This is a genomic window from Paenibacillus chartarius, from assembly GCF_042432825.1.
Classification (GTDB): domain Bacteria; phylum Bacillota; class Bacilli; order Paenibacillales; family NBRC-103111; genus Gordoniibacillus; species Gordoniibacillus chartarius.
The window spans coordinates 1-55,442 of record NZ_JBHLWN010000074.1; the positions used below are offsets into that span (position 1 = coordinate 1).

Annotated in this window: 59 protein-coding genes (1 of these 59 running past the window's edge); 42 read left to right on the forward strand and 17 right to left on the reverse strand. The window is 55.8% G+C overall.

What is annotated here, in order from left to right:
* Positions 1-549: 549 nt before the first annotated feature.
* Positions 550-765: a hypothetical protein gene (locus ACFFK0_RS18525; protein WP_377471797.1), complete on the reverse strand. Its 216-nt coding sequence runs from the start codon at positions 763-765 to the stop codon at positions 550-552.
* A 634-nt stretch (positions 766-1,399) separates the two neighbouring features.
* Between ACFFK0_RS18525 and ACFFK0_RS18530 the strand changes: the two genes are divergently transcribed.
* Positions 1,400-2,440: a TIR domain-containing protein gene (locus tag ACFFK0_RS18530; protein WP_377471798.1), complete on the forward strand. Its 1,041-nt coding sequence runs from the start codon at positions 1,400-1,402 to the stop codon at positions 2,438-2,440.
* The gene (locus ACFFK0_RS18535; RefSeq protein WP_377471799.1) at positions 2,430-2,630 is read left to right on the forward strand and encodes a hypothetical protein; all 201 of its coding nucleotides are present in this window, start codon (positions 2,430-2,432) and stop codon (positions 2,628-2,630) included. The genes ACFFK0_RS18530 and ACFFK0_RS18535 overlap by 11 nt, the downstream gene beginning before the upstream one ends.
* A 211-nt stretch (positions 2,631-2,841) precedes the next feature.
* On the opposite strand, the gene ACFFK0_RS18540 is transcribed toward ACFFK0_RS18535, so the two are convergent.
* Positions 2,842-3,252, reverse strand: a complete 411-nt coding sequence (locus ACFFK0_RS18540; RefSeq protein WP_377471938.1) for a DUF2621 domain-containing protein — start codon at positions 3,250-3,252, stop codon at positions 2,842-2,844.
* Between the two features lie 167 nt (positions 3,253-3,419).
* Between ACFFK0_RS18540 and ACFFK0_RS18545 the strand changes: the two genes are divergently transcribed.
* Together ACFFK0_RS18545 and purU are read left to right on the forward strand one after the other, a co-directional pair.
* Entirely contained in the window at positions 3,420-4,559 is a 1,140-nt protein-coding gene (locus ACFFK0_RS18545; RefSeq protein WP_377471801.1) for a deoxyribonuclease IV, read from the forward strand.
* Between the two features lie 137 nt (positions 4,560-4,696).
* On the forward strand, positions 4,697-5,599 hold the full coding sequence (gene purU / locus ACFFK0_RS18550; RefSeq protein WP_377471802.1) for a formyltetrahydrofolate deformylase: 903 nt from the start codon (positions 4,697-4,699) through the stop codon (positions 5,597-5,599).
* Here purU and ACFFK0_RS18555 read toward each other — a convergent pair.
* From ACFFK0_RS18555 to ACFFK0_RS18570, 4 genes are all read right to left on the reverse strand, one after another.
* Entirely contained in the window at positions 5,592-6,563 is a 972-nt protein-coding gene (locus ACFFK0_RS18555; RefSeq protein ID WP_377471804.1) for a helix-turn-helix domain-containing protein, read from the reverse strand. The genes purU and ACFFK0_RS18555 overlap by 8 nt on opposite strands.
* Before the next feature lie 90 nt (positions 6,564-6,653).
* Complete coding sequence (locus ACFFK0_RS18560) at positions 6,654-7,109, reverse strand: hypothetical protein (RefSeq protein ID WP_377471806.1); 456 nt, start codon at positions 7,107-7,109, stop codon at positions 6,654-6,656.
* Positions 7,110-7,131: 22 nt separating this feature from the next.
* A complete protein-coding gene (locus ACFFK0_RS18565) occupies positions 7,132-7,989 on the reverse strand; it encodes a cation diffusion facilitator family transporter (protein ID WP_377471807.1) in 858 nt (285 codons plus the stop codon).
* Positions 7,990-8,181: 192 nt separating this feature from the next.
* Positions 8,182-8,508, reverse strand: coding sequence for a YnfA family protein (locus ACFFK0_RS18570; protein ID WP_377471808.1), 327 nt, complete (start codon positions 8,506-8,508; stop codon positions 8,182-8,184).
* A 211-nt stretch (positions 8,509-8,719) separates the two neighbouring features.
* Between ACFFK0_RS18570 and ACFFK0_RS18575 the strand changes: the two genes are divergently transcribed.
* From ACFFK0_RS18575 to ppnP, 3 genes are all read left to right on the forward strand, one after another.
* A complete protein-coding gene (locus ACFFK0_RS18575) occupies positions 8,720-9,226 on the forward strand; it encodes a DinB family protein (protein ID WP_377471809.1) in 507 nt (168 codons plus the stop codon).
* 208 nt (positions 9,227-9,434) lie between these two features.
* A complete protein-coding gene (gene tkt, locus ACFFK0_RS18580) occupies positions 9,435-11,453 on the forward strand; it encodes a transketolase (RefSeq protein ID WP_377471810.1) in 2,019 nt (672 codons plus the stop codon).
* 35 nt (positions 11,454-11,488) lie between these two features.
* Entirely contained in the window at positions 11,489-11,806 is a 318-nt protein-coding gene (gene ppnP / locus ACFFK0_RS18585; protein WP_377471811.1) for a pyrimidine/purine nucleoside phosphorylase, read from the forward strand.
* 95 nt (positions 11,807-11,901) lie between these two features.
* Here ppnP and ACFFK0_RS18590 read toward each other — a convergent pair whose 3' ends face one another.
* Positions 11,902-13,173 carry an NAD(P)-binding domain-containing protein gene (locus ACFFK0_RS18590; RefSeq protein ID WP_377471812.1) on the reverse strand — a complete coding sequence of 424 codons (1,272 nt, stop codon included), beginning with the start codon at positions 13,171-13,173 and terminating at the stop codon, positions 11,902-11,904.
* 115 nt (positions 13,174-13,288) lie between these two features.
* Here ACFFK0_RS18590 and ACFFK0_RS18595 point away from each other — a divergent pair, with 115 nt between their 5' ends.
* The 3 genes from ACFFK0_RS18595 to ACFFK0_RS18605 all read left to right on the forward strand — a co-directional run bounded on the left by ACFFK0_RS18595 (position 13,289) and on the right by ACFFK0_RS18605 (position 16,285).
* Positions 13,289-14,641, forward strand: a complete 1,353-nt coding sequence (locus ACFFK0_RS18595) for a glucose-6-phosphate isomerase (RefSeq protein ID WP_377471813.1) — start codon at positions 13,289-13,291, stop codon at positions 14,639-14,641.
* Positions 14,642-14,875: 234 nt separating this feature from the next.
* Positions 14,876-15,520 (forward strand): YigZ family protein, encoded by a 645-nt coding sequence (locus ACFFK0_RS18600; protein ID WP_377471814.1) that lies wholly within the window; start codon positions 14,876-14,878, stop codon positions 15,518-15,520.
* 72 nt (positions 15,521-15,592) lie between these two features.
* Positions 15,593-16,285 (forward strand): TetR/AcrR family transcriptional regulator, encoded by a 693-nt coding sequence (locus ACFFK0_RS18605; protein ID WP_377471815.1) that lies wholly within the window; start codon positions 15,593-15,595, stop codon positions 16,283-16,285.
* Here ACFFK0_RS18605 and ACFFK0_RS18610 read toward each other — a convergent pair.
* The gene (locus tag ACFFK0_RS18610; RefSeq protein WP_377471816.1) at positions 16,266-16,670 is read right to left on the reverse strand and encodes a secondary thiamine-phosphate synthase enzyme YjbQ; all 405 of its coding nucleotides are present in this window, start codon (positions 16,668-16,670) and stop codon (positions 16,266-16,268) included. The two genes, ACFFK0_RS18605 and ACFFK0_RS18610, sit on opposite strands and share 20 nt — an antisense overlap.
* 94 nt (positions 16,671-16,764) lie before the next feature.
* On the opposite strand from ACFFK0_RS18610, the gene ACFFK0_RS18615 reads away from it, so the two are divergent.
* Both ACFFK0_RS18615 and ACFFK0_RS18620 read left to right on the forward strand, forming a co-directional pair.
* Complete coding sequence (locus tag ACFFK0_RS18615) at positions 16,765-16,989, forward strand: DUF1128 domain-containing protein (protein WP_377471817.1); 225 nt, start codon at positions 16,765-16,767, stop codon at positions 16,987-16,989.
* Positions 16,990-17,296: 307 nt separating this feature from the next.
* Positions 17,297-17,485 carry a Spo0E family sporulation regulatory protein-aspartic acid phosphatase gene (locus ACFFK0_RS18620; protein ID WP_377471818.1) on the forward strand — a complete coding sequence of 63 codons (189 nt, stop codon included), beginning with the start codon at positions 17,297-17,299 and terminating at the stop codon, positions 17,483-17,485.
* A 610-nt stretch (positions 17,486-18,095) separates the two neighbouring features.
* On the opposite strand, the gene ACFFK0_RS18625 is transcribed toward ACFFK0_RS18620, so the two are convergent.
* Positions 18,096-19,277 carry a helix-turn-helix domain-containing protein gene (locus tag ACFFK0_RS18625; protein ID WP_377471819.1) on the reverse strand — a complete coding sequence of 394 codons (1,182 nt, stop codon included), beginning with the start codon at positions 19,275-19,277 and terminating at the stop codon, positions 18,096-18,098.
* A 335-nt stretch (positions 19,278-19,612) separates the two neighbouring features.
* Between ACFFK0_RS18625 and ACFFK0_RS18630 the strand changes: the two genes are divergently transcribed.
* The 7 genes from ACFFK0_RS18630 (at position 19,613) to ACFFK0_RS18660 (ending at position 25,954) form a co-directional block, all read left to right on the forward strand.
* Complete coding sequence (locus ACFFK0_RS18630; RefSeq protein ID WP_377471820.1) at positions 19,613-21,325, forward strand: fumarate reductase/succinate dehydrogenase flavoprotein subunit; 1,713 nt, start codon at positions 19,613-19,615, stop codon at positions 21,323-21,325.
* The gene (locus tag ACFFK0_RS18635) at positions 21,306-21,542 is read left to right on the forward strand and encodes a 4Fe-4S dicluster domain-containing protein (RefSeq protein WP_377471821.1); all 237 of its coding nucleotides are present in this window, start codon (positions 21,306-21,308) and stop codon (positions 21,540-21,542) included. The genes ACFFK0_RS18630 and ACFFK0_RS18635 overlap by 20 nt, the downstream gene beginning before the upstream one ends.
* Positions 21,543-21,558: 16 nt before the next feature.
* Positions 21,559-22,692 carry an ABC transporter substrate-binding protein gene (locus tag ACFFK0_RS18640; RefSeq protein WP_377471822.1) on the forward strand — a complete coding sequence of 378 codons (1,134 nt, stop codon included), beginning with the start codon at positions 21,559-21,561 and terminating at the stop codon, positions 22,690-22,692.
* 1 nt (position 22,693) lies between these two features.
* On the forward strand, positions 22,694-23,479 hold the full coding sequence (locus tag ACFFK0_RS18645) for an ABC transporter permease (RefSeq protein ID WP_377471823.1): 786 nt from the start codon (positions 22,694-22,696) through the stop codon (positions 23,477-23,479).
* A 30-nt stretch (positions 23,480-23,509) separates the two neighbouring features.
* Positions 23,510-24,349 carry an ABC transporter ATP-binding protein gene (locus tag ACFFK0_RS18650; protein ID WP_377471824.1) on the forward strand — a complete coding sequence of 280 codons (840 nt, stop codon included), beginning with the start codon at positions 23,510-23,512 and terminating at the stop codon, positions 24,347-24,349.
* Between the two features lie 212 nt (positions 24,350-24,561).
* Positions 24,562-25,665, forward strand: coding sequence for a WD40/YVTN/BNR-like repeat-containing protein (locus ACFFK0_RS18655; protein WP_377471826.1), 1,104 nt, complete (start codon positions 24,562-24,564; stop codon positions 25,663-25,665).
* 10 nt (positions 25,666-25,675) lie between these two features.
* Positions 25,676-25,954, forward strand: coding sequence for a MoaD/ThiS family protein (locus tag ACFFK0_RS18660; protein WP_377471827.1), 279 nt, complete (start codon positions 25,676-25,678; stop codon positions 25,952-25,954).
* A gap of 70 nt (positions 25,955-26,024) precedes the next feature.
* On the opposite strand, the gene ACFFK0_RS18665 is transcribed toward ACFFK0_RS18660, so the two are convergent.
* Positions 26,025-26,744, reverse strand: a complete 720-nt coding sequence (locus ACFFK0_RS18665) for a ThuA domain-containing protein (RefSeq protein WP_377471828.1) — start codon at positions 26,742-26,744, stop codon at positions 26,025-26,027.
* Positions 26,745-26,895: 151 nt separating this feature from the next.
* On the opposite strand from ACFFK0_RS18665, the gene ACFFK0_RS18670 reads away from it, so the two are divergent.
* Complete coding sequence (locus tag ACFFK0_RS18670; protein WP_377471829.1) at positions 26,896-27,864, forward strand: helix-turn-helix domain-containing protein; 969 nt, start codon at positions 26,896-26,898, stop codon at positions 27,862-27,864.
* A gap of 87 nt (positions 27,865-27,951) precedes the next feature.
* The gene (locus ACFFK0_RS18675) at positions 27,952-28,668 is read left to right on the forward strand and encodes a stalk domain-containing protein (protein WP_377471830.1); all 717 of its coding nucleotides are present in this window, start codon (positions 27,952-27,954) and stop codon (positions 28,666-28,668) included.
* 65 nt (positions 28,669-28,733) lie between these two features.
* Here the strand turns inward: ACFFK0_RS18675 and greA are convergent, their stop codons facing one another.
* Complete coding sequence (greA, locus tag ACFFK0_RS18680; protein ID WP_377471831.1) at positions 28,734-29,204, reverse strand: transcription elongation factor GreA; 471 nt, start codon at positions 29,202-29,204, stop codon at positions 28,734-28,736.
* Positions 29,205-29,423: 219 nt separating this feature from the next.
* On the opposite strand from greA, the gene corA reads away from it, so the two are divergent.
* Positions 29,424-30,377: a magnesium/cobalt transporter CorA gene (corA, locus tag ACFFK0_RS18685; protein ID WP_377471832.1), complete on the forward strand. Its 954-nt coding sequence runs from the start codon at positions 29,424-29,426 to the stop codon at positions 30,375-30,377.
* 204 nt (positions 30,378-30,581) lie between these two features.
* On the opposite strand, the gene ACFFK0_RS18690 is transcribed toward corA, so the two are convergent.
* Positions 30,582-31,592 carry a DUF3231 family protein gene (locus ACFFK0_RS18690; RefSeq protein WP_377471833.1) on the reverse strand — a complete coding sequence of 337 codons (1,011 nt, stop codon included), beginning with the start codon at positions 31,590-31,592 and terminating at the stop codon, positions 30,582-30,584.
* 209 nt (positions 31,593-31,801) lie between these two features.
* Between ACFFK0_RS18690 and ACFFK0_RS18695 the strand changes: the two genes are divergently transcribed.
* From ACFFK0_RS18695 to ACFFK0_RS18720, 6 genes are all read left to right on the forward strand, one after another.
* The gene (locus ACFFK0_RS18695) at positions 31,802-33,370 is read left to right on the forward strand and encodes a response regulator (protein ID WP_377471834.1); all 1,569 of its coding nucleotides are present in this window, start codon (positions 31,802-31,804) and stop codon (positions 33,368-33,370) included.
* An 18-nt stretch (positions 33,371-33,388) separates the two neighbouring features.
* Positions 33,389-35,119, forward strand: coding sequence for a sensor histidine kinase (locus ACFFK0_RS18700; RefSeq protein WP_377471835.1), 1,731 nt, complete (start codon positions 33,389-33,391; stop codon positions 35,117-35,119).
* A gap of 157 nt (positions 35,120-35,276) precedes the next feature.
* Entirely contained in the window at positions 35,277-36,962 is a 1,686-nt protein-coding gene (locus tag ACFFK0_RS18705; protein WP_377471836.1) for an ABC transporter substrate-binding protein, read from the forward strand.
* A gap of 81 nt (positions 36,963-37,043) precedes the next feature.
* Positions 37,044-38,015, forward strand: coding sequence for an ABC transporter permease (locus ACFFK0_RS18710; RefSeq protein WP_377471837.1), 972 nt, complete (start codon positions 37,044-37,046; stop codon positions 38,013-38,015).
* Positions 38,016-38,027: 12 nt separating this feature from the next.
* The gene (locus tag ACFFK0_RS18715; RefSeq protein ID WP_377471838.1) at positions 38,028-38,957 is read left to right on the forward strand and encodes a carbohydrate ABC transporter permease; all 930 of its coding nucleotides are present in this window, start codon (positions 38,028-38,030) and stop codon (positions 38,955-38,957) included.
* A 61-nt stretch (positions 38,958-39,018) separates the two neighbouring features.
* On the forward strand, positions 39,019-40,041 hold the full coding sequence (locus tag ACFFK0_RS18720) for an endo-1,4-beta-xylanase (RefSeq protein WP_377471839.1): 1,023 nt from the start codon (positions 39,019-39,021) through the stop codon (positions 40,039-40,041).
* Positions 40,042-40,240: 199 nt separating this feature from the next.
* Here the strand turns inward: ACFFK0_RS18720 and ACFFK0_RS18725 are convergent, their stop codons facing one another.
* Entirely contained in the window at positions 40,241-40,735 is a 495-nt protein-coding gene (locus ACFFK0_RS18725; RefSeq protein ID WP_377471840.1) for a hypothetical protein, read from the reverse strand.
* A 353-nt stretch (positions 40,736-41,088) separates the two neighbouring features.
* Between ACFFK0_RS18725 and ACFFK0_RS18730 the strand changes: the two genes are divergently transcribed.
* From ACFFK0_RS18730 to ACFFK0_RS18770, 9 genes are all read left to right on the forward strand, one after another.
* Complete coding sequence (locus tag ACFFK0_RS18730) at positions 41,089-41,373, forward strand: DUF3817 domain-containing protein (RefSeq protein WP_377471841.1); 285 nt, start codon at positions 41,089-41,091, stop codon at positions 41,371-41,373.
* A gap of 23 nt (positions 41,374-41,396) precedes the next feature.
* A complete protein-coding gene (locus ACFFK0_RS18735; protein ID WP_377471842.1) occupies positions 41,397-42,287 on the forward strand; it encodes an EamA family transporter in 891 nt (296 codons plus the stop codon).
* Positions 42,288-42,416: 129 nt separating this feature from the next.
* Positions 42,417-43,118, forward strand: coding sequence for a hypothetical protein (locus tag ACFFK0_RS18740; protein ID WP_377471843.1), 702 nt, complete (start codon positions 42,417-42,419; stop codon positions 43,116-43,118).
* 130 nt (positions 43,119-43,248) lie between these two features.
* Complete coding sequence (locus ACFFK0_RS18745) at positions 43,249-43,950, forward strand: response regulator transcription factor (RefSeq protein WP_377471844.1); 702 nt, start codon at positions 43,249-43,251, stop codon at positions 43,948-43,950.
* Positions 43,947-45,392 (forward strand): HAMP domain-containing sensor histidine kinase, encoded by a 1,446-nt coding sequence (locus ACFFK0_RS18750; RefSeq protein ID WP_377471845.1) that lies wholly within the window; start codon positions 43,947-43,949, stop codon positions 45,390-45,392. Before ACFFK0_RS18745 ends, ACFFK0_RS18750 begins: the two co-directional genes overlap by 4 nt.
* A gap of 148 nt (positions 45,393-45,540) precedes the next feature.
* Complete coding sequence (locus tag ACFFK0_RS18755) at positions 45,541-46,485, forward strand: hypothetical protein (RefSeq protein ID WP_377471846.1); 945 nt, start codon at positions 45,541-45,543, stop codon at positions 46,483-46,485.
* 93 nt (positions 46,486-46,578) lie between these two features.
* A complete protein-coding gene (locus ACFFK0_RS18760) occupies positions 46,579-46,734 on the forward strand; it encodes a hypothetical protein (RefSeq protein ID WP_377471847.1) in 156 nt (51 codons plus the stop codon).
* Positions 46,735-47,176: 442 nt separating this feature from the next.
* On the forward strand, positions 47,177-47,920 hold the full coding sequence (locus ACFFK0_RS18765) for an ABC transporter ATP-binding protein (RefSeq protein ID WP_377471848.1): 744 nt from the start codon (positions 47,177-47,179) through the stop codon (positions 47,918-47,920).
* A complete protein-coding gene (locus ACFFK0_RS18770) occupies positions 47,920-48,672 on the forward strand; it encodes an ABC transporter permease (protein WP_377471849.1) in 753 nt (250 codons plus the stop codon). The genes ACFFK0_RS18765 and ACFFK0_RS18770 overlap by 1 nt, the downstream gene beginning before the upstream one ends.
* Before the next feature lie 8 nt (positions 48,673-48,680).
* Here ACFFK0_RS18770 and ACFFK0_RS18775 read toward each other — a convergent pair whose 3' ends face one another.
* Positions 48,681-49,490, reverse strand: coding sequence for a ligand-binding sensor domain-containing protein (locus tag ACFFK0_RS18775; RefSeq protein ID WP_377471850.1), 810 nt, complete (start codon positions 49,488-49,490; stop codon positions 48,681-48,683).
* Here ACFFK0_RS18775 and ACFFK0_RS18780 point away from each other — a divergent pair.
* A complete protein-coding gene (locus tag ACFFK0_RS18780) occupies positions 49,489-49,623 on the forward strand; it encodes a hypothetical protein (protein WP_377471851.1) in 135 nt (44 codons plus the stop codon). The genes ACFFK0_RS18775 and ACFFK0_RS18780 overlap by 2 nt on opposite strands.
* On the opposite strand, the gene ACFFK0_RS18785 is transcribed toward ACFFK0_RS18780, so the two are convergent.
* Both ACFFK0_RS18785 and ACFFK0_RS18790 read right to left on the reverse strand, forming a co-directional pair.
* Entirely contained in the window at positions 49,616-50,398 is a 783-nt protein-coding gene (locus ACFFK0_RS18785) for a hypothetical protein (RefSeq protein WP_377471852.1), read from the reverse strand. The two genes, ACFFK0_RS18780 and ACFFK0_RS18785, sit on opposite strands and share 8 nt — an antisense overlap.
* A complete protein-coding gene (locus ACFFK0_RS18790) occupies positions 50,385-50,873 on the reverse strand; it encodes a flavodoxin (RefSeq protein ID WP_377471853.1) in 489 nt (162 codons plus the stop codon). The genes ACFFK0_RS18785 and ACFFK0_RS18790 overlap by 14 nt, the downstream gene beginning before the upstream one ends.
* Before the next feature lie 194 nt (positions 50,874-51,067).
* On the opposite strand from ACFFK0_RS18790, the gene ACFFK0_RS18795 reads away from it, so the two are divergent.
* Positions 51,068-51,949 carry a nicotianamine synthase family protein gene (locus ACFFK0_RS18795; RefSeq protein WP_377471854.1) on the forward strand — a complete coding sequence of 294 codons (882 nt, stop codon included), beginning with the start codon at positions 51,068-51,070 and terminating at the stop codon, positions 51,947-51,949.
* Between the two features lie 295 nt (positions 51,950-52,244).
* Here ACFFK0_RS18795 and ACFFK0_RS18800 read toward each other — a convergent pair whose 3' ends face one another.
* Positions 52,245-52,925, reverse strand: a complete 681-nt coding sequence (locus ACFFK0_RS18800; protein WP_377471855.1) for a hypothetical protein — start codon at positions 52,923-52,925, stop codon at positions 52,245-52,247.
* Between the two features lie 214 nt (positions 52,926-53,139).
* On the opposite strand from ACFFK0_RS18800, the gene ACFFK0_RS18805 reads away from it, so the two are divergent.
* The 3 genes from ACFFK0_RS18805 to ACFFK0_RS18815 all read left to right on the forward strand — a co-directional run.
* A complete protein-coding gene (locus ACFFK0_RS18805; protein WP_377471856.1) occupies positions 53,140-54,495 on the forward strand; it encodes an MATE family efflux transporter in 1,356 nt (451 codons plus the stop codon).
* 19 nt (positions 54,496-54,514) lie between these two features.
* Positions 54,515-54,787, forward strand: coding sequence for a DUF1294 domain-containing protein (locus tag ACFFK0_RS18810; protein WP_377471857.1), 273 nt, complete (start codon positions 54,515-54,517; stop codon positions 54,785-54,787).
* A gap of 258 nt (positions 54,788-55,045) precedes the next feature.
* Positions 55,046-55,442, forward strand: the beginning of a protein-coding gene (locus tag ACFFK0_RS18815; protein ID WP_377471858.1) for an S-layer homology domain-containing protein. The gene runs 635 nt beyond the window's last position; only the first 397 of its 1,032 coding nucleotides appear in the window; its start codon is at positions 55,046-55,048; its stop codon lies beyond the right edge, outside the window.

Sequence of the window (55,442 nt, forward strand, 5' to 3'; positions counted from 1 at the left end):
ATATATCAAACAAATGTTCGCATGTGAAGGATTTGCTGAGGCAACTTGATATTCAAAAAAATTAATTTAATATTTATTTATCAGATAAATAGTTATCGGGAACAACAACCGCCGGCCGCAATAAGAAGGCGCCGAACGCGCAGATACAACAAATGCAGCCCGACTCCTGATAGAGAACGGACTGCATATTATTTTGCTTTATGTTGATTAAGTGACGTCAGCTCTGTTGGTTTCGCGTAAAAGCCAAAAAAGATGGTATGCTGCCGGGCCCTCGAAAGACATATTTTTGTAAGCGGTTCCATAAAAATGTAATATAAAAATACAATAAAAGTATTGCTGCAACTACACACGTGAGCTATAACTATAGTACAGGGGTGATGCAAAATGTATAAAGGAACGTTATTCAGAGGATTGTTGTGGGGCGGCCTGGCTGCCGCTGTGCTGTGGGGCATTGTTATTGTTGGAGTGAAATGGATATTTTAATTTCGATACGTTGTGTATCGAATTCATATTTCTAATATACGCTACATGTTCCGAATTGTAAAGAGGTTATTGACAGGATTGGACGTATAGATGTTCCTGAGGCATGCCGTACATGGAATCAACTGACTGTTCAGCTTCTTTCCGCGGGCCGCGATTGCGGGTACCCGGATCCTCCGGTCTACACGGCCCGAGCAGTTCTACTTTCCACTGTGTAAAAAATTCCGCATTAATCCCCAGCTGCGCTGCAATAGCTTGAACCTCCAACAGCTTCTTCGCATTCATTCGGTATCCCATCCTCCCTAAGCTTGACGATCGGTCGAATCCATGTGCCGGATGGGGGGCGATAATCATTGTGGGAGCGATGATTTTTACGATCCACAATAGATCTGTACCAACAATCCGCGAAGATTGTCCGGTGAACGATGACGAAATAAAATCGAAATAATTAAAATAGTAGTTTATTGCAAATAACATATGAAGGGCTAGAATGATTTCCAAAATGTGGACGATAATAGAGGGTATAGGCATTTGTCATAATCATTCGCGTTTCGTCATAAATTTCATACAAGAAGGGGATACTTAGTGATTATGGGGTGAATCTGTCATGTTACGTGTTGAGAATATGATATTTTGTGTAAAATGTATGAATTTGAAGCCTGCGGAAGAAGCCGAGCGGAAATTTCGGACTGGCTATTTTAAGGTGACAATCCCTCTGGGAAGATGCCGAGTATGTGCGGATCTCGAATTATGTGCGGAGTTCGAGCTGAATCGACTGAATGAACAGGAGAATAGCTGGAACCCCAAGTTGGCTTGAACGACAGGAAAAGAATTGCGGGTATACATTAATTCCCAATAGTAGGAGAGTGTAGTATAATAGCGTTATTGTAGTGTTTGAGATTTGGATAAGGGGATGTCCATGCCGAGACTGGTAACGAAGCCGAACATCTTCATAGGCTCTTCCCGGGAGGCGATGAGGGTCGCCCGCGCTGTAAGCGAACAGCTCAGCTATGTCGCCCAGGTGACGCCGTGGTATGCGGGGACGTTCGGCGCGAATGAATATACGATGGATTCGCTGGAGAAGCAGCTGGACCGCTGCGATTACGGGATCTTCGTATTTGCGCCCGATGACATTGCGCTGCACCGCGGCAAGTACGTGTTCATGACGCGTGACAATACGCTGTTCGAGATGGGATTGTTCTGGGGCAAGCTGCGGCGAAGCCGCGTGTTCGCGATCGTTCCCAGCAGGGTGGAGGAGCGCGACGATCTCATAGCGGGGGAAGTCGTCAGGGACTTCCATCTGCTGTCCGATCTGCAGGGCATGACGCTGCTTAAGTACGATTGGCGCGATGACGGCAACCTGACCGCAGCGGTGGACGTCGCCTGCGGCCGCATTGCGGATGTGATCGCCGCGCAAGGATGCTTTAACGATCCGGCCGCTGTAATTGCCGCGAAGGAGGAGGAACTGCAGCAGAAGCGGAGCGTGCTGCACTTTCTGTGGGAGTTCAGCCGGCATGTGACGATTCACGCAGCGCCTGACCCGTACCAGGCATTGAGCGAAGCGGTCCGCAATTCGCTGCTGCCGCCGTCCGGGTTCCGGGTGACGGGCGCAGCCTTCTGGCAGAAGAAGGGGGCGGACGGACTCGGTCATGTCGGAGGCAATGTCGGAAGAGGAAGGTTTTTTACCTTCTCCGAGTATGAGCGCAAGATGGCGGAGAACGACCGCAAGATTTATGTGCTGGATGTGTATTTGAGCGGAAAATGGGCGTTTTTCAAGCGCCGCGAGCTTGCGCAGGTATATGTGCTGTGCTATCCTTTAGGTACCGAGCATGTGATGTCCGTGCATATTTCCGGGCATCGGCCGCTCTCGCCGGAAGAACTTGGCGAGGTCGTTCGGATGAACGACGACCTGCTGCTGACGATCGATCAGCTCGTTGGAGGGGATACGAATGAAACGTGAACATCAGAAGGGCTTGCGTTCCATCGCCTCTGCCCAGGGCAGCCGTTTGGTCCGCAGGAAGAAGAAGAGCTTCGCTTCGCCGCTAAGCGCGGCTGGCGTGTTCATCGGACCGTCGGTAGACGGATCGGATAAGGAATTTGTGAAGGTGCTCAGCGGGGACGTGACGCGCCGCAAGCCCTCATTTGCGTAAATAACAGCAGGGTAGAAGACCGCGGACCCCATGGGGACGCGGTCTTCTTTGTGCATGTAGCGACAATATGGAATCAGCCTAGCCATCGAGAGTGCAGGAACACGCTCGATCGCGGGAGGAGCCCAAGGGCACAAAAAAGCCCGCCCATCGCGAACAGTTGCGGCAGGGCGGGCTTGCGGCTTCAGCTTCACCGAAGGAATTCGCAGCGCGGTCAGTTCAGCAGATGCTTGTACGCGCTGTAGTCGATATTTTGCTTGTCGAGGAAGCTGGTCAAGCTCTTGTAATCGCGGCGCGGCGTCGCCAGAATGTACCCGCGGATGCAGTGGTCGCGCGTCACTTCCTTGGCGCCGTCCTGCAGCGCAACCTCGCCGATCTTCGCGGCGATGGAGTGCTTGGCGATATCGCGGAACGGGCCCGGCACCGGCGAGACGAGCTGATCGAGGAACGCCTTGCTGTCGTCGGTCCACAGGTGGCGGGACGCTTCGACCCAGTGATTTTGCCAGTCGAGCTTGGATTTGCCGTCTTCGCGCGGCAGCACCTTGAAAAACTTGCGGAACATGAAATAGCCGCCGATCGCCATAAAGCCCAGCATGATGAATGCCCAGATCACGATAAAAATCATAAACGTACCGTTCGGCACGACGCTTCACCTCATCGATTACGGAGTCAGTTCAACCCCCATTATACCTCATTTTGCAGGCGTCTCCAACCGCCCCCGGTAGACTTGCAGCACTAGGCGAGGTAAAATAAAACGGATACCACATTAACGAAACAAGGGGCGAACCCATAATGACGAAGATCGGCTCACATGTGTCATTTTCCGATAAAGGATTGCTTAACGCCGCTACCGAAGCGGTCTCATACGGCTCAGGAACGTTCATGATCTACACGGGTGCGCCTCAGAACACGAGACGCAAGCCGATCGAGGATCAATTCGTCGAGGAAGGCCACGCCGTGATGAAGGAAGCGGGCATCGACGAGATCGTCGTTCACGCGCCTTACATTATTAATCTCGGTTCGTACAAGCCGGAGACGTACCGCCTTGCCGTCGATTTCCTGCAGGACGAGATGCGCCGCACCGATTACTTGGGCGTGCGCAACATCGTGCTGCATCCGGGCGCGTATACGGATAAGGATCCGGAGTACGGCATCGACCGCATCGCCGAGGGCCTTAACGAAGTGCTCGCCGGCGTGAAGGATGCGACGAACGTGAACATCGCGCTCGAGACGATGGCGGGCAAGGGCTCGGAGCTCGGCCGCTCGTTCGAGGAGCTTGCGGAAATTATGGAGAAGGTCGAATTCAACGACCGGCTGACGGTCTGCCTCGACACCTGCCACGTTCACGATGCGGGCTATGATATAGTGAACGATCTGGACGGCGTGCTGGAGCGCTTCGACAAGACCGTCGGATTGGACAAGCTGGCCGTCATTCACTTGAACGACAGCAAGAATCCGCGCGGTGCCGCGAAAGACCGCCATGCGCCGGTCGGCTCCGGCTGGATCGGCTTCAAGGCGATTCACAACGTGGTTCACCACGAGAAGCTGAAGCATCTGCCGATGATTCTCGAGACGCCGTGGATCGGCAAGGACGCAAGCTCGGAGCGACCGATGTACGAAGCGGAGATCGCGCTGCTGAGCGGCAAAGCGGCCGAGCGCTTCGGCAGCGAGTTCTTCGAGCACGTCGAGAAGCTGGGCCATTTCTTCGAAAAGCAGGATATCCATCACCGCGAATTCATCCTGAATACGTGGGAGCTGCTGAAGAACGACGCGAAGGCGAAAAAGGCGGACGGCCGCGAGCCGATGGAGCGTCTGTACGATCTGATCGTTGCGGAGCAGCTGTTCGGCGCCGAACTGAGCGAGGAGCAGATCAATCACCGGCTGACCGCTTGGCTGGCGGGCAAGGATGCGCTTATGGCGCTGGCGCAGTAAGCTTAGGCGCAGCGGTGCGGCGTGTGAGCGGCGATTGCCGGAGGACTTAAGGACCGCCGGCTAATGCCGCTCATCGCCGCTTATTGCCGTTGCGTTGAATACATATAACATGCATGGAGCAATTAGGGAGGAACCATATGGAACGCATCGTTAGCAGCAGCAAGGCGGCATCCGATCAAGCATTACGAAACCGGGCGCGGATGCTTATCTCTTGTCCCGACCGGCCGGGTATTGTCGCCGCCGTATCGAAATTTTTGTTCGAGCACGGGGCGAACATCGTATCGTCCGACCAGTATACGATGGACCCGGCGGGCGGCCTGTTTTTTATCCGCATCGAGTTTGACCTGGAGTCGCTCCCGGAGCGCCTGTCGGCGCTCGAAGCGAACTTTGGCGCGGTGGCGCAGCAGTTCGAGATGAATTGGAAGCTGTCGCCGGCCAGCCGCAAGAAGCGGCTCGCGATCTTCGTCTCGAAGGAGGATCACTGCTTGCTTGAGCTGATGTGGCAGTGGCAGGCGGGCGATCTGGACGCGGATATCGCGGTCATCGTGAGCAACCATCCGGATATGAGACCGATCGCGGAATCGTTCGGGGTGCCGTATCATCATGTGCCGGTTACAGCGGAGACGAAGGCGGAGGCGGAGCGCCGCCAGATCGAGATCGTTGAGGAAGCGCAGGCGGATACCGTCATTCTCGCCCGTTATATGCAAATTATTTCGCCGGTATTCATTGAGCGGTTCCGCAACCGGATGATCAACATTCACCACTCGTTCCTGCCCGCCTTTGTCGGCGGCAAGCCTTACGCTCAGGCGCACAATCGGGGAGTGAAGCTGATCGGGGCGACGGCGCATTATGTGACCGAGGAGCTGGACGGCGGGCCGATTATCGAGCAGGACGTACAGCGCGTCAGTCACCATGACAAGGTTGAGGATTTGAAGCGGATCGGCCGCCACATCGAACGGATCGTGCTGGCGCGCGCCGTCGTATGGCACAGCGAGGACCGCATCATCGTTCACGAGAACAAAACGGTCGTGTTCAATTAAGAGAAGAGTCGCCGGTCGAACCCCCGGGCGGCACGGAAGGGCTGTTGCGCAGGCGCCGGTACGCTTGCGGCGACAGCCCTTTGTATTTCTGGAAGGCGCGGAATAACGTCTGGGTAGAGCCGTAGCCGACTTCGGCGGCGATGTCCGCAATCTTCATCTCGGTGGAGGCCAGCAGGGAACAAGCATGCCTCAAGCGAATCTCGTGCAGCAGCCGGACGAACGGCTGGCCTGTATGCCGGTGGATGAGCTCGCTGAGGTGTGTCGTGTGAAAATGAAACATGCGTGCCAGTCCGGCCAAAGACAGCTCCTCGCGGAAATGCGCATGGATATACGTAATAACTTTCCACAGGCCGGCGGGCATATGGCCGGGCGGGCCGGGCGCGGCGGCCGCCGCCGGGCTTCCGGCAGCGGCGCCGGCATTTACGGCAGGCTGGGCTTTAGCGCCGACCAGCTTCTCCCGGCGGGCCCGGTCGAACCGGACGAGCGCCTCCGTCAGCTTCGCTTTGACGAGCGCCCGCTTCCACGGGCGGTCGCTTTCGAATTCCTCCAGAATGCTCCGCATCAGCTCCCGCATGCTCTCTTGCTCGGCGCCCGTGAATTGCACATACGCCGGCAGCGCCGGGTCCACGTCGAATAGAAGGCGGTTCAGCCCCCAATCGGCTTCGCCGGGCGCCATCAACAGATCCATACTGAGCATGCAGTTGTAGAGCCGGAGCGGCCGGCCCGGTTTGGCGTGCAGCTCGTGAATTTGGTAAGGCAGCAGGAAAGTGAACGTGCCGGGCTGCATGACATGCATGGCGCCGTTCACGATTTCCGTGCCGAGCCCTTCGATCACGAACGACAGTTCAAGACAATCGTGCCGATGGGACGGGAACGTGCTGTGGATCGTATGGACGGCATATTCGCAAGGGAAGCTCGTGCCCGAGCTGCCGTCATTGGAGAGCGTGAACGGAAATATCGTCATGGAGAACCTCCGTAACCACAAGAGTCATGACCGAAATGGCGATATGCGATATTGTACCATGAGGGCGGAAAGCCGCCGAGCCGAGCCGAGTCAGGCTGGTCCGGCCGGTACCTTTGCGGACCGCTTCCATAAGCCGCAAGCGCCCAGCGTCAAGCCGAAGAGCATATGTCCCGCCGACCACCAGAGCCAGGCGATGCGGTCATCCAGCTCCGGTACGCGCTCGGACAGCAACGATAGCGGTACGTACAGCGGGATGGCCGCAATACCGAGCAGCGCCCCCCAGAACAGCGGCCATCTCCGGCGGCGCATCAGCCGCGCAAAGACGGCGCCGAGCGCAGCCGCAAACCCGAGGTGAAGCGCGAATTCCACCCATTCCGGCAGCGGCCGCGCGAGCAGAGGTATGAAGTCGACGTTAAGCAGCAGCGTGTAGACGCGCGCCCCCGACCACGCCTGGGCCAGCTTCAGAAACAGTCCAAGCGCGGTGCCGGCGGCGAGGCCGCTGCCGATCCCTGCGGTATAGGAGACGTGCGGGCAGGTTAGCGGCATGATTTTCGCTCCCGTTACGGTATTAGTGGGGCTCGATATGAACGTGCACGTGCCGGATCCGGTGCTTCTCCCTCAGCTTATGCTCGATGTTCTCCGTAATGGCATGGCTGTCGTAAACGCTCATGCGCTGATCCACTTCAATCGTTAAGTCGACAAAGACGTGACTGCCGTGAATGCGTCCCTTAATATCCTTTACGTGCTCGACGCCTTCCATAGAAGTTACCGTCGCCTTATACGTCTCCAGTTCCTTGTCGTCGAAGCCGTCCGTCAGCAGGTGCGTGGCCTCTTTGAAAATGTCGACGGCGGTTTTGCAAATGACGAGCCCGACGATAACCGCTGCCAGCGAATCGAGCCAGTACAGTCCCCAGACCGTTCCCAGAATGCCGATGAATGTACCTAGACTTACGAGCATATCCGAACGGTTGTCCGCTGCGGCGGCTTTCAAGGCCAGACTGCCCGTCACGCGGGACAGCCTCAGGTTGTAACGGTAGACCGCGTACATGACGGCCGCCGCGAAGAGGGCGGTCCAGGCGGCGGCCGCATTCGGCACAGGCACCTCGCCCTTCAAGAAGCGGGTGACGGACTGGAACAATACTTCGATGCCGACAACGGCCATAATGAACGAAGCGACCAGAGAGGCAACCGTTTCCGCACGTGAATGTCCGTACCGGTGCTCGGCGTCTGCAGGCTTGCGGGCGATGCGGAGACCAATCACAACGGCCAGAGAAGCGACGATATCGGACGAATTGTTCAGGCCGTCGGCAAGCAGGGCTTGCGAGCCCGAGGCGTAGCCTACGGCGAGCTTCATAACGGATAGAAAAATATAAGCGCCTATGCTGAGCCAAGCGCCGAATTCGGCGGCGGGTTTCGTTCGTTCCATACACGACACTCCTATCGAAGTGAACTTCGGTGCCATTATACATAAGGAGAATCGTGTGGGTCTAGAGAAACAGTGTTGCGCCGCGCAAGAAGATTTACGGCGCTTCAACACAGTTTGCGGGGGCAAACGATGTTGCTCCGGGGCAACACGGGAACGCGGCGGAGCTGAGCGGAGGAGAATGCGGGGATCGGCTTAATTTCTCGGCGCCCACAGCATGACGGATACCCCGGCAAGGCAAATGGCGGCTCCGATCCAATCGTAAAGATCCGGCGATTTGCGGTCGACCATCCAGCCCCACAGAACGGCGAGTACGATAAACACGCCGCCGTAGGCTGCATACACGCGCCCGAAGGACGGGAAGTTTTGCAGCGCGGGAATGATCCCGTACAGGACAAGGATGATACTGCCGGCTACCCCATACCACAGCGGCTTCGCTTCCCGCAGCCACAACCAAACGAGATATCCTCCGCCGATTTCGGCAAGTCCGGCCAGTACAAATAACATGATAGCGGTAAACATGTGCGCCGCCCCTTCCACTCGTGCTTGTTCAACGACTTCATCATACCTCCCGGGGAATGCCAAAATCTACATGCGGCGAAAAACCGGATTGATTTTCCAGAAAGTGGGGTGTATAATTCGACTTAGGGACGTTAGGTGTCCTACCGGGACATAATGCGTCCCTTGGCAATTCGGATAGAACGGTCAAATTCCAGGGAGGGCGGGAAGTTCTATGGTTCTGACGGATATTGTAAAGCAGTTCGATTTGACGAGGGACGCATTGCTGAAAACGGTTGAAACGGTTACGGAGAGCGAAGCGGAGCGTGTGCCGGACGGATTCAACAATTCGATCAAATGGCATGCAGGCCATACCTTGTTTGCGACGAACCGGGCTTTTGAGATCTTTGAATCAGCCTCCTATTTGCCGGACCATTACGGTGAATTGTTCAAACCCGGCACAAGTCCGAGGGACTGGACAACCGGTGCGCCGACTCTCCGGCAGCTGATTGAGCAATTGGAGCTGCAAAAGGGCAAGATCAGAGAAGTTTTTTCCCATCGCACGGATCATCGGCTGGAACCGCCTTTTCAGTTAAAGGCTTATGGAGGCCTTGAGCTTCATACGGCCGGCGAGCTGTTGAACTTTTTCATCTTTCACGAAGCAATGCATGTAGGCCATATCAAGACGTTCAAGCAGCTCTTACAGACCGATGAACAAGCTGCGGATACAGCGGCGAAGTAGGGCGTACCGATGCGGCGGTCCGGGCCAAGTGAAAGCGCCGTGGTCCGCCGCTTTCAGCAAATCACGATTTTCATCATTTTCAGCGGCAAGTTGTGGTAAACTGTCAGGGCAAATGGTACAATATTCAAAGTGACTTTCATAAGGTAAAGCGACAAAACAGACAAGCACCAGAATATGCACGGAAATCGGAAAGGAGCATGTTGAAATCATGACCGCAACGAATCAAACGATCGAACAGCTCTCCATCAACACGATCCGCACACTGGCTATCGACGCTATCGACAAGGCGAATTCGGGGCACCCGGGCATCGTCATGGGCGCCGCTCCAATGGCGTACACTCTGTGGACGCAGCATATGACCCACAACCCGGCCGATCCGTCCTGGATTAACCGCGACCGCTTCGTGCTGTCCGCCGGCCACGGCTCGATGCTGCTGTACGCGCTGCTGCACCTGTGCGGCTACGATCTGCCGATGGAAGAAATTCAGAGCTTCCGCCAGTGGGGCTCCCTGACGCCGGGGCATCCGGAGTTCGGCCACACGCCTGGCGTCGACGCGACGACCGGTCCGCTCGGACAAGGCGTAGGCATGGCCGTCGGTATGGCGATGGCCGAAGCGCACTTGGCCGCTACGTATAATAAAGAAGGCTACAACGTGATCGACCACTTCACCTATGCGCTCTGCGGCGACGGCGACCTGATGGAAGGCGTAGCTGCCGAAGCGGTGTCCCTGGCGGGCCACCTGCGTTTGGGCAAGCTGATCATGCTGTACGATTCCAACGATATTTCGCTTGACGGCGAACTGAATATGTCGTTCTCCGAAGACATCCGCGGCCGCTTCGAGGCTTACGGCTGGCAGGTGCTGCGCGTAGAGAACGGCAACGACATCGTCGCGATTTCGACCGCGCTTGCCGAAGCGAAGCGCGATACGTCCCGCCCGACGCTGATCGAAGTGAAGACGGTTATCGGCTACGGCTCCCCGAACAAAGCGGGCAAGGGCGGCCACGCAGGTCCGCACGGCTCGCCGCTCGGCAAGCAGGAGTCCAACCTGACGAAGGAATATTACGGCTGGCCGACTGAGCCGGACTTCCTGGTGCCGGACGAAGTGCGCGTGCACTATGCGAAGGTGAAGGAGCAGGGGACGGCTGCGCAGCAAGCTTGGCAGGAGCTGGTAGCCAAATACGAAGCCGCTTATCCGGAGCTGGCGAAGCAGTTCCGCCTCGCTACAGCCGGCGAGCTGCCGGAAGGCTGGGATGCCGCGCTGCCGACGTATACGCCGGCGGACAAGCCGATGGCAACCCGCGCCGCGTCCGGCGCTGCGATCAACGCAATCGCGAAGAACGTGCCGAATTTGTTCGGCGGCTCCGCGGACCTGCTGAGCTCGAACAACACGGAAATGAAAGGCCTCGGCAACTTCAGCCGCAACGATTATGCAAGCCGCAACATTTGGTTCGGCGTGCGCGAGTTCGCGATGGGCACGGCGCTGAACGGCATGAGCCTGCACGGCGGTCTGCGCGTGTTCGGCGGCACGTTCTTCGTGTTCTCCGATTACTTGCGCCCGGCGATTCGTCTGGCTGCGATCATGTCCCAGCCGGTCATCTACGTATTTACGCATGACAGTATCGCCGTAGGCGAAGACGGCCCGACGCACGAGCCGGTCGAGCAGCTGCCTGCGCTGCGCACGATTCCGAACGTAACGGTCATCCGTCCTGCGGATGCGAACGAGACGACGCAAGCATGGCGCTATGTGATGGAGCATCGGGATACGCCTTACGCGCTGATCCTGACCCGCCAAAACCTGCCGATCCTCGAGAACACCGGCGAGCTGGCGAAGGAAGGCATCCGCAAGGGCGGTTATGTCGTTTCCGAAGCGGCGAATGGGCAGCCGGTCGCGCAAATTCTCGCTTCCGGTTCGGAAGTTCAGCTCGGCGTTGCCGCGCAGAAGCTGCTGGCCGCCGAAGGCATCCACGTTCGCGTCGTCAGCCTGCCGTCGCTGGAGCTGTTCGAGAAGCAGCCGAAGGAATACAAGGATTCCGTCATTTTGCCGAACGTCAAGGCGCGCCTTGCCGTCGAGATGGCGAACCCGGTGTCGTGGTACAAGTACACCGGCCACGAGGGCGACGTTCTCGGCATCGATACGTTCGGCGCTTCGGCACCGGGCGACCGCGTGATCAAGGAGTTCGGCTTCACGGCTGAAAATGTAGCGGCGAAAGTAAAGGCTCTGCTGTAAAGCAGAGTCTTCCCACCAGGAGAGGAGAGACCGATATGTCGCAGCAATTTGATGGAGTATCGATTGTCACGAAAGCCAACGTTTATTTTGACGGGAAAGTAACGAGCCGTACGGTGCTGTTCGCGGACGGAACGAAGAAGACGCTGGGCATCATGCTTCCGGGCGAGTACGATTTCGGCACGGATACGAAGGAAATTATGGAGATTCAAGCCGGCAAGCTGAAGGTGCTCGTGCCGGGCAGCGACTGGCGGGAGATCGACGGCTCCGGGACGTTCGAGGTGCCGGCGAATGTGCGGTTCCAGCTCGTCGTCGAGACGGTGACCGATTACATCTGTTCTTACGTTCAAGAGTAGCGAAGCATAATAAGACCCGCCGGCAGCACAACCGACTATGTGGTAGCGGAAGTGATGACGGCGGGTCTTTTCATTTTCCAGCGCTTGCGAGCTCTTTATCTTCTCGATTCGATATACTGCTCCAGCTTGATCCGTACATACGGCGGGAGACCGGACAGCATGCAGCCGTAGCGGAATTCGTCCTGGCCCGCCTCGATGCGGACAATACGGCCGGTAATCGGCGGCAGATCCGCTTCCTGCGGGAAGTGGATGACGACGAACATATCTTTGGCCAGCGGGAAGGACGAGGAGATTTGCAGGCCGCTTTCGGACAAGTCGCGCAGCGTCCCTTCGATATTTTGCCCGGAGAACGAGCCCTCCTGCTCCCATTGGTACACCGACAGATGCAGCTTGATATTGAGGCTGACCCGCTCGGCTCGGCGGCGTTCCCGTCCGGATAAGACGGCCGCTTCTTCGGCGATCTGCGGAGTCGGAACGGTATGCTTGGCCACCTCGCGGCCCATCCACTCTTCATAGCAGCGGATGACGGAGCTCAAATCCTCTTCGCCGAAGCCTTTGGCAAGTCCCATCTGGAACAGTGTTACGGCGTTATGGAGCATCGGAGCGGGAAGCTGAAATTGCTTGGTTAAATCCGTTGCGAGCAGCAAATCCTTCAGCATGAGCTTGACCGAGAACTGGTTGCTGAAGTCGCGGTTCACGATTTTCATACCCTTGAGGTCGACCTGCTTGCTTGCGGCTCCTCCGGACTGTACGATCTCGAGGAAATGCTCGGGGTTGATGCCCGCCTTCGTGGCGATCGACAAGCCCTCCATCAGCGAGAGCGCGTTAATGCCGACCATCGTGTTGTGGGCAAGCTTCGCATAAGAGCCGGAGCCGGACGGTCCGAGGTACAGCACCTTGCTGCCGAGCGCAAGGAACAGCTCGTAATGATCGCGGAACACGTCCTCGCTGCCGCCGACCATGAACGTCAGCGTCCCCGCTTCCGCAGCCGGCTTGCTGCCCGTTACCGGAGCGTCGAGGAAGTCGACGAAGTGGTTCGCGAGCTCCTCGAACAGCCTGCGGCTCGTTGCCGGTGCAACGGTGGAGCTGTCGATAATCGTCTGACCCGGCTGGACGGCGGAGAGAATGCCGTGCTCGCTGTGGAATACGTCAAGCAGCGCCGCGTCGTCGCTCAGCATCGTAAAGATGACTTCCGATTCCCTTACGGCGTCGGCGATCGTGCCGGCGACTTCGGCGCCAAGCTCTGCCAGTTCGTCCGTTTTGCCGCTGCTGCGGTTGTACACCGTCACAGGATACCCTTTGCGCAGAAGGTTGGCGGCCATGGGCTTGCCCATCGTGCCCAACCCGATGAATCCGATTCGTTTCATGACAATCACCTCTGGTATTTATTGTATCACGCGGATTTGCATTTGCCCAACCTACCCGCTATTCTAGGAATAGCGTGTAAAGAGAACCCAAATTCAGGAAGGAGTCTTACAAAGGATGAAGAAACTGCAGTTTGATTACAGCAAGGCATTATCTTTCTTTGGTCAGCATGAAGTGGATTATTTGGCTAGCCAGGTGGCGCTTGCTCACGAGCAGCTCCATCAGGGCACCGGCGCAGGCAACGACTATCTCGGATGGATCGATCTGCCGGTCAATTACGATAAAGAAGAGTTCGCCCGTATTCAGGCGGCGGCGAAGCGAATTCAATCCGATTCCGACGTGCTCGTCGTGATCGGTATCGGCGGCTCGTACCTCGGCGCACGCGCGGCGATCGAAATGCTGTCCCACTCGTTCTATAATATGCTCTCCAAGGATCAGCGCAAGACGCCGCAAATCGTGTTCGCCGGGCAAAATATTTCGTCCACTTACACGAAGCACCTGCTGCAGCTGCTTGAAGGAAAAGACTTCTCGGTCAACGTCATCTCCAAGTCGGGCACAACGACGGAGCCGGCGATCGCGTTCCGCATTTTCCGTGAGCTGCTTGAGCAGAAGTACGGCAAGGAAGGCGCCCGCAAGCGCATCTACGCAACGACGGACAAGGCTCGCGGCGCGCTGAAGCAGCTTGCAAACGAAGAAGGCTACGAGTCGTTCATCATTCCTGACGACGTTGGCGGCCGTTACTCCGTGCTGACGGCGGTCGGCTTGCTGCCGATCGCGACAGCGGGCATCGACATCGAAGCGATGATGAAGGGCGCCGCCGACGCGCGCGAAGAGTTCTCGAATCCGAACCTGGCCGAGAACCTGAGCTACCAATACGCGGCAGTCCGCAATATCCTGTACCGCAAAGGCAAGACGATTGAAATTCTCGTCAACTACGAGCCGTCGCTGCACTTCGTTTCCGAATGGTGGAAGCAGCTGTACGGCGAGAGCGAAGGCAAGGATAACAAAGGAATTTACCCGGCGTCGGTCGACTTCTCGACGGATCTGCATTCGATGGGCCAGTACGTGCAGGAAGGCTCCCGCATTTTGTTCGAAACGGTGCTGCAGGTCGAGGAAGTGCCGGAGCACATTACGATCGGTACGGATGCGGCGAATTTGGACGGGCTGAACTTCCTGAGCGGCAAGACGATGGACTTCGTCAACAAGAAGGCGTTCCAGGGCACGATGCTGGCGCATACCGACGGGGCGGTGCCGAACCTGATCGTCACGCTGCCGGATATGTCGCCGTATACGTTCGGTTACCTGGTATACTTCTTCGAGAAGGCATGCGGCATCAGCGGCTACCTGCTCGGCGTGAATCCGTTCGACCAGCCGGGCGTAGAAGCGTATAAGAAAAATATGTTCGCTCTGCTGGGCAAGCCCGGCTTCGAGAAGGAGAAGGCGGAGCTCGAAGCGCGTTTGCAACAGTAAACATTCCGGCGTCTCCCGCGGCTCCTTCCGAGCCCGGGAGACGTTTTGTTTTTCATGAACCGGATTTGCCTTCGTGCAACAAAACGACCAGTCGGTCCTTATGTGGCAAGGGTTTGGCGCAAACGTTGGCATCGAAGCGTTGGACAATTGTATTGAAAAAAATGTTGTTAAGGCTCGCTACATCCTGTACAATAATGTGAAATAAGATTACTCTACGTTGTCGGAAAGGCCACCATGATCCCTACTTATCGCACGGTTCAGACAGCCGGTACCGCAGAAGTCGTCATCAAGAAGTCCAGATTCATCGGGCATTGCCGTCCGGTCCAGGATGAAGGTGAAGCGCTTCGATTCATCGAATCGATCCGCAAGGAGCACTGGTCGGCCACCCACAATTGCTTTGCCTATGTCATTGGCATGCGCGATGAGATTCAGAAGCAATCGGATGACGGAGAGCCGAGCGGAACGGCTGGGAAGCCGATTCTGGAAGTGATCAAGCATCAAGGTCTTAAAAATACAGTCGTTGTCGTAACCCGTTATTTCGGCGGGATTATGCTCGGCGCAGGCGGCTTGATTCGGGCATATACGGACGGGGCCGTCATCGGGATCGAAGCTGCGAAGCCGGTCTGGATGAAGCTTCACCGTGAAGTTCGCGTACGCGTCGAGTATACGTGGCTGGGCAAAGTGGAGAACGAGCTGCGCGGCCGCGGCACGCTGCTCGGGCCGACCGAGTACACCGATCAAGTTACGGTCGTCTGCTTTCCGCTTGAACCCGAAGCGGATGCGTTCATAGCCTGGATGACGGACCTTACGCAAGGCCAAGCGGCGATTGAAGCCGGAGACAGCCGTTATATTCCTCACCAAGATGAGCAGCTTAGTTGAGTCAGTATGAGGTGGATTGCATAATCCGCAACAAATAATTTCATATCGAGTGGAGCAAAGCGAGGGATTTCCATGGCGAGGAAAGCGGTCGCTCAGGAGTTAAGCCGTGAGCGTATCTTGGAGGAAGCCAGAGGTTTGTTTGCCACCCACGGCTATCGCGCTTTAACGATGCGAAGCATCGCAAAGTCAATGGGTTACAGCCATGGTGCGTTATATTATCATTTCAAGGAGAAGGCGGAGCTGTTCTACGCCTTGATTCGCGACGATTTCAGCACGCTGCTGCGCCGTCAGCAGGAGCTGATGAGCACGTACGCGCAGCCCAGCATCGTGCTGCTGCAGAACTGGATGCTGGAGTTCATCCGGTTCGGTCTCGATAATCCGAATCATTACGAAATTATGTTCATGATCAATGACTCGGAAATTATGACCTACTCCCGTTCCGAGCAGGCGCAATGTCTGGAGCTGTTCTCCGAGGTCGTGCGCGATGTGGTCAGCAGCTACAACGATAATTCGGAGATCAGCTACACACTGCCGTGGACGCTGTTCATGTCGCTGCACGGCTTCATCTCGTATTCGATTCACTATAAGCAGTCGTTTGCCGAAGTGGAGAAGATGGCGGAGGATCACGTCCATTTCCTTTGCCGGAACTTGAAGGCGTCGGCGACGGGCGGCCGCGGCCGCCGGAGCGAGCCGGCGGAAGCCGCCGCCGGTGCCGAGTTCGGGATGGAGAAATCCGGCCTGAAGCCTACCCGTGAAACAGCTTAACGTGTACGGTGCGGCGCCGCGGCCCGTCGAATTCGCAGAAGTAGATGCCCTGCCACGTGCCGAGCACGAGCCGGCCGTTCTCGATGAGCACCGTCTGTGAGGTTCCGGTCGTGATCGCCTTCAGGTGAGCGGCGGTGTTGCCTTCGCTGTGGCGATCGAGCGGATGGCGCCACGGGTACGTTTCGTCCAGGCGCCGAAGCACATCGCGCTTCACATCGGGATCTGCATTTTCGTTAATGGCGATTCCGGCTGTCGTATGCGGGCAGTAGACGATAGCGAAGCCCTCCTGGATGGGGTGCTTCATAAGAATTTCGGTGACGTAACGGGTAATGTCGACGATTTCGTCGCGTTGGGATGTTGTAAGGTGGAACGTATGCAGGGTCATCGCAGCTTAAGCCTCCTTGACTCGGTAGTCGCACTTCTCTATGCTAAGTATACACGAGCTTGCGGGTGCTTGCCCGAGAGAGGAAGCGGTACTGATGGATTTGAATGTATGGTCGGAAGAGAATGTGGAGTTTATGTTCGAGGAGATCAAGAAGAAGCTGCGTATGGCGACAGGGGGCTCGATCAAGGGGACGAACTTCGATCCGGCGCTGTACGAGGATTTGAAAGACTTGTACGACATGGTCGCCTCCAAATCAACGTTCTCGATCAGCGAGATTGATGCGATAACGTCGGAGCTCGGCAAGCTTCGCAAAGCATAAGGCGTTCCAGTTACCGGCCCGCCTGCACGCACGCGCACCCCGTGCGCGAGGATGGAGCAGGGGGCCGTTTTGCATGCGGCGAATCGACGGTCGCTGACAAAATAATAGGTTGGTTGATGCGACAAAATTTACGGAACCAACGAAAGGCTGCGATTGACGGTGCGCTGTAAGGCTTGCTCTTTGCGGCTGTTTGGAATGTTAGACCAAAGATGTGAATTTTGTGTGTAGGACAAATTTCAACAGGATATGCTCGAATCTTATAGTAAACTAGTTTCTGTGGTATTGATCAAGGAGGCTAGTAGTGAAAATGAGTGAGCAAGCGTTGGATGATGAGCTGGAGCGGCTGAGGTCGCAATTGGTTGCTCTCGTGTCGGAAGCCGGAGGGTTTGCCGGACTGCAGGTGCTTCAGGCAAGCTGCCTGCTGGACGAGCAAATTATGGCGTATTATAGAGCGAATAGTAAGAAGGCGGCTGTGCCGGGAGCGAAAATCGCGTAGGCGACGAATCGCGAGTTGAACGATATGCAGCGCTGCTCCCGATAGGATATGTAATGCGTTAGTTTGTGAATCGGTTACTTGATCGGGAAGGTGCATTCGGGCTTGCTGCCGATGTCGGATATCGCAAGATGGCAGCTTTGCAAGGTGAAAACGCGTGTGACGCTTAGGCGTTACACGCTTATTTTTTTTCCCGCGGAGAGGCCAGGCGCGTTTTGCGGCTGGCTGCTGGTTGTTGGTTGTTTATTGCTTGATGCCGGTTGCTGATGCCGGTTGCTGATGCTGGTTTCTGATTGCGGTTGCTGATGCTGGTTGCTGATTGCTGATGCTTGTTGCTGATTGCTCATTGCCGATTGCCGGGTTACGGATTACTGATTGCCGGTTGCCGGTGGGGGCGGTCGACGTACACGGGTGAATAGCGGATTTTCAAGTCTCTATTCTGCTGCCCGGCTTGCACTCTTTGCGGATAGCGGTTTGAGACGGCGTTATTTGGCCCAATCAGCTGGAAGATCGCAGAAAACCTGCGGATAACGACCTGAAAATCCGTTATTAGTAAGATACCAATGAAAGTGGATCAAATAACGCCCCGAAAGTCGCTTATGGAAACCCGCAGCTAATACAGCTCCTCCACCGCCCACCCCCCTCGGATCGGCGAGTTCGGTACTTGCGGTAAGCGCAGCTGCTCCAAAGCCATTTGCAAATAATCGGCTTGTGTGCAGATGCTTCCGTCCTCCCGCGCCGCCTCGGCAGGCACGTCAAGCCTGCTGAGCGTTTCGAGGTCGCGCTCGTAGACGGCGGAATCCCACCGGACCTGTGACAGCACCTTCCATACGACAATCTCCGGAATGCCGGTGGAGTGACGGATCAGCTTCACCACCTGCGGCAGCTGGGTACGCATCATCTGGTGGGCCCGAAGGTGCGCTTTCAAATATGCGACGACGATATCGGGATGCGCCGCCGCCCACTCGCGGCTCGCGATAAGGCCGGTCAAATAGTCGTCGCCCATTCCCTCCTCGAAGAGCAGGCGGGCGCCTCCCGTGTAGCCGAGCAAGCTCAAGTAGGGCTCCCACATGACGCCGGCACCGACGGACCGCTCTACAATGCGGTTCATATTGTCGCCCATGTTGCCATGAATGATCTTGGCGTCATCGCCGCCGATTTCCGTGAGCAGGCGCTTAAGCCGAAGGCTGGCGCTGGAGTGGGCGACCGTGCAAATGGTTTCGCCGCTCAAGTCGTGCGGTGTGGAGACCGGACTGCCGGCCGGAACGGCAATGGAAATGCCTTTGCCCTGCGGAGTTTTGCCGTCGAAGGCGAGCAGCACGGACTGAAACGACGGCAAGAGCCGGCTGAGTGTGTTGCTGATCTTGATCGGATAGTCGCCCAAGGAAGCGATATGGAGCTTGCCCATAATCATACCCTCGAGCAGCTCCAGACCGCTGACTCCGTTGTACCAATCGATCTCCAGCAGGTGCTTCGGATAATAGCGCTTCAGCTCTTCCTCGAAGAAGCCGGTTTCCTTGATCAGCAGCGAGCTCCACATGTGCGCAGTGCCGCTCTGGTAGCCGATAGCCAGCTTCAGTACCCGGCGCTCCTTCCTGCCGTCGGCATCGCGATGATCCGCCGCATAGCTGCGAATCCACTTCTGAAGCTCTTCGGGGTCGATGAAAACTTCCTTGCCGATCTTGATAAAAGGAAGCTGCTTGGTCAGCCGCCAGCGATCGATCGTGGAGCGGCTGATACCGAATATATCCATAGCTTCCTGCAGCGTGATCAGGCGCATTTCCTTCGACGACACTCCGGCTCCCTCCTGAAATCCGTTAATACCAAGTGAATTAATTGGAAATAAACTATTAAGCCCATTGTAAACGAAACAGTTTCCGCGGGCAACTACATTTTTACATGAAGTATGTAAAAATATGGCTGTAATCCTCATTGCTCTTCATTCGTCCTCAGTACCGCTCAAGTCATTGACGGTCAAGTTGGGCGAATGATACGATGCAGCAAGATGAAAAGCACAGTATCGGAGTCGGAATTAATTCTCCTTTTGTCGACTGGACCTCCAGAGACACGGTTGCCCGAACGGGCGTGCTGTGTCTTTTCTTATCTCATGAAGGAGGTTGTCGACAAGCGATGCAAACGAGACATTATGAGGCGGACGTCGTCATCGTCGGCGGAGGTACGGCCGGAACGATGGCGGCCATTAAAGCGAAAGCGGCGAATCCGAGCCTGCAGGTGCTCGTGCTGGATAAGGCGGACATCCGCCGCAGCGGCGCGATCAGCATGGGCATGGACGGCTTGAATAACGCGGTTATACCGGGCAAAGCGACGCCCGAGGAGTATACGCTCGAGATTACCGCCTCCAACGACGGCATCGTCGATCAGCGGGCGGTGTTCCGCCAAGCGTCGGAATGCTACGACATCGTCAAAGAGCTCGATTCGTGGGGCGTCGATTTCGAGAAAGATGCTGAGGGCAACTACGAGGTATACCGCGTGCACCGCAACGGCAAGTACGTGCTGCCGATGCCGAAGGCGAGCGACCTGAAGCTGATTTTGGCCAAGAAGGTCAAGCAGATGCGCTGCAAAGTCGTGAACCGGGTCATGGCGACCCGGCTGCTTACGAGCGGCAACCAAGTGACCGGCGTGATCGGCTACGACGTGCAGAGCGGCGAGCTGGTCGTCGTCAAGGCGAAGGCTGTCGTGCTTACCGCAGGAGCCGCCGGCCGCATGGGACTGACCGATTCCGGCTACCTGTACAGCACATACGAGAATCCGACGAATTCCGGCGAAGGCTACGCCATGGCGTACCACGCAGGCGCCGAGCTTACCGGCATCGAGTGCTATCAGATTAACCCGACGATGAAGGATTACAACGGTCCCGCCTGCGCGTATGTAGCCGGACCGTTCGGCGGCTATACCGCGAACGCCAAGGGCGAACGCGTCACCGGCTGCGATTACTGGAGCGGCGAGCTCATCATGAACATGTGGAAGATGGCGAACAAGGGCGAGTGGCCGCTGTTCCTGAAGCTGACGCACCTCGACGACGAGACGATTTCCAAGATCGAATCGATCCTGCATTATAACGAGCGCCCGAGCCGGGAACGGTTCCACGCCGGACGCGGCAAGGACTACCGCTCGGATATGGTGGAGCTGCATTTCTCCGAGCTCGGACTTTGCAGCGGGCACAGCGCCTCCGGCGTTCTGGTCAATCACGAGGCGGAGACGTCGGTGGCGGGACTGTATGCGGCGGGAGATATGGCGTGTGTACCGCACCAGTATTTGTTAGGGGCATTAACCTTCGGCAAAATCGCGGGTACGAACGCGGCACAATTCGCTGCGACCCAGACGTTCGTCGAGCCGGATCCGGCGCAAATCGAAGCGGAGGCGGAGCGGATAAGCCGCATTGCCGCCAATCCGGACGGCGTGCCGCACCAGCAGGTGGAGTACAAAATCCGCCGCATCGTAACGCAGTATCTCATGCCGCCGAAGACGATTACGAAGATGGATATTGCATTGGAGAAAATGGACCATTTTCGCAAGGTGGATTTGCAGCTGCTCGGGGCGCGCGACCCGCATGAGATCGGCCGGGCGCTGGAGGTACACAGCATCGTCGACTGTGCGGAGATGATGGCGAAGGCGTCTCTCTTCCGCAAGGAGAGCCGGTGGGGCTTCTATCATTATTTCCTCGATTATCCGGAACGGGACGATGCCAATTGGCTGAAGCGGGTCATTATCCGCAAAGGCAGCGACGGCCGGAGCGAGCTGTATACAAAGGAGCTTCCGCCATACATTTTGCAACCGAATGAACATAAAGGGGAGACGGCACATGAGCAATCAGTCGGCTAATCTGATCAGCCAGCGGGTCGAAGCGAGCGTCATTATCGACCGGGACAAATGCATCGGCTGCGATATTTGCGTCCAAGTATGCCCGATGGGCATCCTCGCGCTCGACAAGGACGGCAAGGCGTATATGAAATACGACGAATGCTGGTACTGCACGCCGTGCCAGACGGACTGTCCGGTCGACGCGGTGCGCGTCAACATTCCGTATTTGGTCAGATAAACAGGGGGTGCGGAGCATGAAGCTTAGCGGATTGCGCGGTGCCGGCGCCGCAGCGGGACTTGCGGCGCTGCTGCTCCTGCAGGCATGCGGAGGAGGCGGCGGCTCTGCAGCCGGAGCGCCGGCCGGAAGTGCGGCAGCGGCGTCGGGAGGCGGCGCGGAGCCGGTAACGATTACGATCGGTTACCAGTCCCCTACGGCCCAGACGTGGGGAGCGCTGATCATCAAGAACCGGAAGCTGTACGAGAAGCATCTGAAGGAGCAGGTTCCGAACAAGAGCTACCAAGTAGAGTGGTTCGACGCCCCTGCCGGTTCGGTCCTGAACAATAACATGGCCGGCGGCAAAATCCAAATCTCGTTCCTCGGCGATATGCCGTCGCTGCTGAACGGCGTGCTCGGCATTACCCAGTCGAACTACCATTCCGTGTTCCTCGCTTTTGACGGGAAGGGAGAGCTGGGCCGCAATCAGGCGATTCTCGTACCGAAGGACAGCGATATCAAGTCGGTCGCGGACCTCAAGGGGAAGACCGTGTCGACGCCGATCGGCAGCTCCTCGCACCGGATGCTGCTGGAGTCGCTGCGCCGGGTGAACCTCGTCGATCAGGTGACGATTGTCGATCAGTCCGTAACGGTCGGGATGCAGAGCGTGGAGCAGGGGAAAATCAGCGCCCACTCGACGTGGGAGCCTTATCCGAGCCTGATGCAGGTCAAGGGCATCGGACGCGTGCTGCAGTTCGGGGAAGAGACGAAGATCGATTATTTGGCGGGAGTCGTCGCCAATCTCGACTGGGCGAAGAATAACAAGCCGGAGGCGATCGCTTTCCTGCGCGCGCTGAATGAAGCTCATGAGTTCATTCGGAGCAACCCGGAAGAGGCGGCCCGAATTTTCGAGGAAGAAAGCAAATTTCCCGCCGAGGTATGCCGCAAAATGGTGGAAAACATCCGGTTCGACGCCGCGATTTATCAAAAGGATCTGAATACGCTTAGCGGCAGTATCGAGTTTCTGTCGAGCATCGGCAAGCTGCAGAAGAAGCTCGAGCTGAAGTCGTTCGTCGATGATGCCTATCTCCGCGATGCCGTGGAAGCCGTAAATAAGACGTATTTGACCGACGCCGAGCTGCAGGGAGAATGGATTAAAGGAAAGGTTTATTGAGATGGAAAAGCTGCGTAAAGGGATCCGGCGACGGTCGGTCGCATCTACGCTCGTGCGCATAGCGTCGGTAATCGTGTTTCTGCTGCTGTGGGAGGCGGCGGTTAGGGCCAATGTGCGCTGGCCGCTGCAGTTCGGCAACTTGCCGGGGCCGATCGATATCGTATCGACCTGGTGGTCGTACTTGGGGCGGAAGCAATACTATATGGATATCGGAATCAGTACGGCCAGAGTGCTGACGGGCATCGTGCTCGGCTTCTTGACGGCGGTGCCGCTCGGGCTCTGGATCGGTCTGAAGGGCGCAGCGCGGGACGCACTGTTTCCAAGCCTTGAGCTGTTCCGGCCGATTCCGCTGATCGCGTTCCTGCCGGTGACGATGCTGTTATTTCCGACTATAGAGAGCAGCATTATTTTCATCACGTTCATTGGAGCGTTCTTCCCGATTCTGATCAATGCGAAGGATGCGGCCGGCAGGGTGTCGCCCGTGCTCGTTCAGGCGGCGCAATGTCTCGGCTGCGGTCCGGTTCGCGCAATATGGAAGGTGTATTTGCCGGCGATGTCGCCGGAATTGTTTACGGGGCTGGCGGTCGGCACCGGCGCTTCGTGGATGGGCGTCATTACGGGCGAGATGATGTCCGGGCAGACGGGGATCGGCTATACAACGTGGCAGGCGTATCATTTGCTCGATTACCGGCAGTCGATCATCGGCATGTTCACGATCGGGGCGCTCGGCTTCGGATCATCGGTGCTGGTTCGCAGCGGCGAACGGCTGCTCGTACGGTGGAAATGAACTTGGGTCGGAAGGAAGGGGAGATGTCCGTTGCATGTCGAGTTGCAGGGAGTATCGAAACAATATCGGACGGGGGACGACCGCGAGGTCCGGGCGCTGGACAACGTATCGCTGCATATCGGGGAAGCGGAATTCGTCTGTCTGCTCGGACCGTCGGGCTGCGGCAAGAGCACATTGCTGAAGCTCATGGCGGGGATCGAGCGGCCTTCGGCGGGCTCGGTGCGGTTCGCTGGCAAGCCGGTTAACGGCGCATCGACGGAGCGGGGCTACGTGTTTCAGGAATATGCCCTCTTTCCTTGGCTTACGGTGGATGGCAACATCCGGTTTGGGCTTGAGCTCAAAGGAATAAGCCGGAAGCGGCAGCAGGAGGCGGTTGAGCGTTATTTGGAGCTGCTTGGGCTTAAGCAGGCAGCCCGGCTGTACCCGAAGGAGCTGTCGGGCGGGATGAGCCAGCGGGTAGCGATCGCCCGGGCGCTCATTCTGCAGCCCAAGCTGCTGCTCATGGATGAGCCGTTCGCCGCGCTCGACGCCATTCTCCGCCGCAAGCTGCAGGAAGAGGTCGCACGACTGTGGCGCCAGGAAAATATTACGTTCGTACTCGTCACCCACGATGTCGAAGAGGCGATTTACTTGGCCGACCGGATCATCGTCATGTCGCCGGGGCCGGGACGGATTAAGGAGGAGGTTGCCGTGCGGCTGCCGCGTCCCCGCGTGCGGACCGAAGCCGGCTTCGTGGCGCTGCGCAACAGGCTGCTCGAGCTGCTGCACGACGGGGAGGATGCCGCCGATTTGGGCCAGTCTGAGGCGAACGGTTCTCTGCGGCCCGGCGAAGCGTCCGAGCAGCATGCCGCCGAGGCATTTCTCGCTTAAGGAAACAGACCGATTCAATTTCAAATACCGCTCACGAAAATGCTCTCTATGGGGGCATTTTTCTGCTTCTTAGGGCACGTGCAGGGAGAATAAACGGCAGTGTATGAAATTGGGCTGAAATTGCGAACCGAGGCAGGAATCCGCTTCCGTTTTGTGGAAATAGAAGGGAAACCTCTAGATTGGGCTGCATGTAAAGAAATGGAGGCGATCATTTGAGCAAGCGTATTCATTTGCTGGTCGGCACGAGTAAAGGCGTATTCATGTACGTGTCGGATGAAGAGAGACGGCAGTGGAGTCTCAAGGGGCCGTTCTTGAACGGCTGGGAGGCTTACAGCGTTATGGGCGACAGCCGCGGCGGCACCCATCGCATGTTTGCGGGAACGTCGCATGCGGCGTATGGAGCGACGATTCGCTACAGCGACGACTTCGGCGAGACGTGGACACAGGTGGAGGAAGGTCCCCGCTATGCTCCGGAGACCGGATTTTCGCTGAATCGCATCTGGCAGCTTATGCCCGGAGCGCCGTCGCAGCCGGATACGATCTATGCGGGTGCCGAGGAAGCCGGGCTGTTCGTCAGCCGCGACCGGGGCGCGACATGGCGGGAGCTGGATGCGCTTACGAAGCATCCGAGCCGCCCGAATTGGTTCGGCGGAGCAGGCGGCTTGTGCTTGCATACAATTATCGTCGACCCTCATAACGAGAAGCGGATCTGGGTGGCGATGTCGGCGGTCGGCGTGTTCCGTACGGAAGACGGCGGAGAGACGTGGCAGACTTGCAACACCGGGCTGAACCGGGCGGCAACGGGCCAGCAGGACGACTCGATCGGTTATTGTATCCATAAGATGGTCATTTCGCCCACGGATCCGAATACGCTCTACATGCAGGAGCATAGCGGCGTATTTATGTCGACCGATGCCGGCGATACCTGGACGCCGATCGAAGAGGGGCTGACGCTGCACGGCGATGACCGTCCGTTCGGGTTCCCGATCGCGATTGCGCCGAACGGCGATTTGTTCCTCATTCCGCTCGAGAGCAGCGAGAAGAGGTCGATGCTCGGCGGCAAGCTGCTCGTCTGGTCGCGTCGTCCCGGCGATACAAAGTGGGAGCCGATCGGCGACGTTGTGCCGGAGGAGCTGCGCCACGTCAGCGTGCTGCGGGACGCGATGGCGATCGATTCGTTCGAGCCGTATGGCTTGTATTTCGGAACCAGCAGCGGCGAAATATTTTGCTCGCTCGACCGGGGCGTGACCTGGAGCCGCCTGCCCGGACAGCTGTCCCGCATTATGAGCGTGAAGCCGTGGATAGTGGAAGGGTGAAGGCGAAGCGATGCCGACGATCGACTGCAGCGTACCTTCATTGATCAGTGACTGTACAGGCGGGAAGGCGCGCTTTACGATGGAGGCGGATACGCTGGAGCAGGCGATTCAGCGTATGATGGAGCGGTACCCGCTGCTGCGCGTTCACGTGATGACGGAAACCGGCGCCATTCGCAAGCACGTTATGATTTGCTATAACGACGATAATATCGCCTGGCTGGAACGGCTAGACGTACCGGTGTGCGATGGGGACCGACTCGCGGTCGTCCAGCTCGTGTCCGGCGGATAGCCGGCCCGCATAACGAACAACGGCCTGACGGAGCGCCTTTACCGGGCGCCCCGTCAGGCCGGCTGCCTTATTACCCGCCGATCTTCTCCAGCGGCTTATGGTTGCCGTAGTTCGGCCGCTCGCGTGTCGTCGGCGCCGCCCAATTCACGGCGTTGCGGATGACGCGGCGTACCTGCTCGTTGTAATACGTCGGATACGTCTCATGGCCGGGGCGGAAGTAGAAGATTTTTCCTTGGCCGCGGTGGAACGTGCAGCCGCTGCGGAATACTTCGCCGCCTTCGAACCAGGACACCATAATAAGCTCATCCGGCTGCGGGATATCGAAGTGCTCGCCGTACATTTCCTCCTGCGGGAGCTCGATGTATTCGCCGATGCCTTCGGCGATCGGATGGCCCGGGGATACGACCCAGATGCGCTCCTTCTCGTCGGCTTCCCGCCATTTGAGATCGCATGTCGTGCCCATCAGCTTCTTGAACACTTTCGAGAAATGGCCGGAATGCAGCACGATCAGTCCCATGCCCTGAAGCACGCGCTTCTGTACACGCTCTACGATGCTGTCCTGTACGTCGCCGTGAGCTTTATGGCCCCACCAGATCAGCACGTCCGTTTCGTTCAGACGCGCTTCCGTCAAGCCGTGCTCCTCCTCGTCCAGCGTAGCGTAAGCGACCTGCACCCCGGAGCCCAGCCCTTCGCCGATCGCCGTATGTATGCCGTTCGGATAAACGGAGCGTACCTTCTCGCTCTCCTTCTCATGGCGGAATTCGTTCCATACCGTTACTCGCAATGTCATGCCGCAGCCTCCCATTCGTTTTTCTAAAACTCAGTATAGGGGATGGGCAGGGCGCCGAATAGGACGGAACTTGGCAAGTTTATGTTCGATTGTGTCATGGGTATTGGGTGAACAATCCAGTTGTGATATGCTCGAAGCAGAAGGGGGAGTCATGCCCGTGGAGCTGTTGAATGAGAATGTCGTCTACCAGAATCCGCTGCTATATTTGAAAATATGGGAGATCCGCGACGATCATCCTCCCGGCCGCAGTACATCTTCCAAATGGCATTGGCATTATCATAAGGAAGTGGAATTTTTGGTCGTACAGAACGGCGGCATGCTGCTGCAAACGCAAGACGAGCAAATGACGCTCGGCCCCGGTGATGTCGTCCTGCTCGGCTCCTCGCAGCCGCACAGGACAATGAAGGTGTCGGACGGGGAGCTGCGCTACACCGTCTTTCAACTCGATTTGCTGCGGCATTTCGACCAAAGCACGATCGGTTACTTGCCCAGCTTTGCCGAGGTGACGAACCCGCTCTCGGAGCTCAATTATATTTTCCGCGGCGACCCCGAAGCGAATGCAGCGGCTCGGGAGCTCATTCTGGACATTTATGAAGAATCGCAGGCGATGCGGGACGGCTACGAGTTCGCTATCCGCGCCTGCGTGCAGCGGATGCTGCTGCTGCTCGTCCGCCGCGATACGAGAGCGAAGCTGCAGCGTGCCCGGAATGCCGATGTCGCCCGGCTTCGGCCTGTACTCGATTATGTCGAGAGCCGGCTGAACGAGCACATCGCGGTCGAGGACGTGTGTACGCTGCTCGGCCTCAGCTATCATTATTTTATTAAATACTTTAAGAAAACGATGGGCATGTCGTTCGTCGACTACGTGAACTACAAGCGCATCAAGAAAGCGGAGCGGCTGCTGGTGACCAGCGATGCGACGATTTTCGAGATCGGCTTCGAGGTGGGCATATCGAATATGGCCCAGTTCTACAAGCTGTTCAAGCGTCACAACCGCTGCTCGCCGAAGGAATTCAAACGGCGGATGCTGGATACGGGCGCGGGGCATACGGATCAGGCCGCAAGCTCCGTGACGGGATTAGGCACGGCGCCCCGTTACGAGTCACTGTCCATGTCGTGACCAAGCATAGGTTGTAAGCTCCTTGCCGCTTTTCCTCCCCCGGATACAATTAGTAACAGCTTGACAATCCGGGAGGAGATTACACACATGGGAAATCCATTGAAACGGAAAGGCATCGTCACTGGGGCGCTGGCTGCAGCCTTGTCGCTCAGCTTGTCGTATAATGTACTCGGCGCCGGCACTTTGACGGAGGTCAGAGTGTTTTTGAATACGGGGATTAAGGTCATGCTGAACGGCAAAGCGTTCGAGGCGGTCGATGCGGATACGGGGACCAGGCTCGTACCGATTACGTACAACGGTTCGACGTATTTGCCGATGCGGGCGGTGGCGGAAGCGGCCGGCATGAAGGTGACTTGGGATCCGAACACGGAAACGGCCTATTTGGGGGAAGTCGGAGGAGACATCGCCAAAGGCGAAATCAGCTATATCAAAGCTTCGACGGAATACGTATACAACGCGTCGTTGTACCGGCTCGCCAGCAGAACGCCGGAGGAGCTTAAGACGGCGGACGGTACGGCGTTTGCGTACGGCTACGTAACCGGCGGCAGCCGGTCGGTCAGCATCGAAGTGCTGACGGAATTCAGCTACAGCAAGTTCAAGGCCAGAATTTATGCGGCGGACACATTGACGAAAGACGACCTTCAAGTGAAGGTCGTCGACGAGAACAATGTGACGGTGAAAGAGATGATGGTCAAGAACGGCGCGATCACCGACATCGAGTTTGACGTGAAAGATACGAAATCGCTGCGGATTTACGTCCAGGGCGACCGAAGCATCATCGGCGAGCCGATGCTCGGCAAGTAAGCCGGGCTGCGTACAAAGGATTATGCACTACGGATTGCGCCGATCGTACCGCGCACTGCGGATGGCTACGCTTTGATCTCCAACAGCTTGTATGTGATGACACCCGCAGGTGCGTTGACATGAATTTCGTCACCGACGGACTTGCCCATCAGCGCCGTGCCGATCGGACTTTCGTACGAAATTTTGTTGTTGGAGACATCGGCCTCGGATGGACCGACGACTTGATATTCGATATTCTCATCGAATTCGATGTCATGCACGACGACGTACGAGCCTACCTGTACCGTTGACGTGTCCGCGGATGCCACGACACGCGCTTTCTTAAGCAGGCGCTCGATCGTAAGAATGCGGGTTTCCATAAACGCTTGTTCTTCCTTGGCGGAATGATACTCGCTGTTTTCCTTCAAGTCGCCGTAGGAGATCGCCGTCTTAATCCGCTCGGCGAGCTCCCGGCGGCGCGGGCCTTTCAGCTCTTCCAGCTCCTGCTCCAGCTTCGCCAAGCCCTCAGGGGTTAAAATCACTTCATCGTTCGTCATTCGACATACAGCTCCCATTCCATAATCCATTCTTACTTCGTATTGTACATGATAATCAGGCACAATGCGAAGGGGCTCCAAAGAGCAGGCTGCGGCCTGCTCTCTTTACGTAGTATAGGCACTTCGCTTTGCTTATGATACCGGGTGTCTGCATTTGGAGTAAGGCGTGCGTCAGCTATATAATGAATCAAAACGCCTTCGCGCAAAGGGGACATGGCAGTGCTGCGGATTATGACCGTAACGCAAGACGGGGACGCACACGAACTCGGTAATCTTGAGGAACTATTGAATATGAAGGAGCATCATTGGTTCTGGGTCGACTATAATCAGCCTACCGAAGAAGAAGCGCTGTCGCTGGAGGAGTTTTTCCATTTCCATCCGCTTGCGATCGAGGATTGCTACCACTTGCTGCAGCGGCCGAAGCTGGACCATTACGAGGATGTGCATTTCTTCGTGCTTCACGCTTTGAATCAGCGCAATCTGGCTGCGACAGAGGTCGATATTTTCATCGGGAAGCAGTTTATCGTCACCTTCCACCATGAGGCTCAGCCTGAAGTGGACGACGCCTGGGGGAAAATGCTGGAGCACAAAAAAATGCGGCAGCGAGGACGGCTGTATGCCATGTATCTCGTGGTCGACAAGCTGGTCGATAACTATTTTCCGGCGGTGTACGAGATCGAGGATCAGCTGCTGAACGTTGAGACGGCAGGCAATACGAGAAGCATCTCGGCACTGATGAACCGGGTGTTTGAGATCCGGTCGCGGCTGCTTAAGCTGCGCAAGACGATTGTGCCGATGCGGGAGCTGATGTACCGCATATTGAATACGGACCGGATTGCGGGCCTCAAGGAACAGCATGTGTATTTCACCGATGTGTACGACCATTTGCTGAAGCTGTCCGAGATGATCGATGCCAACCGCGAAATGACGGCGGATATGCGGGACAGCTATATTTCGCTGAATTCGAACCGCATGAATACGATTATGAAGACGCTGACCGTCATTACGACGATATTCATGCCTCTGACGTTTATCGCCGGTATTTACGGGATGAATTTTACTTATATGCCGGAGCTCGAGTGGCATTGGGGGTATTTTGCCGTGCTGGGCGTTATGTTTGTCGTGGGGTTCGGCATGTTCGGATGGTTTCACCGGAAAGGCTGGTTCGATTAGTTGGCCAAGCTGTGCCGCGGCGGTTCCGGAGCGCTCGGGGCACAGCTTGTTTAACATTAAAGAATTTATATCTTTTTGCATTGGATGCGATACTCTTCCGGGTAAACTCATAGAGGACGTCGCGTCGTGTTTACGATTGACGTAGGGCATGGGATGCCTTGCTGCTGCCGGAACATCCGCCGAAACCGTTGGGGAGTTCGTTTGCTATTTTTTTGCCGTTAAAGCTCTCCTGTCCACTGTTCCGGGCGGTTTTTCCATCCAACCATTATTAATCATAAGCTCCGCGCCATCATCAACGTAAGTTTCAATTTCTCCTGTTAATCGGACATATGCGGATGCCAAATCCCTTCGTAACGAAACGGAAAGAGCCGTTCCATAGTTCAAAACTCCTGCCGCATTTAATCCACAAATATGAAACAACATTAATTTATCGGAAAACGGAGCATCCGTTGAATCCAGTACGTCGGCATCCCAGGTCATAGGTGCGGGGAGGTCTTCGTCCTGCAAATATGAGGAGAACACTTCAATTTGCTTGTGCGCTATTTCCTTTCCTCTTAGGAAATACTTCTTTACCTCATCGGACTTTGCCGTTTGTGCAAACTCGCATATCAGAGCTTTACCTAGCGCATTGGTTTGAATATTTGCGAATAAATGGGCAATTTCCATTGCATTGAACGGTCGTTTATCGCCGAAAACTCCGTTTAAGAAACCTTCATGGCGGACGTATTCAACCGATTCCGCGTTTGGTATATAGGGAGGCCGGATATACAAGCCCTTATTCAACATGACATGGGTAACTTTATTATATAGCTCAGCTGTAGAAGCGAGACATTCCGAGAAATAATTCCTAACGTCAGACCGGGCGCTAAGTGCTAATGCTAGGGCGTATAACGCCAAGCCTTGTTTCGCTGTGTCTTTCATATAGCTAAGAAAGAATGTATCCGAGTACAGGCGTCTTGCGTTACTATTAACGTCGTCATCGCCAAATCCATGCGGAATGGGTATGTCTTCATGCGAAAAGATATCGGAAATAACGCGTAAGTGTTGATTGCTTAGATGCAACGAATATTCCAGTAATGGCTTAATTTCAAGATCTTCGACTTTGGCGAGAAAGTATTTAATGACACATCTAGCCATACTATCGCCCATGTATCCGCTCCAAAGATGAGCTATTTCCGCCGAAGTCAAGCGAATATTATGTTCCGTTTGAACCAAGGTCAAGACCTCCCGAGCATTTTCACCTAGCTTTTCCTATCGATCAATTCATATCCAACGGAAGCCCGTTGTTGGCGGCGGCCCGGTACGATTCTGCGCGCAAGTTCTTTAGTTTCCAAAGAAAATGATTAATATTGTTGGATGGGAAATTGGAGGCGTTTTCCAAGCGGATGCTTTATAATGAACATCGATAGGGAGGAGGCCGAGTCGTGTATAAAGTGATGATCGTTGACGATGAAATGTTCGTACGGAAAGGCCTGATGAATTTAATCGACTGGGCCTCGCTCGGGTACGAAATCTGCGCCGAGGCCGAGAACGGGCAAGAGGCGCTGGAGCTCATGGCGCTGTATGAGCCCGACGTCGTCATTACCGATATACGCATGCCGGTGCTGGACGGGTTGAATTTGATTCGCACGGTAACGTCGGAGCGGGGAAAGCAGCCGTTGTTCATGATTATTAGCGGCTATCACGATTTTGCTTATGCCCAGCAGGCGCTTCGCTACGGCGTTCAAGACTATGTGCTCAAGCCGATCGACGAGGAGGAGCTGGCCGGCGCGCTGCGGAAGATGGAGAGCTCGCTGAGCATGAACCAGCTGTCGCGGATTACCGGCGCCAAGCAGCTGACCGGGCCGATTCTGGAAACGCTGATCAAGGGGGAGCTGTCGGATAGCGACGCGCAGCGGCTCGCTGCCGCCATCCGTGCCGAAAGCAACTCCCGATTCGTATATATCGCCGCAGAGCTGCATCCGGCGGATCCGGAGGCGCATCCGCCGGTTTGGACAGCCCAGCAGATGGCGGACGTACTCAGCAATAGCGCCGCGCTCGGAGCCGCCGGGTACCCGATCCCTGTTCATGAACAAGCTCCCGGCCTATTCGGCATTTTGCTGGACATGAGATATGCGGACCGAAGCGCAGACGCATTCTTGCAAGCGCTTCACATGGAGCTGGAGCTCGGCCTGAAAACACCGGTCACCCTATATGCGGGCACCGTGGTGAGCGACATCGGGCAGGTAAAATCATCTTATCAGGCGGCTAACGAGGCGCTGGCCTATAAGTATGCGGAGGACGGAACGAAGGTTATCTTCATCGAGAAGGTGCGCGGGACGCCGCTATACTATTTTGATTTGGACGCCGAGCTGTATACGATGCTGCTGGAACGGCTGGAGGAAGGCGATGAAGAGCAGTATTTGAAGGCGCTCAATTTGATCTTTCTGGAGTTTCGCACCAAGCGGTTTTCCCCTAATGCCGTTTCGGGCTCGATCCTGCGTGCAGTCATCGGCGTTATTAATATTATCCGCGAGATGGAAGGCAGCGAGAAGGAACTCGCGCACGTGGCCTCTTTGATGGATTGGCAAAGCCGGCACGTGCGGCTGCAAAGCCTGAAGCAGCTGCTTGCCGCATTCCTGAAGGAAGCCGACCGGTATATCGCCATCCTGCGGCGGGACAGGTGCAACGGAGGCATCGACAAAATTAAAAAATACATTGAGGCGCATTACATGGAAAATATCAATCTGAAGAGCATCGCCGCCTCATTCTATATGAATCCGGTTTATCTCGGTCAATTATTCCGGAAAACGTATGGCGTGTATTTCAATGAATTTCTGCTCGGCCTTCGCATCGGGGAAGCGAAGAAGCTGCTTCGGCAGACGGATCTTCGCATGTACGAGGTAGCGGAGAAGGTCGGATTTCAGAACGCCGACTACTTCGTCACCCAGTTCGAGAAGCTGGAGCACATGACACCGACGGATTACCGCAACAAGCTGCGCGGCAAATTATAGACGGGTGGCGATCGCCAAATGAACAGGTTCCATCTCAATCATCTGAAGCTGCGGGATAAGCTGCTGCTTATGTATATGCTGTGCGTGCTGATCCCGATCGTTATGACGAACGTCTTCTTCTTGGGTGTCACCACGAACAATATCCGGAGCCAGAAAATACGCGACGCCGACTTTGCGTTCCAGCAATTGCAGCGGGAGTTCCGCGCCGTGATCGACGAGGCGGCCGGCATCTCGTATTTGTTTTATACGGATTCCGTGCTGAACGAGCATCTCGATCATACGTACGTAACCCGAATCGAATATGTGGATGCGTTCAACACTACCGAAATGCGCGGGGTGTTCAACAAATCCGAGCAAGCGTACCGGACGATTCAAGCGGCTGTCGTCTATACGGACAACCCGACGATCCTGGCTTCCGGTTCGATTCAACCGTTGACGGATGCCGTTAAGGAGCAAGGGTGGTACGGCAAGTTTGCGCAGACGAAAGCGTCGTACCCCGTATTGATTCATGACGGCGGCAAGATCAGCATGGTGAAGCGGCTCGATTATTTGCAGGGGGGCAGCTACTCGCATATGATCAAAATCGATTTGAAGATGGATACGATTGCCGAGCTGTTTGCCAACACCGGCTTCGATGGCGACGCCTATGTGCTCGATCCGCAGCGCATGGTCCGATTCACGAACAACAAGTCGGTCGACTGGAAAACAGGCACCGTCGCTTTGGAATCGTTAGCGCTGCCGGACAAATCGATCAGCTTCACCAAGACGTATGAGAACAACAACTATTTAAACGGCTGGAGCCTGTACGGCGTCATGGACGAAAAGGTGATGCTGCAGGACGTCATCAAGTCCCGCTCGTTCGTCATTTATTTGGCATGCATCAACTTCCTGCTGCCCTCGCTCATTATCGCGGCCATATCCCGGTCGATTCACGTCAGGCTCGTTCGCATTCTGAAGCACATGAAGAAAGTGAAGCATCAGAACTTCCTGGCGATCGAGGGTGAGCAGGCCCGGGACGAGATCGGTCAGCTGACCGGCGAATTCAACCGGATGACGGAGCGCATCAACAACCTCATCAACGACGTCTACGTAGCCGATATTCAGAAGAAGGATTTGGAGATCAAGCAAAGGCAAGCTCAGCTTCATGCGCTGCACAGTCAAATCAATCCGCATTTTCTGTTCAACGCGCTGGAGACGATCCGGATGCGCAGCTTGATCAAGGGAGAGACGGAGACGGCGAAGACGATACGCTATATGGCGCAAATTTTCCGCAAATCGATTTCCTGGAGCCGGGATTGGGTTACGGTACGCGAGGAGCTGGAGCTGATTCAATGCTTCCTGGAAATTCAGAAATACCGCTTCGGCGACAAGCTGCAATATCAAATAACTGTCGATGATGCGGCCTATGACGTTATCATTCCAAAAATGTCGCTCGTGCCCTTCGTTGAGAACGCGAGCATTCACGGGATCGAGAGCACGCCGGGCATCGGCTTGATCACAGTGCAAATCGGGTTTGCCGAACAGCGTCTGGTGTTCCGCCTGACCGACAACGGAATCGGCATGGCGCCGGACAAGCTGGCGGAAATTATGGCGTACCTGCAGGCGGACGACGAAATAGGCGACCATGTCGGAATGAAGAACGCTTACTATCGGTTAAAGCTGTGTTACAAGGATGCTTTCGATTTCCATATTCTCAGTGAGGAAGGAAAAGGGACGTCGATCGAGCTGCGCCTCCCGCTGCATGTTTAGTCGATGTTGTGCCCGTTACAGGAAATGATTGCATTTTCCAAATATCCTATGTTTTTCAAAGTACGATCTAAACTTTGAGGGGTCATCAGCTGAAGCGCTGCCCCTTATACTGAAAGTGCTTACAAACAAAGGGCTGTTGAAAGGGGCAATATAATCGATGAGGAAAAAATGGCTTAGCCTCGGCATGGCGGTCGTCGTCACGGCGGCGCTGGTCGGTTGTTCAAACGGCGGTGAGAATGGATCGGGAGCCGGAGCGGCAAGCACGGACGGAAAATCGGCGGCAAGCGCGGACGACAAGACGCCGGTTACGTTCACATACTTCAGGTTTGGCACGGAGAAGGATGTGACCGCCAGCGATACGGTGCTCGGCAAGGAGCTGCAGAAGCAGACCGGCGTCGACTGGAAGATCGAACACGTTGTCGGCGATGCAAAGACGAAATCCGGCGTCATGATCGCAAGCGGCGACTACCCGGACGTCATCGTACCGGAAGGCGAAATCGACAAGCTGTTGGACGCAGGCGCCTTCATTCCGCTTGACGAGCTCATCGAGAAGTACGGCCCGAATATCAAACGCGTCTACGGCCCGTACATGGATAAGTTCAGACAAAAGGACGGCAAGATCTACCATCTCCCGTTCTCGGCGAACCAAGGCTACATCTCCGATCCGAACATCAGCCAGGGCGCGTTCTGGGTGCAGCGCTCCGTGCTGAAGGAGGCCGGATATCCGAAGATTAAGACGCTCGACGAATATTTTGACATGATCAAAGCTTACAAGGAAAAGCATCCGCAGGTCGACGGCAAAGATACGATCGGCTTCGCGATCTTCGCCGGCTCGAAGGATAACTTCTTTACGTTGACCAACCCGACGATGCATCTGGCCGGTTATCCGAACGACGGCGGCGTCATTGTCGATACGAAGACGCTGGAAGCGAAGGTGTACTCGGGTACGGATTTGGAGAAGCGCTGGATCAAGAAGCTGAACGACGTCAACGCGATGGGACTGTTCGATCCGGAGTCGTTCGTCATGAATAAGGACCAGTATTTGGCGAAACTGACGAGCGGCCGGGTGTTAGGCTATTTCGGTTACAACTGGCAGGTAGGCGATGCGACGAACAACCTGAAGAAGGCGGGCATCGACGAGAAGCGCTATGCTCCGCTGCCGATCGTGTTCGATAAGGACATCAAGGATCAATATATCGATCCGCCGTCGTTCGTTAACAACAGGGGCATCGGCATTTCAGTCAAGGCGAAGGATCCGGTTCGGATCATCAAATACTTTGACAATATGCTGACGGAAGAGAACCAAATCATGCTGCAATGGGGCATCAAGGACCAAACGTACAGCGTGGACGCCAAAGGCCGTTACTACATGACCCCGGAGCAAATCAAGCAGCGTAACGATCCGGAGTTTAAGCGCTCGTTCGGTTGGCAGTACTTCGAGTACAGCTGGCCGCGTTACGGCAACAATTCTTTGCTGAAGGACGGCAACTCGTTCGCTGTCGGCAATCAGCCGGAGGTCGCTTATGCGGAGTACACGGAGGGCGATAAGAAAATTCTCGACGCCTACGGCGCGAAGACGTTCTCCGAATATTTTGCGAAGCCGGACGTGCGTCCATGGTACCCGGCATGGAGCATCAATCTGGGCCAGGGCACGCCGGAGCAGCTTTTCGGGCAGAAGTCGCAGGATCTGCAGCTGAAATATTTGCCGAAGCTGATCATGTCGCAGCCGGGCCAATTCGACAGCCTGTGGAACGAATATACGACCGAGTACAAGAAGCTTGACTCCAAAACCTATGAAGCGACCATTACGAAAGTCGTGAAGGAACGCGCAGCAGGTAAGTGACCGTTAATTGAATGAGGGGATGCAGGGAGGCCGGAGCTGCTGAGCACTTCGGCCTTTCGCTTCGGAAAGGAGACTAGAAAAGTGGAGAAAACGTATACCAACCGCGTAGCAGCGGTTCAAACGCCGATTTCCCGGAAAACGGGCGTATCCCTGTTCTTTCGCAAGCTGCTGCAGCAAAAAGTGCTGCTGCTCATGTCCATACCGTTCTTGATCTGGCTGATCATTTTCAAATACATCCCTCTCTGGGGCTGGACGATTGCCTTTCAGAAATACCGGCCGGCGAAGTCGTTCTGGAATCAGGATTGGGTCGGCTGGACGAATTTCAACTTTTTGTTCAGCGACAGCAGCTTCTATCAAGTCCTTCGCAACACGCTGGTTATGAGCTCGATCAAGCTTGTGCTCGGCTTCATAACGGCAATCGCGCTCGCCATTCTGCTGAATGAGCTCAGAAACATGTTGTTCAAGCGCGTCGTGCAGACGATTTCGTACTTGCCGCATTTTATTTCCTGGGTCGTGGCGGCGAGCCTGATTTCCACGGCCTTAGCGCCGGAAGGCATCATCAATATTATTTTGGTGAAGCTGGGGCTCATTAACGGTCCTGTGCTGTGGCTGGGGGAAGGGAAATATTTCTGGGGCATTCTCGGCATGTCCGAGGTGTGGAAGGATGTCGGCTGGAACACGATTGTGTATTTGGCGGCCATTACGACCATCGATCCTGCGCAGTATGAAGCGGCCGAAATGGACGGAGCCAGCAGGCTTCAGCGCATTATGCACATTACGCTTCCCGGTTTGAAGCCGGTTATCGTTATTTTGCTGATTATGAATCTGGGACACATTCTCGAGGCCGGATTCGAGCCGCAGTATTTGCTCGGCAACGGCATGACGGTCGACTATTCCGACAATCTTGATATATTCGTGCTGAAATACGGGATGAATATGGGCAACTACTCGCTCGCGACAGCAGCCGGCATGTTCAAAACGGTAGTCAGCTTTATCTTCCTCATCGCCGCCAATTCCATTGCGAAGAAGCTTGGCGAGAGCAGATTGTTCTAAGGAGGATGACCTATGAGTCATGTGAGCCGGAGCCTGTCCCGCAGCCGGGACTCCAGTGTGCCGGACAAGATTTTCGACGTATGCAACGTCTTGTTCATGCTCTTTCTTGTCGTGGTAACGCTGTATCCGTTCGTCAATATGTTTGCCATGTCGTTCAATGATGCGAACGATTCGATTCGCGGCGGCATTTATTTATGGCCGAGGATGTGGACGCTGGACAACTATCAATACATTTTCAAGGAAGCCGCGATCTATCATGCTACGTTGATTTCGGCGCTGCGCACGCTCATCGGTACGATCGTATCGGTGTTCTGTACGGCGATGCTCGCGTATACGATCAGCCGCCAGGAGTTCGTGCTGCGCAAGTTCGTGACGGTGGCGTTCGTCTTTACGATGTATTTCAGCGGGGGGCTGATTCCCGGCTACTTGCTGATCCGCGAGCTCGGCATGATCAATTCGTTCTGGGTGTACATCATTCCCGGTATTATCGGCGTCTTTAACATGATCGTGATTCGCTCCTTCATCGAGGGGCTGCCGGACGGCTTGATCGAATCGGCCAAAATCGACGGCGCCGGCGAATTTACGACGTTCATGCGGATCGTGCTGCCGCTCACGGTTCCCGCCCTCGCCACCGTATCGCTGTTCGTCGCGGTCGGCCAGTGGAACTCGTGGTTCGACGTATTTCTGTACAACTCCTCGAAGATCGAGCTGAGTACGCTTCAATACGAGCTGATGAAAATCTTGCAGGCCTCCAATACGGCGGCCAACGCCGTAACGGCTGCGGATCAATTCGCAGCGGGGCAGAGCGGCGGGGTTATGGTGACGCCGACGTCGATCCGTGCAACGATGACGATTATTGCGAGCGTGCCGATTATATTGGTGTATCCGTTCCTGCAAAAGTATTTCGTTAAAGGGATGACGGTTGGCGGCGTGAAGGGCTAACCGTCGGAGAAGTTGTACGAAAGTACGTAGCGTGGCTTAGCGGCGCGAGAAGGAGAGTGTGATGAGTTTGGAAACGACGCCATTCAGCGGGAGCATACCCTCCCTCCGGCAGCGGTACCGCGGCTGCTTCGACATCGGGGCGGCGGTGAATCTGACGACGATCGAGTCGTCGCGCGAGCTGCTTGCAGCCCAATTCAACAGCATCACCGCAGAGAACGACATGAAGTTCGAGCGCGTACACCCCGAGGAGGGGGTGTACACGTTCGAGGCGGCGGACCGGCTCGTCCGCTTCGCGGGTGAACACGGCATGAAGGTGCGCGGCCATACACTGGTCTGGCACAACCAGACGCCTGACTGGGTGTTCAGGGCACCCGGGGGCGGACCGGCCGGGCGTGAGCTGCTGCTGGAACGAATGAAGGAGCACATCGATTCGGTTGCAGGACGCTACAAAGGGCGGGTGTACGCCTGGGACGTCGTCAATGAAGCGATTGAAGACAAGAGCGGCGTCTGGCTGCGAAGCTCGCCGTGGCTGGAGCAGATCGGGGAAGATTTTATCGCGAAGGCGTTCGAGTTCGCTCATGCGGCGGACCCTTCGGCCGTGCTGTTCTACAACGACTACAACGAATGCGACCCGGCCAAACGGGACAAAATTATTCGTCTGCTGAGCCGGCTGAAGGAACAGGGCGTGCCGGTTCACGGCATGGGCATGCAGGGGCACTGGAACTTGAACGGTCCGAGCCTTGACGAGATCAGGGCTGCGATTGAAGGGTATGCGGCACTGGGCCATCAGCTGCAAATTACGGAGCTCGATATTTCCGTATTTGACTTCGACGACCGCCGCACCGACTTGAGACAGCCGACGGAGGAGATGCTGGTCCGCCAGGCGGAGCGTTACCAGCGGGTGTTCGCCCTGCTGCGGGAGTATCGGGACGCCGTTACCGCCGTCACCTTCTGGGGCGCGGCCGACGACTATACGTGGCTCGACGATTTCCCGGTCAAGGGCCGCAAGAACTGGCCGTTCGTCTTCGACGAAGGCCATCAGCCGAAGCCGTCGTTCTGGAAGATCGCCGAGTGGAGCGATTAGTTATATCGTGTGGCACCGATGAAGAATATGTAACGCATATTGAATTGCGGTGTTTATGGGAAGAGGAGGGGCGATGGCCGGCGATGACCGGCGTAGGCCCCTCCTTTTCCGTTGTACAAGGGGACACTCATAGGAAAATGCGATATGTATTCCTCTGATCGGCACCGGATTCTATTGCGTTATATAAGCAAAGATACGGTTAGATCGGTAGTTGGCCGGACAGGCAATGCCACTCATTCGTTCCAGCCGAGGTTAATAGTGCTTGAAGCGAATTTTCATCGAATGATTCGTGGCTATTCTCTTGGTTAAGCTTAAACGCTTTTACATATGCCTCGTTCCCCATAGTCCGTACATATAGGAATTCGCGATATTCGGATACTCCATTTTCCACGTATTCCAGTTGGAAATAGAAGACTTCTTTCACTTCTGTGGCAGGAAGTACCCCCAGTTGATAATTTTTCATTGTCGTTTCGAAATCTTGAAGTTTCTCGGGTTCGGAAATAACGGTTATCAGCATAGGTTGAGACTTATCGGGATGCCGGGTTGAATATATATATACGTTTATGGTTTTAACTTTTTCATTGCTTTCGACACCTGGCTGACGGAGTGCCGGCGCCGCTGCATGGGGTTGAACCTTTGCAGTTGAACAGCCGAACAGAAAACCGATTAATAGCATGATAAGCAGTTTGTTCATTGAGTCCTCCGCGTAAACCGGTCCCGTCCATCGAAGCGACGGTTCGGCCGTAATCCATTTCTCTTGTTCCGTTGAAATGACCACTAAGGTCTAATTAATAGGACACGCAAGCTGACGAATTTGTTTCATGTTAGCCAACAAAAATATATGGGCAAAACTGGAGCCTGCTTTTGCGGCAGCCGTTCGTCTGCAGACGGCGGATGTGGGATGCGTGTGGCGGTGTAAGCCGTTCGTGAAGTCGGTCGCGGCAAGAGCGGTGGCTTCCTGGGAACCGACACATCTTGGACATGGAATATGCTGGCGGCGGCTGGTATGCTTAAGGTGCAATGATACTTTATCGGAGGGATGCTTACATGTTTGCTACACCCATCGGACGTCTTCGTTTCGTCGGAGTTCTTGAAGCGATTTCGTTCCTTGTGCTGCTGTTGATCGCCATGCCCCTGAAATATTGGGCGGACATTCCGGAAGCGGTTACGGTGGTCGGCGGGGCACACGGCGTTCTGTTCATCTTGTATTTGCTGACGATCGCCAACGCGCTCTTCACCCGCGATTTAACATTTTTCAAGTCCGTATTAGCTGTTATCGCCGCCTTCCTGCCGTTCGGCCCGCTTCTCTTGGACCGCAAGATGCTGCGCTAACCGGTGGATAGGAGTTGAACGACATGTGGCTGTTACTTGCGCTGACCTCAGCCGTTTGCTTCGGTCTTCGGGGCATTTGTTACCATTGGACGTCGAAAAAACAGCTGGACCGCAACCTGACCTTATTCGGTGTCTTTGCGAGCGGCGCCGTCGGCAGCCTGGCGCTCACGCTGCTGACCGGACAGCAATGGACGCCGGCTGTTCTGACCGGCCTGATGATGGGTTTATTTTCGTTCGCCGCCAACGCTTCTTTGTTCAAGGGCTTTGCCGTCGGCAAGTCGTCGCTCATCGCCATCATGTCCGGGCTTCCTCCGGTTGTCGTGGTCATACTGGCATATGCCCTTTGGGGGGAAACGCTTACGGCGGGGCAATGGGTCGCGTTTGCGCTGATCGTCACAGGGATATTGGTCGTCCGGTATTCCGACGATTTGCGCAAGGGAGGCCTGCAGGGCCTGCAGTGGGGTGTTCTGGTGATGATGTTCTTCGGGCTCAACGATATGTCCGGCAAGCTGTCGACAAGGCTTCACGCGGATTTGTTTCCGACGCTGACGCTTATGTTCATTATGGGATCGGTTTGCTTCGGCGGCTGGTGGCTGCTCGGCAATCGGAAGCGGAAGCTGGAGCAGGAGACGGAGCCGGGTCATCAGCCGAACCACGTCCAAGCAAACGGCTGGACACCTCGCCGCACATTCTTCACAGGCATGCTGATCGGATTGACGAACCTATGCGGCATGGTGCTGATCGTATCCGCGTTTCGGACCGGCGTTACCGGCCTCGTATCCGCGGTCGTGGCACTCAACATACTGATGATTTTGCTGTATACGCATGTGTTCGTGAAGGAGAAGCTCCGTCCGACCGAGTGGTCCGGCGTAGCGCTGGCGGTAGGCGGCATTCTCGTGCTGCAGCTTGCGTAGCCGGGATGTCGGCCCGTCCCATAATTTCCCATAATCTTCCGATATTGCGCCCACATTGTTCCGGTAGTTTAGTCATGAGGGGATGAACCGGCAACGGTGTCCTCCATTCCAAACGAAGGAGTGTGGATGATGGTAAAATCGTGGAAAGCGGCGACAACCGCAACGCTGCTGCTGTCACTGGCGTTCGGCGCCTACGGGTCGGCCGCAGCGGAAACCGTAAGTGAAGCAAAGGCGGCGGACGTGCTGGTGCAGGAAGGCCAAGGAGAGCAGGCTTCCGCCGACAAAGGGCCGGAAGAGCCGGTCCGCCTTTCCGCAAGGTTGCTGCTCAACCCCGTGCATGAGCGAACCTACTTGCAGCTGCTCGTTCAAGCATACGACCCGGAGCGTGCCGGCGAATGGCAGGCTGCGCTGGATGAGCGCAAGCAAGTGGAGAGCGAGATGCCGAAGCCGCAATTGGGGACGAAGCAAATCGTTCTGAAGCATCCGGCAGCCGGGCAGGAAGGCGTAGGAGTACCCCTGCGAATTGAGATCAAGCACGACGACCTTCATTCGCTTCCGCAGCAGCCTCAGCCGTTCAAGCTGCCGGAGCTTGGCGCGAACGGCGAGTTCGATGTGAAGGTTGAACTGCCGGCTGAGCTGAAGCTGCAGGAAGACTTAGCCAAGGCGCTGGAGGCCGGCGATACGGACGCGGTGAAGGAGCTGCTGCCGCAGCTGCTGGACAGCTACCGGAAGATGACCTCCGAGCTGAAGCAGCTGGCGGAGAAGCTGAAGCAGGAACCGGCGCCGGCTGCGGCTCCGAACCCTTCGGCGGACTCCGCCGAAGGCGAATAACGGTCCGATTGAAGACGCCCGCCCCCGTCGGCGGCGTCTTTGTTTGCTATGCCGGAAATTCGCGATACAATTCGTATAAAGGGATAAATCAGAATTTTTGAATGAATGATCCGAAGAGGAGGCGGCAAGGATGTACCGGTTATTCCTGGTGGAGGATGAGCCTGATTTGGCCCAGGTTCTGTCGGCCTACTTGGTGAAGGAAGGCTGGGATGTGCAGACGTTCGCCGATGGCGGCGCAGCACGGGAAGCGATTCCGCTGCGGCCCGATCTATGGATTCTCGACATTATGCTGCCTCTGATGGACGGGTACCAGCTCATTCGCGAGATTAAAGCCGATCAACCGGGAATGCCGGTCATCTTCATCTCTGCGCGGGATGCGGATATCGACCGGATCGTCGGCCTGGAGCTGGGCAGCGACGATTACTTGGCGAAGCCGTTCCTGCCGCGGGAGCTGGTCATACGGACCCGCAGACTGCTGGAGCGGGTTTACGAGCGCGGACTCGGCAAGCAGGCGCCGGCAGTGAACCGAACGCCCGTTCGAACGGCGATTCCGCTTCCCCCGTACTTGATCGACGAGCAAGCACGCATGGTGCGGGACGGGGACGGCCATGCCGTCGAGTTGACGGCGAAGGAATTCGATCTCGTGCTGTTCTTCGCTTCACACGCCGGGCAAGTGTTCGAGCGCGGGCAAGTGCTGGACGCCGTATGGGGCGCCGACTATTTCGGCTCGGACCGCGTTGTCGACGACTTGGTGCGGCGGGTACGGCGCAAGCTGCCGCAGCTGCGGCTTGAAACCGTGTACGGATTCGGCTACAGGATGGTGAGAGCATGAAGCCCGCGCTGCGCAGCATTCGGGACTGGCCGCTTGCCTTGAAAATATGGGGCGTATTTGCGTCCATTACGCTGGGGATATTCACGCTGCTCGCCTTGTTTCTGCCGTGGACGTTGAAAGGCTTCTTCACTCAGCAGATTTACGATATATTGATCGATTCGCAAGCGTCCGTGCATCTGCAGCTGAGCGGTGAGGCGGTGCTGCCGCCGAATACGGAGCTCCGTGTGTCGACGGCGATTCCGGATGAAGCGGATACGATCCGGATCTCGGTTCCTTTCGAACCGCCGGAAGGGCCGGTTGTGCGTCACCTGCTGCTGCAGGACTCCGGTCAAACGCCCGAGCCTGCGGATCCCCGCATGAGCGCTTCCCTTCCCGCTCCGTTCCTCGAAGCGATGGAGCAGGATGCCCGGACGCAGCAAGGAGCCGTACAAAAATACTCTCGTCAAATCGCGGACAAAACGATTTTTTACGTGGTGCGCCGGGATGTCGTCGAAGGCAAGCCGAATTTTATCGTATCGTATTCCTGGGGGAACTACCGCAACGATTTGGTCTATACGATGTATGGGCGGCTTATGCTGCTGATGGTCGGGCTGCTGCTGTTCAGCTGGCTGCCCTGCCTGGCGCTCGCCAAATATTTGACGAGGCCGCTTGTGCAGATGGAACGCCACGTCGGCCGCATGTCGGAGCGCGATTGGCATGAGCCGATTGCTATGGAACGCGGCGATGAAATCGGCAGGCTGGCGAAGGCGATGGAAACGATGCGCAGGAGACTGATCAAGCAGGACAAAGCGCAGCAGACGTTTCTGCAGCATATTTCGCACGAGCTGAAGACGCCCGTTATGGTCATCCGCAGCTACGCGCAGTCGATGCTTGACGGGCTGCTGCCGAAGGGCACGCTGCAAGCGAGCGTGGAAGTGATCATGAAAGAATCCGATCGGCTCGAGAAGCGGATTCGGGATTTGCTTTATCTCAACAAGCTGAGCTATGTGTCGGCCAAGGAGAAGCGGCTTGAGCCGGTCGAGCTGAAGCGGCTGATCGATGATGTCGCAGAGCGGCTGCTTCTGCGCCGTCCGGAAGTAAGCTGGGCTGTGTCGGCGGAGCCGTACGAGCTGGCGGGAGACGGCGAGCAATGGCGCGTCGCGCTGGAGAACGTGCTGGACAATCAGCTGCGTTATGCGAGGTCGCGAATCGAGGTCGAACTGATCCGGCCGGAGCGGGCGGACGGGCTGCCGACGCTGCGCATATGGAACGACGGCCCGCCGCTGGACGAGAAGGCGGCGGCCGGACTGTTCGAGCCGTTCTACACCGGCCCCGACGGCCAGTTCGGACTCGGCTTGACCATCGTGCAGCGAATCGCCGCGTATCACGGGATGTCGGTTTGGGCCGGCAATGAAGCGGATGGCGCGGCATTTTATATAGGGCCCGCAAGGAAAGCAGGGTAAACCATTTGTGTACGAAGCCGATCCGGCCCGCCGGGTCGGCTTTACCGTTCTTGTGTCCCGGAGCAGGGTTCGGAATGGATGCCCCCTAACATGTTTTTGCCAGCGGGTGGAAGAATAACAGCAATGACGATGCTGGGAGGAATGAGCCATGCGAGTATACAAGGACGTGGAGCATGAGCAAGGAAAGGACATGCCGCAGCAGCTGCTGCTGAAGGAACTGCAGACGCTCGCTGCGGAGCTTCGGGAGAAGGAGAGGGCTACGGTATATTCGGTGCCTGAGGCGATGCTGGAAGCGGTCAAGAAGGAGAAGCAGCTGGAAAAATTTTTGCAGGACGTGTTCATTCAGGTCAGCGGCAGCGGCGGCACGGATATTCGTCACATCATCCGCCGGCAGTTCGGGATGAGCAAGGAGCAATCGGATACAATGCACCGGTGGGCTTCTCATATTAAAGAGCAGCTGGAGGAGGCGCTTCACGATGCGATCGAGCGGGCTGACATTCGAACCGGCAAGCTGTTTTTTGTCGGCGATGTCCCGCGCAAGCAGATGGCTGAGGCGTTGGAGCTGCTGAAGGGAATTGCGCATGCGGCTGTGCGGCGGCAGCTTCATCCGAGAAGCCCCGGTGCGGAAGTATACGTGGAGATGCTGGAATTGACGCTGCGTTATTGCAGCTTGCCTTATACGTATCCGGCCGCCGAGCCGGTCACGTTCCGGAATTTGATCGCCTTGGACCGGCTGGAAGCGATGGCCGGCGGGGAGCGTGACGTCATCGAAGCGCTGAAGCGATGCGGCAAAGCATGGTACCAGCGGTCCGGCTTCACCTTCCTGGAGCAGCGGGATACGTACTTCTCGTATGAACAGGTCAGCCAGCTTCTTTATACGCTGACCGATGAGCAGCTGGAGCGTTTGCGGAGCGATTACATCCGTTACGTGGAACACGAGTACAACGCGCTGAAGGCGAAGCCGGAGCTCCACCGCGCCGAGCTGCTGACGGCGACGCTGGAGGCTGCGCTGGGATGGGAAGCAGGGCGGGTCTATGAAGAAGCTATTGAAGCAGATGAAGCTGAAGGCCCGGTCCCTCTTTGGCTGCTTTGAAAAAATAGCCCTATGGTGGATAGCGGTGGTATGATTCAGCGGTATGTTCTGCATATTAATACCATCCTTGATATACGGAAAGGAGTGGTGGCGATGCCGAACGAAGACGCCGTCTGGAAAGAGGAAGCGGAATATTTTGGCGTGATGTCGGATGCGCAAGAGCTGAACCTGCTGGCCAAGGAAAAGATGACGAATGTGCCTGAGGATTCGGTGTTCCGCGCGCCTGAGCTGCAGGACGAGGACGAGTGAGGATGGGGGAAGAGGACGGGCGGCCGTCCTCTTTTTATTTGTACCCATTTCGAGCTTGTTTTTTCGAATCAAAATGTGTAGACGTAACTGTAGAAAAATATAGCGGATTCGCAGCAGCTATCTGCGCCATTTGGCCGATGGTCCTCGAAATAGGGGACTCGCACATCCCACGGATCCACTATCTCAGTTTTCACTTTGATAACAAGTAAAATAAAGCCTTCAAAATCCTTAAAATAATTAAGATAAACTACCAGGGACTGGCGGGAAGTCCATACCGCCCGCACACAAAGGCCTCCGGCAAGCAAACATTTGCCGCTCTGCCTTCTTCATACTATACTTGATAATCATTTACCTAGACAGCGGTTCGCCCAAGCGATCTCCCTGGCGCGAAACCCTTGGCGATAGCGCGCAAACCTATAGCGAAGCCGTAAGGAGAGCTAGCATGAGTCCAATCCTCGAAATAACCGATCTGGCCAAATACCATCCAAGCGCAAGCGAGTCTTACATATTTACCAATATTAACGCCTCTATTACGGAACCGGAGATTATTGCGGTTCTCGGAGGGTCGGGCCAGGGCAAAAGCACGTTGCTGCGCATTCTCAGCTCGTTGGACAGGCCGGATGAAGGAGCGGTGCGGTTCAAAGGACAAACCGTCGACGAATGGAAGCCGCGGCTATGGCGAATGAACGTTTGCTATGTGGCTCAGCAAGCCGTCATGCTCCCAGGCACTGTAGAGGATAACTTGAAAGCACCGAGCAAAATTCATCAGCAGGAGTTTGACCGCAAGCTCGCGGAACATTTGATGAACCGCGTCAACTTGGTCGGGCTGGATTGGGCCGGCAATGCGGAGCAGCTGTCCGGCGGCGAGAAGCAAAGATTGGCGCTCATCCGCAGTCTGCTGCTCCGGCCTCAGATTTTGCTGCTGGACGAAGTCACATCCGCCCTTGATGCTTACAGCAAGCAATGTGTAGAGGCTCTCTTACAGGATTGGCGCGAGCGGTATTCGACAACGATCATATGGGTTACCCACGAGCTCGAGCAGGCGCGCCGCGTAAGCAGCCGCGTTTGGTTCATGGGCGCCAACACGCTGCTGGAAGACCGCGCTGCAGATTCATTTTTTCAAGCTCCTTCCACGGAGACGGCCCGAAAATTTCTATACGCCTTCTCAGCTCAAGGAGGAAGCTAATGTCAACAGTCGCGTTAGTTTGCACGCTTTCTTTCATAGGCATCGCTATATTGCTATCCAAATGGCAGAAGCTCGGCCTCGAGAAAGATATATTGATCGGAACCGTCCGTTCCGCCGCACAGCTGCTATTGATCGGTTACGTTCTGCAATATGTTTTCCATAACAATCATCCGGCATTAATTGCCGTCATCCTATTGATTATGATCGGTATCGCTTCGATGAATGCCGCCGGACGGGCAAAAGGGCTGCAAGGCGGGCGCTGGCGCATCGCCGTCACCTTATCGGTTACGGAAACGCTGACCATGTCGCTGCTGCTCGGACTCGGCATCATACCGCCCGTATCGCAATACATCATTCCGGTAAGCGGGATTACGATCGGCAGCTCGATGGTCGTGTGCGGACTGTTTTTCAACCAGCTGAAGCGCGAAGCCGATGCTTCGCGGGGCGAGATCGAAACTTGGCTCGCGCTGGGCGCGACGGCCAGACAAGCGGTTCAGGAAGTGCTGAAGCGTTCCGTCAGGTTCAGCATGATTCCGACCGTCGACACGATGAAAACGATCGGACTGGTCCAGCTTCCCGGCATGATGACCGGTATGATCATAGCCGGCACCAGTCCGATCGAGGCCGTCAAATACCAGCTCCTGATCATGTTTACGTTAACCTCTTCGGCCGCCGTCACCAGCATACTGCTTGGTTTGTTAAGCTACAGGATGCTGTTTACCGAGGATATGAGGCTTCGCTATTTGAAATAGGCGGCTCGCTAGTAAATCATTTTTTTCGACTGTATGCCTTGAAATAGTGTAGCCATCACAATTTCATCTTCGATTAAATCCACATCCGTAACGGGGTATCCGACTTGGATCGAGAACAGTGTGACCCGTCCTTGAAACAATCGGATTTGAAATAAGCCGCGATCCGTGCAAGCGAACAGAGCGATGCCTTTCCGTATCAGCGAGTATATGAACATATGTTTCAATCCTACGGTTTGAAATCCGCCATGGCCGTCCGACTGCACCAGTTCGCCCCGGCTGGTCGTTCCCAGTACGATCCCGCACTTCATCGCCAAGCTTGTCACACCGTGTTCGACGGCAAAATGGGCCCATTGATCCGTATACCGGTCGTACATGGAGATCCCGTGCGGATGTCCGAAAAAGATAAATTGGGAGCAGAACATCACATCGTAGACGGTTTGATCGCTGATGTCCGTTTTCGCCCACGTTCTCGCTGCTCCGCACCAAATGCCGTATTCGGTAGCCGCAAAGCAGTACCCGTGCGCGCTAGTATAGGTGTAGCATGGAACGTTCACGTCCGTTGATCTCCACGTATCGCGGTCGAACAGAAACAAGCCTTTGTTCGTACAAGCGAAGAGTCTGTCTCCATCCAGCTTCAGCCGGTTGACGAACGTTTGATGCGGCAAGCCAGCGGTAGCTTTCTGCCAATCCCCCGCTGCTCTTCTTAGAAACACGTCTCCTCCGAGAACGGATACGATTTGCGTGCTGTCCTTGTAAACGACAATGGATGAGCACAGTGTCGGAAAGCTATTTTCGGTTGGAACGAGGTTTGGTTTCATGGTTCGGGCTCCTCATGGAATGGAAACTTGGAGGCTCGGCTTCTTTACTGGCGGGTATCTGCAGCAGATTCTGTTCATGACGCTCGGAACGTTCCGGGTCCGCTGGACGCTTCGTTTGCCGCCGTTTAACTAACTCGTATAAAAGTCCCATCGGCCATTCTCCTTGTTGGCGGTACTGAAGTGCAGGTTTCTTGAAATGGGCAGGAATGGCACTCCGTCTGGGAAAAAAGCCTGGGTGTATACATCGAGTGCTCGAACCGCTCCATCATAGTCCGTACATAATGAATCGCCCCGGCTACGTCACGTTCGGCAGTAGGGCAAGTTTCAACCGTTTGACCGGTCAACAGCGACAATGCTTCAATACTTTCGGGAAGCTTGCCGAACGCCTTGTAACAGAACAAGGTCGCCACATGCTGAAAGCAGCTGATGACGTCCGGGTCCGAGTCGACGAACAATTTTCGAATGACAAACGACTTCTGCGACCACTCCGCCACCTGAACAATCATGGAAAGCTCAACGCCCAGCTCTTCGACCCGGACCGTGTAGCTCTCAAACAGGAAGAGCAGGGGACCTGACTGCCGATGGCCGGTAAAGTACCGGATCAATTGCTCGGTAACCGTCCGCCGAATTAGCTTTTCGTGATAAGCAGAGGGGAACAAGGAAGGTCTGATTTTCCAGCGCTTTGCAATGAGATGTTCAATGTGCTCGGGTGTTCTTTGTTCGGCCGGCAGGGCATAGCCATCATGTATCACATGATTGACCGCGTATTGCACCATTTGTCTCCAGTTCAGGACATCCGGGTGACGGTTCAAGATGCGGCTGTTGTAAAATTTGTAGGAGCACCGGGCCCACTCCTCCAAATTGTAGTCCTGCAGCAGGGTTACCGGGTACGATTTATCCATAACCATATGGTAGCGATTCCTTCCGTCCGACGTAATTCGAAACGACTTGGTTAGCGAACCGTTTGCCGAATTCCTGGCATTCCAGCTTTTCTTGAGCGGAGGGGGATAGTTCGATTTTGAGTCCCGGCATTGTTACCGAGGCGCCCATTGCTTTGAGTTTATCGGTCAAAATATCGACGGCAGCTCCGAATCCGGGGTAGCCGGAGTCGCAGGAGCCGAATACGGCCGCTTGTTTACCGGGAAGAGCGATACTGTCCATGTCATCGTAAAAATCCAAAAATTCATCCGGCAGCTCGCCATTTCCCCAGGTATAGGCTCCCAGCAGGATGCCGTCATAGCCTTGCAAATCCGCAGCGCTTGCATCCAAGACGGATTTTACTTCAACATCACAGGCTTGCTCGCGAATGCCTTTGGCGATCTCTTCAGCGATTTCCTCCGTATTGCCGGTCATGCTGGCATAAATGACAATAATGTTTGCCATAATGTATATGCACCTCATTAATTGATAATGATTATCAATATCGACGATTTAATGATAATGGTTATCATTGTCATTTGTCAACTGTGGAGTTGTTAGGCGCCATTCCGACCGGCAGTACTGCAATTGCGTCTAACGCGTTTACAAAACGAATATATTGTGGTGTTGTTTACTAGAACATTGCGGGAGGCGCCGAATTGGAAACCTATTCTACGGATATACCGAACTCATGCTTGCCAGCACCGGGCAGCCGAATTTCGACATTGGCCGCTGTTATTCAAGAGACTTACGCCGTCCTGCGGCAAGCAGCCGATCTATCTCCCGCCAATCCCGCCGTTACGGAGCAGATCGGCCTTCTTGCGCAGCAAATCCGGCTTCCTTACAGTCCGGAGGAAGTTCAGTACATATTACAGCACGAAGAGATACAACCGTTACGCCAAATCTTGCTTGGCATGCTGTCGGAAGCCGAGTGCCGGATGGAGCTGTTCGATTCGCATCAACTAAGCCTTCAGGCGAACGGCGGCTTATCATGCTTGCGGCACTATCGAAACTGGGAAACGTATGAACATTTGGTTCGATTGGAACGGGAGCAGCTTCGTCGGCTTCGTCGGACTGATGGAAACGATAACACCGTCGTGTTCGTCGGGAGCGGTCCTATGCCGATCAGCGCGATGATGATTCATTTGGAGGAACAGGTGAACGTCGTTTGCGTGGACATGAATCCGGACGCCTGTGAGGCGGCGCGTACATTGCTGGAGCGGGTCGGTCTGGGGGATCCGGTTCGGGTCGTGCAGGCGGAAGGGGCGAATTACGATTATGCGGGGTGCGGCATCGTATTTGTAGCGAGCTTGGTATCCGGTAAAGCTAAAGTGTTCGAGCAAATTCGAGCGACCAACCCGAATGCCCTCGTAGCGGTCAGAACTGCCGAGGGGATGCGGCAGCTCATGTATGAGGCAGTGGATGAATCCGTCATGGAAACGGAAGGATGGCGGCTGCTGGCCAGAACGTCGCCGATTCACAGCCATGCCATCAATTCGACTTTATTTTACCGTTATGATGGGAGTGGTAGGGTTCAGTAATAAATTCCATAAGCTCAAAGGATATGCGTTTCTCGGTGTCGCGAATTACGGATGTAAGGTGAGTGAGTGCGGAATTGCGTACTACGGCGCGTAGAGGTGGACTAGCAGGAATTTCTCCGCCCATTTTCCGCAAATTTCCGATTTTTCGAGAAATTGCTGGAAAAGCTCCGCCTAATTCGCCGCCAAACTGCCGAGACAGCAAAATCGGCTAAAATTAGATGGAGCTTTTCCGTGTAAATGGCGAAATCTCGGAAAGCAGCAAGAATCAAAGGGACATTTTCCCGCTAACGGCTATCTAGTCCAAATATGCAATGACATGCCGTACGAGCTCATAGCAAACGATGCGTTCCCCTCTGCCGCGAAACGCGGGAGTGAGCCACCCTTTGTCACACAGCTTGCGCAGCATAACAACCGCTGTCTTGCTGTCCACTTGCAAATGATGAACGACATCGACGGGGCGAATCGGTCTGGCCAGTTGGATCGCAAGACGAAGCAGCTCCTTCTCGGACAACAACGCACGGCTAACCGGCGCTTGATGGGGCTGATATCTTGCCATGACCATACGCAGCAGAGCGATACACGTATCCGGTCGCTGCTCGATATCGTCATATGCAAAGGAGATAACGGGCAGGCCCATAGAGAAGAGGAACGTCTCACGGTTCAGTTCATTGCAATATTTGTAACGGTCCATGTCCCGCACGTGAGCCGCGTAGCCTTTGATTTCGAATACCAGCTTCACCCAGCCGATCAGCCACACGAAATCCGCAAAGTACGACCGTCCCCGCCAATCCGTCACCTCATATTCCGGATGCAAATTGTTCAGACTCCCGACTAGCGGCCACCATATTTGCTTGACGAACAGACGCTCCGCATGCTGATAGCCGCGCTCCAGTCGTCCTCTCCGTTCACCGGTTCTTCGGGCCAGGTGCTCATCCAGCCAAGCGGCATGCGCCGCCTCGAAATTAACCATCGACATACTGAAGTCCTCCTTCTTTTCGTGTAAAATAAAAAGAACGCCCAATCCCGCAAAACCGCGTAGGGATTGGACGTTCCTCGTCACTATATTTTATTATAATGAGTTAAATACCGCTTCGCCAGTCCGCTAACTGCCGGCGGTTCGCAACATTTGGACCCGGCTTGGTGTATATACTAGAGTGGATTTGATTCTTGCCCGGCTGGAGGATAGCATCATGTTCAACAGATGGATGCAAATTATGAAGCTTGCGCTGCCTTCGATCGTTTCGTTCGCAAGCGCCACCGTAACGGGCACAATCAGTCTGCTGCTGGTCGGGCAGCTGGGCGCACTCGTGATCGCCATTGTCGGCGTATCGAATATTATTATGTACAACGCATGGGCGTTGTCGTCGGGGATCGGGCACACGGTCAACTATTTGGTAGCCCAAAGCGCCGGTGCAGGAGAGTGGCGGAAAGCGATTGAGCGGACGTACCTGGCCTCTTATCTCTGTATTGGACTCGGACTGCTGGTTGCCGCCGCCGGAACATTCGCTCCGGAGGCGCTGCTTCATCTTATGGGCGGAAGCCCGGAGCTGGTCGAGGCCGGCAAAGGGTATTTGCAGCTGCGGTTTTATGCGATGGTGTTTACGATCGGCAGCTTCGTGCTGCAAGGCTTCTTCCGGGGAATCGGCGATACGCGGACGCCGATGATCATGTCGTTCATTTCCAACATCGGTATGATCGTATTGACGTACGGGCTAACATACGGACATCTCGGGCTGCCGGAGCTCGGGCTGGCGGGAGCCGGCATTGCTTTCCTGATCGGGGAGCTGGCGGCGCTGGTATGGGGCTTATATGTGTTCTTCATCCGGCTGCATCCGAGACTGCATACGCGAGCCCGAATTCCGTTCAATCTTCCGGAGTTTAAACTGATTGCGGGCGAAAGCGGGAAGCTGGCGCTCAATGAATTCGCGATGAGCATGGCGATGTTCGTCTTTACGGCCTTCGTGACAAGACTCGGTACCGCGGCGCTGGCGGCGAATGAGGTGTCGCTGAACGTCATGGCGCTCGGCTTCATGCCGGCATTCGGCTTCGGAGCGACAGCCACCATTCTAGTCGGGCAAGAAATCGGCAAAGGACTGAACCAGGCGGCGCGGCGGATCGGAACGGACACGGCGCTGATCGGCTCGATCTTATTGCTGCTGCTGGGTGTTGCAGAATTTATTTGGGCGGAGCCGATTGCCCGGCTGTATTCAAGCGACCCCGAGGTGTATCGGCTGGCGGCGGATTTGATTCGGATTTCCGCGTTCCTGCAGCTGTTCGACGGATTGTTCAACTTCTATGCGGGAGGGCTTCGGGGGATCGGCGACACGACATTCCTGCTGGTGACTTCAATCTCGCTCAACTGGCTGCTGTTTTTGCCGCTGGCGTATGTGCTGATTTTTATGCTCGGCTACAGCTCTTACGGGGCCTGGATCGCACTGTATACATTCATCTTCGCGCTGGGTTGTGCGGTGCTGATCCGGTATTATTTTAGGGACTGGACGTCGATACGGGCCAAACAGGCCCAGCAGGCAGAGCCGGTACATTAAGAAAGGGGCTTCTCGCACAATGACCTTCCTCATCCTCTATTTACTCGCGGTCAACGTGTTCGGTCTTATCACGATGGGCTACGATAAAGACCAGGCGCGGAAAAAGAACCGGCGCACGCCGGAGAAGGAGCTGTTTACGATCGCGGCGATCGGCGGAGCGCTTGGCGTCTGGATCGGCATGCGAATGTTCCGGCACAAGACGAAGCATATGAGCTTTGTCGCGGGGGTGCCGGGTTTGTTCATCGTCAATGTGATCTGCGTGGCGGCGATTGTACGTTGGATGCTGCTGTAAACCCAGTAACAGTACAAGGCGAACGGCAGGTAAGGACAATGTGCCTTGGCTGCCGTTTGTCGTTCTTGACCTCAGCAAGCAAGCGATGGCCACGGCCAACTTTTGTATAACGGGGAGAGAAAAGAAAGCACCTTCGATAATGCGGACTGGGGTGCGCTTCCCAGTAACCGGTACTGGCCGGAGGCGCAACTTTGCCGCTCGTGCCTGCGTCGAATATACAGGCAGCATTGATGTTCAGCAAAGGAGCGAACCGGCATCATGAGAATAAAAACATTAGCAGCGGCGGGGATGCTCGCGGCATGGACCTTTATAATTGGATTGACGGTGGCGGCAACACCCGTGTCCGCCCAGGCTGCCGGATTGCGCGATGTGCCCGAGACGCATTGGGGAGCAGGGAATATACAGCGGGCTTTGGAGCAAGGCATTGTAGACGGCTACCCGGACGGTACGTTCAAGCCGGAGCAGCAGGTCGAACAAGCCGAGTTTCTGGTCATGCTGATTCGCGCCTACAAGCCGGATGAGCTGGCTGCGGGCGGTCAAACGGCCGATTGGCGGACCCCTTATTTGACTTATGCGAAATCAATGAATTGGCATCTGATCGACTCCGACTCCTCGGTTGTGTTGTCCCGCGGTAATGTAGCGCGGCTGCTGGCAG

Excerpts from the sequence above, each read along its gene's own strand:
- ACFFK0_RS18525 (WP_377471797.1), bottom strand. The coding sequence starts at position 765 with ATGAATGCGAAGAAGCTGTTGGAGGTTCAAGCTATTGCAGCGCAGCTG.
- ACFFK0_RS18530 (WP_377471798.1), top strand. The coding sequence starts at position 1,400 with ATGCCGAGACTGGTAACGAAGCCGAACATCTTCATAGGCTCTTCCCGG.
- ACFFK0_RS18535 (WP_377471799.1), top strand. The coding sequence starts at position 2,430 with ATGAAACGTGAACATCAGAAGGGCTTGCGTTCCATCGCCTCTGCCCAG.
- ACFFK0_RS18540 (WP_377471938.1), bottom strand. The coding sequence starts at position 3,252 with ATGATTTTTATCGTGATCTGGGCATTCATCATGCTGGGCTTTATGGCG.
- ACFFK0_RS18545 (WP_377471801.1), top strand. The coding sequence starts at position 3,420 with ATGACGAAGATCGGCTCACATGTGTCATTTTCCGATAAAGGATTGCTT.
- purU (WP_377471802.1), top strand. The coding sequence starts at position 4,697 with ATGGAACGCATCGTTAGCAGCAGCAAGGCGGCATCCGATCAAGCATTA.
- ACFFK0_RS18555 (WP_377471804.1), bottom strand. The coding sequence starts at position 6,563 with ATGACGATATTTCCGTTCACGCTCTCCAATGACGGCAGCTCGGGCACG.
- ACFFK0_RS18560 (WP_377471806.1), bottom strand. The coding sequence starts at position 7,109 with ATGCCGCTAACCTGCCCGCACGTCTCCTATACCGCAGGGATCGGCAGC.
- ACFFK0_RS18565 (WP_377471807.1), bottom strand. The coding sequence starts at position 7,989 with ATGGAACGAACGAAACCCGCCGCCGAATTCGGCGCTTGGCTCAGCATA.
- ACFFK0_RS18570 (WP_377471808.1), bottom strand. The coding sequence starts at position 8,508 with ATGTTTACCGCTATCATGTTATTTGTACTGGCCGGACTTGCCGAAATC.
- ACFFK0_RS18575 (WP_377471809.1), top strand. The coding sequence starts at position 8,720 with ATGGTTCTGACGGATATTGTAAAGCAGTTCGATTTGACGAGGGACGCA.
- tkt (WP_377471810.1), top strand. The coding sequence starts at position 9,435 with ATGACCGCAACGAATCAAACGATCGAACAGCTCTCCATCAACACGATC.
- ppnP (WP_377471811.1), top strand. The coding sequence starts at position 11,489 with ATGTCGCAGCAATTTGATGGAGTATCGATTGTCACGAAAGCCAACGTT.
- ACFFK0_RS18590 (WP_377471812.1), bottom strand. The coding sequence starts at position 13,173 with ATGAAACGAATCGGATTCATCGGGTTGGGCACGATGGGCAAGCCCATG.
- ACFFK0_RS18595 (WP_377471813.1), top strand. The coding sequence starts at position 13,289 with ATGAAGAAACTGCAGTTTGATTACAGCAAGGCATTATCTTTCTTTGGT.
- ACFFK0_RS18600 (WP_377471814.1), top strand. The coding sequence starts at position 14,876 with ATGATCCCTACTTATCGCACGGTTCAGACAGCCGGTACCGCAGAAGTC.
- ACFFK0_RS18605 (WP_377471815.1), top strand. The coding sequence starts at position 15,593 with ATGGCGAGGAAAGCGGTCGCTCAGGAGTTAAGCCGTGAGCGTATCTTG.
- ACFFK0_RS18610 (WP_377471816.1), bottom strand. The coding sequence starts at position 16,670 with ATGACCCTGCATACGTTCCACCTTACAACATCCCAACGCGACGAAATC.
- ACFFK0_RS18615 (WP_377471817.1), top strand. The coding sequence starts at position 16,765 with ATGGATTTGAATGTATGGTCGGAAGAGAATGTGGAGTTTATGTTCGAG.
- ACFFK0_RS18620 (WP_377471818.1), top strand. The coding sequence starts at position 17,297 with ATGAGTGAGCAAGCGTTGGATGATGAGCTGGAGCGGCTGAGGTCGCAA.
- ACFFK0_RS18630 (WP_377471820.1), top strand. The coding sequence starts at position 19,613 with ATGCAAACGAGACATTATGAGGCGGACGTCGTCATCGTCGGCGGAGGT.
- ACFFK0_RS18635 (WP_377471821.1), top strand. The coding sequence starts at position 21,306 with ATGAGCAATCAGTCGGCTAATCTGATCAGCCAGCGGGTCGAAGCGAGC.
- ACFFK0_RS18640 (WP_377471822.1), top strand. The coding sequence starts at position 21,559 with ATGAAGCTTAGCGGATTGCGCGGTGCCGGCGCCGCAGCGGGACTTGCG.
- ACFFK0_RS18645 (WP_377471823.1), top strand. The coding sequence starts at position 22,694 with ATGGAAAAGCTGCGTAAAGGGATCCGGCGACGGTCGGTCGCATCTACG.
- ACFFK0_RS18660 (WP_377471827.1), top strand. The coding sequence starts at position 25,676 with ATGCCGACGATCGACTGCAGCGTACCTTCATTGATCAGTGACTGTACA.
- ACFFK0_RS18665 (WP_377471828.1), bottom strand. The coding sequence starts at position 26,744 with ATGACATTGCGAGTAACGGTATGGAACGAATTCCGCCATGAGAAGGAG.
- ACFFK0_RS18670 (WP_377471829.1), top strand. The coding sequence starts at position 26,896 with ATGCCCGTGGAGCTGTTGAATGAGAATGTCGTCTACCAGAATCCGCTG.
- ACFFK0_RS18675 (WP_377471830.1), top strand. The coding sequence starts at position 27,952 with ATGGGAAATCCATTGAAACGGAAAGGCATCGTCACTGGGGCGCTGGCT.
- greA (WP_377471831.1), bottom strand. The coding sequence starts at position 29,204 with ATGACGAACGATGAAGTGATTTTAACCCCTGAGGGCTTGGCGAAGCTG.
- ACFFK0_RS18700 (WP_377471835.1), top strand. The coding sequence starts at position 33,389 with ATGAACAGGTTCCATCTCAATCATCTGAAGCTGCGGGATAAGCTGCTG.
- ACFFK0_RS18705 (WP_377471836.1), top strand. The coding sequence starts at position 35,277 with ATGAGGAAAAAATGGCTTAGCCTCGGCATGGCGGTCGTCGTCACGGCG.
- ACFFK0_RS18715 (WP_377471838.1), top strand. The coding sequence starts at position 38,028 with ATGAGTCATGTGAGCCGGAGCCTGTCCCGCAGCCGGGACTCCAGTGTG.
- ACFFK0_RS18720 (WP_377471839.1), top strand. The coding sequence starts at position 39,019 with ATGAGTTTGGAAACGACGCCATTCAGCGGGAGCATACCCTCCCTCCGG.
- ACFFK0_RS18725 (WP_377471840.1), bottom strand. The coding sequence starts at position 40,735 with ATGAACAAACTGCTTATCATGCTATTAATCGGTTTTCTGTTCGGCTGT.
- ACFFK0_RS18730 (WP_377471841.1), top strand. The coding sequence starts at position 41,089 with ATGTTTGCTACACCCATCGGACGTCTTCGTTTCGTCGGAGTTCTTGAA.
- ACFFK0_RS18735 (WP_377471842.1), top strand. The coding sequence starts at position 41,397 with ATGTGGCTGTTACTTGCGCTGACCTCAGCCGTTTGCTTCGGTCTTCGG.
- ACFFK0_RS18740 (WP_377471843.1), top strand. The coding sequence starts at position 42,417 with ATGGTAAAATCGTGGAAAGCGGCGACAACCGCAACGCTGCTGCTGTCA.
- ACFFK0_RS18745 (WP_377471844.1), top strand. The coding sequence starts at position 43,249 with ATGTACCGGTTATTCCTGGTGGAGGATGAGCCTGATTTGGCCCAGGTT.
- ACFFK0_RS18750 (WP_377471845.1), top strand. The coding sequence starts at position 43,947 with ATGAAGCCCGCGCTGCGCAGCATTCGGGACTGGCCGCTTGCCTTGAAA.
- ACFFK0_RS18755 (WP_377471846.1), top strand. The coding sequence starts at position 45,541 with ATGCGAGTATACAAGGACGTGGAGCATGAGCAAGGAAAGGACATGCCG.
- ACFFK0_RS18760 (WP_377471847.1), top strand. The coding sequence starts at position 46,579 with ATGCCGAACGAAGACGCCGTCTGGAAAGAGGAAGCGGAATATTTTGGC.
- ACFFK0_RS18765 (WP_377471848.1), top strand. The coding sequence starts at position 47,177 with ATGAGTCCAATCCTCGAAATAACCGATCTGGCCAAATACCATCCAAGC.
- ACFFK0_RS18770 (WP_377471849.1), top strand. The coding sequence starts at position 47,920 with ATGTCAACAGTCGCGTTAGTTTGCACGCTTTCTTTCATAGGCATCGCT.
- ACFFK0_RS18780 (WP_377471851.1), top strand. The coding sequence starts at position 49,489 with ATGGTTCGGGCTCCTCATGGAATGGAAACTTGGAGGCTCGGCTTCTTT.
- ACFFK0_RS18775 (WP_377471850.1), bottom strand. The coding sequence starts at position 49,490 with ATGAAACCAAACCTCGTTCCAACCGAAAATAGCTTTCCGACACTGTGC.
- ACFFK0_RS18785 (WP_377471852.1), bottom strand. The coding sequence starts at position 50,398 with ATGGTTATGGATAAATCGTACCCGGTAACCCTGCTGCAGGACTACAAT.
- ACFFK0_RS18790 (WP_377471853.1), bottom strand. The coding sequence starts at position 50,873 with ATGGCAAACATTATTGTCATTTATGCCAGCATGACCGGCAATACGGAG.
- ACFFK0_RS18800 (WP_377471855.1), bottom strand. The coding sequence starts at position 52,925 with ATGTCGATGGTTAATTTCGAGGCGGCGCATGCCGCTTGGCTGGATGAG.
- ACFFK0_RS18805 (WP_377471856.1), top strand. The coding sequence starts at position 53,140 with ATGTTCAACAGATGGATGCAAATTATGAAGCTTGCGCTGCCTTCGATC.
- ACFFK0_RS18810 (WP_377471857.1), top strand. The coding sequence starts at position 54,515 with ATGACCTTCCTCATCCTCTATTTACTCGCGGTCAACGTGTTCGGTCTT.